52 protein-coding genes and 3 tRNA genes (2 of these 55 running past the window's edge) are annotated in these 57,264 nt (G+C 61.2%); 26 read left to right on the forward strand and 29 right to left on the reverse strand.

Features of this window, described 5'->3' with window-relative positions; all coding sequences use genetic code 11:
- The 7 genes from ENE74_RS09455 to ENE74_RS09485 form a co-directional block, all read right to left on the reverse strand.
- Window positions 1-389: the 5' portion of an MBL fold metallo-hydrolase gene (locus tag ENE74_RS09455; protein ID WP_127690705.1), read on the reverse strand. 382 nt of this gene lie to the left of the window's left edge; only the first 389 of its 771 coding nucleotides appear in the window; its start codon is at window positions 387-389; the stop codon falls past the left edge of the window.
- The gene (locus ENE74_RS09460; protein WP_127690706.1) at window positions 386-1,162 is read right to left on the reverse strand and encodes a TatD family hydrolase; all 777 of its coding nucleotides are present in this window, start codon (window positions 1,160-1,162) and stop codon (window positions 386-388) included. Before ENE74_RS09460 ends, ENE74_RS09455 begins: the two co-directional genes overlap by 4 nt.
- On the reverse strand, window positions 1,162-2,730 hold the full coding sequence (metG, locus tag ENE74_RS09465; RefSeq protein ID WP_127690707.1) for a methionine--tRNA ligase: 1,569 nt from the start codon (window positions 2,728-2,730) through the stop codon (window positions 1,162-1,164). Before metG ends, ENE74_RS09460 begins: the two co-directional genes overlap by 1 nt.
- 51 nt (window positions 2,731-2,781) lie before the next feature.
- Window positions 2,782-3,762 (reverse strand): AAA family ATPase, encoded by a 981-nt coding sequence (locus tag ENE74_RS09470; protein ID WP_127690708.1) that lies wholly within the window; start codon window positions 3,760-3,762, stop codon window positions 2,782-2,784.
- Complete coding sequence (gene tmk, locus ENE74_RS09475) at window positions 3,759-4,391, reverse strand: dTMP kinase (RefSeq protein ID WP_127690709.1); 633 nt, start codon at window positions 4,389-4,391, stop codon at window positions 3,759-3,761. Before tmk ends, ENE74_RS09470 begins: the two co-directional genes overlap by 4 nt.
- Window positions 4,392-4,401: 10 nt before the next feature.
- Complete coding sequence (locus ENE74_RS09480; RefSeq protein WP_127690710.1) at window positions 4,402-5,565, reverse strand: D-alanyl-D-alanine carboxypeptidase family protein; 1,164 nt, start codon at window positions 5,563-5,565, stop codon at window positions 4,402-4,404.
- Window positions 5,566-5,662: 97 nt separating this feature from the next.
- The gene (locus ENE74_RS09485; protein ID WP_420902585.1) at window positions 5,663-6,706 is read right to left on the reverse strand and encodes a lytic murein transglycosylase; all 1,044 of its coding nucleotides are present in this window, start codon (window positions 6,704-6,706) and stop codon (window positions 5,663-5,665) included.
- 187 nt (window positions 6,707-6,893) lie between these two features.
- On the opposite strand from ENE74_RS09485, the gene ENE74_RS09490 reads away from it, so the two are divergent.
- Window positions 6,894-6,983: transfer RNA gene (locus ENE74_RS09490), tRNA-Ser, on the forward strand.
- 260 nt (window positions 6,984-7,243) lie between these two features.
- Here ENE74_RS09490 and ENE74_RS09495 read toward each other — a convergent pair.
- Complete coding sequence (locus ENE74_RS09495) at window positions 7,244-8,032, reverse strand: SDR family oxidoreductase (protein WP_127690711.1); 789 nt, start codon at window positions 8,030-8,032, stop codon at window positions 7,244-7,246.
- Complete coding sequence (locus ENE74_RS09500; RefSeq protein WP_127690712.1) at window positions 8,029-8,358, reverse strand: nuclear transport factor 2 family protein; 330 nt, start codon at window positions 8,356-8,358, stop codon at window positions 8,029-8,031. The genes ENE74_RS09495 and ENE74_RS09500 overlap by 4 nt, the downstream gene beginning before the upstream one ends.
- A gap of 96 nt (window positions 8,359-8,454) precedes the next feature.
- Here ENE74_RS09500 and ENE74_RS09505 point away from each other — a divergent pair, with 96 nt between their 5' ends.
- Window positions 8,455-9,366, forward strand: coding sequence for a LysR family transcriptional regulator (locus ENE74_RS09505; protein ID WP_127690713.1), 912 nt, complete (start codon window positions 8,455-8,457; stop codon window positions 9,364-9,366).
- Between the two features lie 75 nt (window positions 9,367-9,441).
- Here the strand turns inward: ENE74_RS09505 and trxB are convergent, their stop codons facing one another.
- The 11 genes from trxB to urtA all read right to left on the reverse strand — a co-directional run bounded on the left by trxB (window position 9,442) and on the right by urtA (window position 19,783).
- Complete coding sequence (gene trxB / locus ENE74_RS09510; protein WP_127690714.1) at window positions 9,442-10,410, reverse strand: thioredoxin-disulfide reductase; 969 nt, start codon at window positions 10,408-10,410, stop codon at window positions 9,442-9,444.
- Window positions 10,411-10,467: 57 nt separating this feature from the next.
- Window positions 10,468-10,842 (reverse strand): VOC family protein, encoded by a 375-nt coding sequence (locus ENE74_RS09515; RefSeq protein WP_206517684.1) that lies wholly within the window; start codon window positions 10,840-10,842, stop codon window positions 10,468-10,470.
- 86 nt (window positions 10,843-10,928) lie between these two features.
- Window positions 10,929-11,666, reverse strand: coding sequence for a proteasome-type protease (locus ENE74_RS09520; RefSeq protein ID WP_127690715.1), 738 nt, complete (start codon window positions 11,664-11,666; stop codon window positions 10,929-10,931).
- The gene (locus ENE74_RS09525; RefSeq protein ID WP_127690716.1) at window positions 11,663-12,577 is read right to left on the reverse strand and encodes a transglutaminase family protein; all 915 of its coding nucleotides are present in this window, start codon (window positions 12,575-12,577) and stop codon (window positions 11,663-11,665) included. The genes ENE74_RS09520 and ENE74_RS09525 overlap by 4 nt, the downstream gene beginning before the upstream one ends.
- Before the next feature lie 57 nt (window positions 12,578-12,634).
- Window positions 12,635-13,567, reverse strand: a complete 933-nt coding sequence (locus tag ENE74_RS09530; RefSeq protein ID WP_127690717.1) for an alpha-E domain-containing protein — start codon at window positions 13,565-13,567, stop codon at window positions 12,635-12,637.
- Window positions 13,568-13,571: 4 nt separating this feature from the next.
- Complete coding sequence (locus ENE74_RS09535; RefSeq protein ID WP_420902581.1) at window positions 13,572-14,966, reverse strand: circularly permuted type 2 ATP-grasp protein; 1,395 nt, start codon at window positions 14,964-14,966, stop codon at window positions 13,572-13,574.
- Between the two features lie 139 nt (window positions 14,967-15,105).
- Entirely contained in the window at window positions 15,106-15,822 is a 717-nt protein-coding gene (gene urtE, locus ENE74_RS09540; protein ID WP_127690719.1) for an urea ABC transporter ATP-binding subunit UrtE, read from the reverse strand.
- Window positions 15,819-16,577: an urea ABC transporter ATP-binding protein UrtD gene (gene urtD / locus ENE74_RS09545; RefSeq protein WP_127690720.1), complete on the reverse strand. Its 759-nt coding sequence runs from the start codon at window positions 16,575-16,577 to the stop codon at window positions 15,819-15,821. Before urtD ends, urtE begins: the two co-directional genes overlap by 4 nt.
- Window positions 16,574-17,602, reverse strand: a complete 1,029-nt coding sequence (gene urtC / locus ENE74_RS09550) for an urea ABC transporter permease subunit UrtC (protein ID WP_127690721.1) — start codon at window positions 17,600-17,602, stop codon at window positions 16,574-16,576. The genes urtD and urtC overlap by 4 nt, the downstream gene beginning before the upstream one ends.
- Window positions 17,595-18,485, reverse strand: a complete 891-nt coding sequence (gene urtB, locus ENE74_RS09555) for an urea ABC transporter permease subunit UrtB (protein ID WP_127690722.1) — start codon at window positions 18,483-18,485, stop codon at window positions 17,595-17,597. Before urtB ends, urtC begins: the two co-directional genes overlap by 8 nt.
- Before the next feature lie 71 nt (window positions 18,486-18,556).
- Window positions 18,557-19,783, reverse strand: coding sequence for an urea ABC transporter substrate-binding protein (gene urtA / locus ENE74_RS09560; protein WP_127690723.1), 1,227 nt, complete (start codon window positions 19,781-19,783; stop codon window positions 18,557-18,559).
- A 261-nt stretch (window positions 19,784-20,044) separates the two neighbouring features.
- On the opposite strand from urtA, the gene ENE74_RS09565 reads away from it, so the two are divergent.
- The 3 genes from ENE74_RS09565 to ENE74_RS09575 are packed head-to-tail and all read left to right on the forward strand — an operon-like array spanning window position 20,045 to window position 23,448.
- The gene (locus ENE74_RS09565; RefSeq protein ID WP_164847441.1) at window positions 20,045-20,863 is read left to right on the forward strand and encodes a peptidyl-prolyl cis-trans isomerase; all 819 of its coding nucleotides are present in this window, start codon (window positions 20,045-20,047) and stop codon (window positions 20,861-20,863) included.
- Entirely contained in the window at window positions 20,844-21,857 is a 1,014-nt protein-coding gene (locus tag ENE74_RS09570; protein WP_127690725.1) for a HupE/UreJ family protein, read from the forward strand. Before ENE74_RS09565 ends, ENE74_RS09570 begins: the two co-directional genes overlap by 20 nt.
- Window positions 21,832-23,448 carry a tetratricopeptide repeat-containing sulfotransferase family protein gene (locus ENE74_RS09575; protein WP_241241930.1) on the forward strand — a complete coding sequence of 539 codons (1,617 nt, stop codon included), beginning with the start codon at window positions 21,832-21,834 and terminating at the stop codon, window positions 23,446-23,448. Before ENE74_RS09570 ends, ENE74_RS09575 begins: the two co-directional genes overlap by 26 nt.
- Before the next feature lie 92 nt (window positions 23,449-23,540).
- Here the strand turns inward: ENE74_RS09575 and ENE74_RS09580 are convergent, their stop codons facing one another.
- The 4 genes from ENE74_RS09580 to ENE74_RS09595 form a co-directional block, all read right to left on the reverse strand.
- Window positions 23,541-25,988 carry a TonB-dependent receptor gene (locus ENE74_RS09580; RefSeq protein WP_127690727.1) on the reverse strand — a complete coding sequence of 816 codons (2,448 nt, stop codon included), beginning with the start codon at window positions 25,986-25,988 and terminating at the stop codon, window positions 23,541-23,543.
- A 266-nt stretch (window positions 25,989-26,254) separates the two neighbouring features.
- Window positions 26,255-28,435, reverse strand: coding sequence for a xanthine dehydrogenase family protein molybdopterin-binding subunit (locus tag ENE74_RS09585; protein WP_127690728.1), 2,181 nt, complete (start codon window positions 28,433-28,435; stop codon window positions 26,255-26,257).
- The gene (locus ENE74_RS09590; protein WP_127690729.1) at window positions 28,432-28,893 is read right to left on the reverse strand and encodes a (2Fe-2S)-binding protein; all 462 of its coding nucleotides are present in this window, start codon (window positions 28,891-28,893) and stop codon (window positions 28,432-28,434) included. The genes ENE74_RS09585 and ENE74_RS09590 overlap by 4 nt, the downstream gene beginning before the upstream one ends.
- A 105-nt stretch (window positions 28,894-28,998) precedes the next feature.
- Window positions 28,999-29,217: a hypothetical protein gene (locus tag ENE74_RS09595; protein ID WP_127690730.1), complete on the reverse strand. Its 219-nt coding sequence runs from the start codon at window positions 29,215-29,217 to the stop codon at window positions 28,999-29,001.
- Between the two features lie 221 nt (window positions 29,218-29,438).
- Here ENE74_RS09595 and ENE74_RS09600 point away from each other — a divergent pair, with 221 nt between their 5' ends.
- The 11 genes from ENE74_RS09600 to ENE74_RS09650 all read left to right on the forward strand — a co-directional run bounded on the left by ENE74_RS09600 (window position 29,439) and on the right by ENE74_RS09650 (window position 42,206).
- Entirely contained in the window at window positions 29,439-30,857 is a 1,419-nt protein-coding gene (locus tag ENE74_RS09600) for an agmatinase family protein (RefSeq protein ID WP_127690731.1), read from the forward strand.
- A gap of 167 nt (window positions 30,858-31,024) precedes the next feature.
- Window positions 31,025-32,524, forward strand: a complete 1,500-nt coding sequence (locus tag ENE74_RS09605) for an agmatinase family protein (RefSeq protein WP_127690732.1) — start codon at window positions 31,025-31,027, stop codon at window positions 32,522-32,524.
- A gap of 201 nt (window positions 32,525-32,725) precedes the next feature.
- Window positions 32,726-33,586, forward strand: coding sequence for an urease accessory protein UreD (locus ENE74_RS09610; protein WP_127690733.1), 861 nt, complete (start codon window positions 32,726-32,728; stop codon window positions 33,584-33,586).
- A 21-nt stretch (window positions 33,587-33,607) separates the two neighbouring features.
- Entirely contained in the window at window positions 33,608-33,910 is a 303-nt protein-coding gene (locus ENE74_RS09615; RefSeq protein ID WP_127690734.1) for an urease subunit gamma, read from the forward strand.
- Window positions 33,907-34,212, forward strand: coding sequence for an urease subunit beta (locus ENE74_RS09620; protein ID WP_127690735.1), 306 nt, complete (start codon window positions 33,907-33,909; stop codon window positions 34,210-34,212). The genes ENE74_RS09615 and ENE74_RS09620 overlap by 4 nt, the downstream gene beginning before the upstream one ends.
- A complete protein-coding gene (ureC, locus tag ENE74_RS09625) occupies window positions 34,212-35,924 on the forward strand; it encodes an urease subunit alpha (protein ID WP_127690736.1) in 1,713 nt (570 codons plus the stop codon). Before ENE74_RS09620 ends, ureC begins: the two co-directional genes overlap by 1 nt.
- Before the next feature lie 137 nt (window positions 35,925-36,061).
- The gene (ureE, locus tag ENE74_RS09630; protein ID WP_127690737.1) at window positions 36,062-36,592 is read left to right on the forward strand and encodes an urease accessory protein UreE; all 531 of its coding nucleotides are present in this window, start codon (window positions 36,062-36,064) and stop codon (window positions 36,590-36,592) included.
- Complete coding sequence (locus ENE74_RS09635; RefSeq protein ID WP_241241931.1) at window positions 36,501-37,262, forward strand: urease accessory protein UreF; 762 nt, start codon at window positions 36,501-36,503, stop codon at window positions 37,260-37,262. The genes ureE and ENE74_RS09635 overlap by 92 nt, the downstream gene beginning before the upstream one ends.
- Window positions 37,259-37,912 (forward strand): urease accessory protein UreG, encoded by a 654-nt coding sequence (gene ureG, locus ENE74_RS09640; protein WP_127690738.1) that lies wholly within the window; start codon window positions 37,259-37,261, stop codon window positions 37,910-37,912. Before ENE74_RS09635 ends, ureG begins: the two co-directional genes overlap by 4 nt.
- Window positions 37,909-41,274, forward strand: a complete 3,366-nt coding sequence (locus ENE74_RS09645) for a hybrid sensor histidine kinase/response regulator (protein WP_127690739.1) — start codon at window positions 37,909-37,911, stop codon at window positions 41,272-41,274. Before ureG ends, ENE74_RS09645 begins: the two co-directional genes overlap by 4 nt.
- Window positions 41,271-42,206 (forward strand): response regulator transcription factor, encoded by a 936-nt coding sequence (locus ENE74_RS09650; protein WP_127690740.1) that lies wholly within the window; start codon window positions 41,271-41,273, stop codon window positions 42,204-42,206. The genes ENE74_RS09645 and ENE74_RS09650 overlap by 4 nt, the downstream gene beginning before the upstream one ends.
- Before the next feature lie 11 nt (window positions 42,207-42,217).
- Here the strand turns inward: ENE74_RS09650 and ENE74_RS09655 are convergent.
- Together ENE74_RS09655 and ENE74_RS09660 are read right to left on the reverse strand one after the other, a co-directional pair.
- Window positions 42,218-42,293: transfer RNA gene (locus tag ENE74_RS09655), tRNA-Ala, on the reverse strand.
- Window positions 42,294-42,412: 119 nt separating this feature from the next.
- Complete coding sequence (locus ENE74_RS09660) at window positions 42,413-42,751, reverse strand: TIGR02300 family protein (RefSeq protein ID WP_127690741.1); 339 nt, start codon at window positions 42,749-42,751, stop codon at window positions 42,413-42,415.
- 154 nt (window positions 42,752-42,905) lie between these two features.
- On the opposite strand from ENE74_RS09660, the gene aroA reads away from it, so the two are divergent.
- The 7 genes from aroA (at window position 42,906) to ENE74_RS09695 (ending at window position 48,230) form a co-directional block, all read left to right on the forward strand.
- Complete coding sequence (gene aroA / locus ENE74_RS09665) at window positions 42,906-44,246, forward strand: 3-phosphoshikimate 1-carboxyvinyltransferase (RefSeq protein WP_127690742.1); 1,341 nt, start codon at window positions 42,906-42,908, stop codon at window positions 44,244-44,246.
- Window positions 44,243-44,503 (forward strand): CBU_0592 family membrane protein, encoded by a 261-nt coding sequence (locus ENE74_RS09670; protein WP_127690743.1) that lies wholly within the window; start codon window positions 44,243-44,245, stop codon window positions 44,501-44,503. Before aroA ends, ENE74_RS09670 begins: the two co-directional genes overlap by 4 nt.
- A complete protein-coding gene (gene cmk / locus ENE74_RS09675) occupies window positions 44,500-45,135 on the forward strand; it encodes a (d)CMP kinase (RefSeq protein WP_127690744.1) in 636 nt (211 codons plus the stop codon). The genes ENE74_RS09670 and cmk overlap by 4 nt, the downstream gene beginning before the upstream one ends.
- Before the next feature lie 171 nt (window positions 45,136-45,306).
- The gene (gene rpsA, locus ENE74_RS09680; protein WP_127690745.1) at window positions 45,307-47,025 is read left to right on the forward strand and encodes a 30S ribosomal protein S1; all 1,719 of its coding nucleotides are present in this window, start codon (window positions 45,307-45,309) and stop codon (window positions 47,023-47,025) included.
- Between the two features lie 249 nt (window positions 47,026-47,274).
- Entirely contained in the window at window positions 47,275-47,556 is a 282-nt protein-coding gene (locus tag ENE74_RS09685) for an integration host factor subunit beta (RefSeq protein WP_127690746.1), read from the forward strand.
- 175 nt (window positions 47,557-47,731) lie between these two features.
- Window positions 47,732-47,815: transfer RNA gene (locus ENE74_RS09690), tRNA-Leu, on the forward strand.
- A 115-nt stretch (window positions 47,816-47,930) separates the two neighbouring features.
- Window positions 47,931-48,230: a hypothetical protein gene (locus tag ENE74_RS09695; RefSeq protein ID WP_127690747.1), complete on the forward strand. Its 300-nt coding sequence runs from the start codon at window positions 47,931-47,933 to the stop codon at window positions 48,228-48,230.
- Window positions 48,231-48,247: 17 nt separating this feature from the next.
- On the opposite strand, the gene ENE74_RS18230 is transcribed toward ENE74_RS09695, so the two are convergent.
- From ENE74_RS18230 to wecB, 3 genes are all read right to left on the reverse strand, one after another.
- Window positions 48,248-48,637: a hypothetical protein gene (locus ENE74_RS18230; protein WP_164847442.1), complete on the reverse strand. Its 390-nt coding sequence runs from the start codon at window positions 48,635-48,637 to the stop codon at window positions 48,248-48,250.
- 205 nt (window positions 48,638-48,842) lie between these two features.
- On the reverse strand, window positions 48,843-49,124 hold the full coding sequence (locus ENE74_RS09700; protein WP_127690748.1) for a DUF427 domain-containing protein: 282 nt from the start codon (window positions 49,122-49,124) through the stop codon (window positions 48,843-48,845).
- Window positions 49,125-49,204: 80 nt separating this feature from the next.
- Entirely contained in the window at window positions 49,205-50,320 is a 1,116-nt protein-coding gene (wecB, locus tag ENE74_RS09705) for a non-hydrolyzing UDP-N-acetylglucosamine 2-epimerase (protein WP_127690749.1), read from the reverse strand.
- Window positions 50,321-50,449: 129 nt separating this feature from the next.
- On the opposite strand from wecB, the gene ENE74_RS09710 reads away from it, so the two are divergent.
- The 3 genes from ENE74_RS09710 to rpoC all read left to right on the forward strand — a co-directional run.
- On the forward strand, window positions 50,450-51,523 hold the full coding sequence (locus ENE74_RS09710) for a mannose-1-phosphate guanylyltransferase/mannose-6-phosphate isomerase (protein WP_127690750.1): 1,074 nt from the start codon (window positions 50,450-50,452) through the stop codon (window positions 51,521-51,523).
- A 396-nt stretch (window positions 51,524-51,919) separates the two neighbouring features.
- Window positions 51,920-56,089: a DNA-directed RNA polymerase subunit beta gene (gene rpoB, locus ENE74_RS09715; RefSeq protein ID WP_127690751.1), complete on the forward strand. Its 4,170-nt coding sequence runs from the start codon at window positions 51,920-51,922 to the stop codon at window positions 56,087-56,089.
- A gap of 136 nt (window positions 56,090-56,225) precedes the next feature.
- A protein-coding gene (rpoC, locus tag ENE74_RS09720) for a DNA-directed RNA polymerase subunit beta' (protein ID WP_127690752.1) crosses the window boundary here: on the forward strand, window positions 56,226-57,264 show its 5' end (the start). It continues 3,212 nt past the right edge of the window; only the first 1,039 of its 4,251 coding nucleotides appear in the window; its start codon is at window positions 56,226-56,228; the stop codon falls past the right edge of the window.

A 57,264-nucleotide genomic window follows, 5' to 3' on the forward strand; every position in this document is an offset into this window, starting at 1 on the left:
TCGATGGTTGCGGGATAGCCGTCATGTCCCTGGAAGGCATAAGCGAAGCGGCGCTGTAATAACGTCAGCGTTTCCGATCTCGCATAGCCTGCGACGGGCTGACCTTTGTGGTGGAACAACTGACGCACATCATCGATACCATGGCAGTGGTCGGCGTGATCATGTGTCCACAGGATCGCATCGATATCCACGACATTTGCGGCCAGCAATTGGGCACGCATATCGGGCGACGTATCGACAAGCAGGCGTGTGCGCTCGGTTTCGATCAGGATCGAGACCCTTGTGCGATGGTTCTTCGGCTCTGCTGGGTCGCAAGTACCCCAGTCGTTGCCGATCCGCGGAACCCCCGACGATGTGCCGCATCCCAGGATCGTGACTTTCAGGGTCATGCCACGCTCTTGGCGAACAACCTGGTGAAGTTATCGCGCGTGGCGGCGGCAAGCGCCAATTCGCTTTCGCCACGAAGCGTCGCGAGAAAGCGGGCGGTGTCCGCTACAAACGCTGGCTCACATGGCTTTCCGCGATGTGGCACGGGTGCCAGAAATGGGCTGTCGGTTTCGATCAGCAGCCGGTCGATCGGCAGCCTGGCTGCGGTTTCCTGCAAATCGCGCGCGCTCTTGAACGTTACGATCCCCGAGATGCTGATGTAAAGGCCGATTGCCAGCGCCGCATCGGCAAAGGCACCGCTGGCGGTGAAACAGTGGATGACGGCGGGGAAGGCCCCCTTCCCCATTTCGTCCTGCAGGATAGCAAGCGTATCCTCTTCCGCATCGCGGGTATGGACGATCAGCGGCAGGCCCGTTTCGCGTGATGCGGCGATGTGCGCGCGGAACGACGCCTGCTGCCGTGCACGGTCGCTATGATCATAGTAATAATCGAGTCCTGTCTCGCCGATCCCGATCACCTTGGGATGTGCGGCGCGCTCCACCAGCTTGGCGGTGTCGATATGCGGATGCTCGTCAGCCTCATGCGGGTGGATGCCGACCGTCGCCCAGACGTCTTCCTCGCGCTCCGCCGTAGCAAGAACCGCGTCCCATTCGCTTTCGCGTGTCGCGATGTTGAGCATCGTAACGACCCCTGCCCCGCGCGCGCGCGCCAGAACAGCCTGCTGGTCCTCGACCAGCCCCTTGTAGTTCAGGTGGCAGTGACTATCGACCAGCATCAGGCGTCAGCTTCCGTCAATTCCAAACGGGGAAACAACGGCTTGGGTGGCGACAGTGTGAAACCGTCTCGCATGAGCGACGAATACCAGTCGCCCTCAATTGTCCCATAGCCGCGCCTGTCCTCGGGAACGCCCATCTGATCGAGCAATGCCGTTGCGCTGGCGGGAATGACCGGCAGGATCGCGACAGCAAGTTGAGCGATCGCGCAATACAGTGTTGCGAGCACGGTTTCCATCCGGTCAGGATCGCCTTTACGCAACGTCCACGGTGCCTGTGCGTCGATATATTGATTGCAGGCGAATACCGCGCGCATCCACGCCTCGATGGCCTGTGACGGCGCAAGATCGGCAAAAGCAGCGGGCATATCCACGCGAACGATCTGGTCGATTACCGCGGCCAGATCGGTATCTGCGGGATCATGCCCGTGAACCGCTGGCAAGCGCCCATCCAGATTCTTCGCGATGAAGCTCAACGTCCGCTGTGCAAGATTGCCGAAGCTGTTCGCCAGATCGCTGTTCGCACGCTGCACGATGGCTTCCGCGCTATAGCTGCCGTCATTGCCGAAGGTCACTTCGGACAGCAGAAAATAGCGGAGTTGGTCCACGCCGAAACGCTCCGCCAGTTCCAGCGGATCGGCGACATTGCCAACCGATTTAGACATCTTCTCACCCCGGTTCAGCAGAAAACCGTGGCCGAACACTTGGGCGGGCAGAGGCAGTTTCGCACTCATGAGAAATGCTGGCCAGTAAACAGCATGAAAACGCACGATATCCTTGCCGATAATATGCACGATGTCCCCGCCATCGGCCCAATAACGCGCCATGCGGGCGGTATCATCGGGGTAGCCGCAGCCGGTGAGATAATTGGTCAGCGCATCGACCCATACGTACATCACATGGCCGTCAGCGCCCGGCACCTTTACGCCCCAGTCAAAGCTCGTGCGCGAAATACTGAGGTCCGACAGCCCGCCTTCAACGAAGCGCAACACTTCATTCCGGCGGCTTTCCGGCCTGATGAATTGGGGTTGCGCGGCGTACAGGTCAAGCAGCTTTTGCTGGTAGTTAGACAGGCGGAAGAACCAACTTTCCTCGACGGTCCATTCGACAGGGGTTCCCTGAGGCGAAAGCCGTTGGCCCCCTTCCCCGTCGATCAGTTCCTTTTCGTCGTAGAACGCCTCGTCACGGACCGAATACCAGCCCTCGTAGCGGCCGAGATAAAGGTCGCCATTGGCTTCCATCGCCTTCCATAATGCCTGGCTGGCCGCGTGATGATCCGGTTCGCTGGTCCGGATGAACCGATCGTAACTGATGCCAAGCGCATCGTCCATTTCCTTGAAATGTGATGCCATTTCATCTGCAAGAGCGCGTGGCGAGATGCCGCGGCTGCGCGCGGCCTGATCCATTTTTAGGCCATGTTCATCCGTCCCTGTCTGGAAGAAGACATCGCGTCCCATCATCCGCTGAAAACGGGCGATTGCATCGGTGGCAATCGCTTCATAGGCGTGGCCGATATGCGGGCGGCCATTAGGATAGCTTATGGCGGTGGTAATGGTGAAAGGCTTGGACATGCCAGCCTCTCTAGGGTTCAAAATGGCATATCGCAACGGCTGAACGGTGCCTCAGGCACCCTGTCGCGCGGGTGCGAGACGGGCGATGTGAGTGCACAGCTCAAATACCACCGTGGCGGGATCGAGCGAGAGAACGCTCGCGCCCGATGCCAGTTGCCGAGCCTCTTCCCAGGCAGTTAGCGCGTCTTTGAGGGCAGCGCCTCGCCGCTGGCGCGCCATCGATGCCAGAAAGGCTGGTGCCCGTTCAAGCATGGCTTCGTAACGCGGGCGCGCCGTCTTGCCGGACAGGCTTTTGGCTAGAGCCAGACGACGGATATTGCCAGGATCACCATCTGCGGTAATCGCTTCCAATGCTGCAATCATGCTATTGAGGTCAAGGTCGGCATAGCCCAGCGCACGTCCCGGAGACCCCTCGCCTGCCTGCACTAGGGCGTCCAACTCTGCGGCCGAACATTCCGGCAGATGACGCCGCAACACGACCCGCATTGCGTCGTCGCGCAATCCGGCAAAGCGCAGCACCCGGCACCGTGACCGGATCGTCGGCAGCAAGCGCGCCGGGGCATGGGCAACCAGCAGAAACACTGTGCCGGCGGGCGGCTCCTCCAGATTTTTGAGTAATGCGTTGGCGGCGGATCGTTCGAGATCGTCGGCGCTGTCGATAAGCACAATACGCCGCTCGGACAGCGACGGAACCGATCCTAGCAGCCGTTGCAGACTGCGCACCTGATCGACGCTGATGTTGCGGGCAAGATCGCCATTGTCCTTTTCCAGCCGCTGCAATTCGGCATAGTCGGGATGCGTTCCGGCGTCGAACAGCCGGGCGTTGGGATTGTCAGGTGGCAGGTCCAGGCCGTCGCCGCCGGTCGGTGCCCCTGCTGCTTCCGCGAGCATGCGCCGCGCCATCGCTCGGGCAAAACCCGCTTTTCCGATGCCGCGTGGCCCCGCCAATATCCAGCCGTGGTGCATCCGCCCACTTCGTGCTGCCTCCAGCAGAGTGCGCGCCTGCATGTCCTGCCCCAGAAGTGACGTCATGGCAGCAAGTCCACCAGCAGATCCAGCATCTGCGTGGTAACAATGTCAGCCGCGCGACTGGCGTCAACAAGTCTGAAACGATCCGGCTCCTGCGCTGCGCAGGCAGCGAAAGCGGCAGCGACACGGCGATGATAGCTGCGATCCCGCCCGCCGATGCGGTCGGTCTCGTCGCCATCCCTTGCCTTCGTACGCGCTGCCGCCGTCGCCTCGTCCAACGTCAGCAGGAAAGTACGGTCGGGCAAAAAACCTTGGCTGCCTATCCGATGGAGCGCCAGAATGTCGGCGTCGGCCAGCCCGTTCGCTCCTCCCTGATAGGCGCGGCTGCTGTCCAGGAAGCGATCGCACAGCACCCATGCCCCGTTGTCCAGCGCCGGACGGATCAGACGCGCCACATGATCGGCCCGCGCTGCCGCGAACAGCAGCGCCTCTGCCCGTGCAGTCCAGCGGTCCGCTTGTCCCGTCAGCAGTAGCTGACGGATTGTTTCCGCACCCCCGCTGCCGCCTGGCTCGCGCGTTTCGACGACGGTCAGTCCTTTGGTGCGCAGCGCCGCAGCAAGGGCGCGAAGCTGCGTCGATTTCCCTGCGCCTTCGCCGCCTTCCAGGCTGATGAACCGGCCGCGGGCCGTCACATCATGTGCCCTAGCTGAAGAAGGACATGAGGCCGTTCCACAGACGGCCGAACATGCCCGCCTCTGCCACCGCCGCGCCTGCTACCAGCGGCATTGTCTGTGCTCCGGTATCGGGCGTCGTAACGACAAGTTGGGCGATTTCCTGCCCCTTGGCGATCGGTGCCTTGATCGGACCGGAATAGACGACCTTGACCTGGATGTTTGATGAGGCAGTGCGCGGCAACGTCACGGCGAGATTGCGTGGGGCGATCAGCGCAACGCTGGTGGCGCTGCCAAGTTGCACCGGCGCGGTTTCGACTTGCGCCCCCTTGCGAAAGAGCGGTTGTGTTTTCCACGCCTTGAACCCCCAGTCCATGAAACGCACCGATTCCTCGATCCGCCCGTTGAAACTGTCCAGCCCGGCCACCACCATCACCAGTCGCCGCCCGCTTTGCTCCGCCGATCCGGTAAAGCCATAGCCGGCTTCTTCAGTATGGCCGGTTTTAAGACCATCCGCACCCGGGATTCTCCCCAGAATGGGGTTGCGATTGCCCTGCGTGATCTCCGCACCGCCCATCGTTCGCCCCCAGGTGAAGGACGTGGTGGCATAGAATTTCTTGTAGAGATCGGGCGTTTCCAGCACCGTCGCTTCCGCCAGACGCGCCAGATCGCGCGCGGTAACGTAGGTCGCGCCTTCGTCCGGCCAACCATTTGAGTTGCCGAACCGGCTGTTCGCAAGGCCGAGCCGCTTGCCCTCCTGGTTCATCAGCGCGACGAACGCCTGTTCCGTTCCCGCGATGCCTTCCGCCAGAACGACGCACGCGTCATTGCCCGAGAGTGTGACGATGCCATGCAGCAGATTTTCCACCGACACCTGTTCGCCAGGCGACAGGAACATCGTCGATCCCGCCGCTGGGCCATGCCACCGCTTCCACGTCTCAGGGCGCACGGTAAACTTGGTGTCCAGTTTCAACTCGCCCATCTGGATCATGCGGAATGCCACGTGCGCCGTCATCATCTTGGCCATGGAAGCCGGGGGTATGCGCTGGTCGCCGCCCTTGTCGTACAGCACGGCACCCGAAGACAGGTCTTTCATGAAGGCGATTGGCGCACCGCTGGTGTAGGGCGGTGCTTCAGCCGACAGCGGCTGAGCCAGCAAAGGAATTATCAGGGCAAGCGCAAGGCGTTTTGTCATCTATACTCTCGAAACGGTCACTGAAAATTAGGTAAGTCGCGCAGTCATTAGCCAGTATGCAGGTCGCGCGGAAGCCCAAGGGTGCAGGTGCGCCAACTTACCCCGCCACGGCATCGGCGAGCAGCCCGACCGAGAGCGCATAGAAGTTGGAGCAGTTGTAATCGAGTATCACACGGTAATTGCCGGTCAGCAGATAGGCGGTACGACCCGGCCCGTCCGGTTCGATCAGCGTTGCAAGATCAGTGTCGGCCAGCGTCGTTCCGCCCAGCGGCATCACCCCGCGTCGACGCCACTCGGCCATCGTCAGCCAGCGGCTGTGTCGTTCCATCACGCGCGGGCAACGGGGCGCCGTGGTGCGATTGGCGATGGCGCCGCGATCGAGGCCCGCAGGGACTGAAACGGCGATGCCCCACGGCATCCCGCGCCGCCACCCCGCATCGACGAAATAATTGGCGATGCTGGCCAGAGCATCCGCTTCGCTAGTCCAGATATCGGCCTTGCCGTCGCCGTCGCCGTCCTTGGCCACGCGCAGATAGACCGAGGGGAGAAACTGCGGATATCCCGTCGCACCCGCCCAACTGCCAACCAGCCGACCGCGTGGCACGCCACTATCCAGCATCTTGAGAGTCGCCAGTAACTCTGGTTCGAATAAGGCGCGCCGCCGCCCCTCAAAAGCCAGCGTCGCCAGCGAACGCAGCAGGTCGAAATCACCGACATAGGAACCGTAATTGGTCTCGTGCCCGTAGATCGCGACCATGATCGCTTCGGGAACGCCGGTTTCGCGCTCGATCCGTGTCAGCCGGCTGCGATTGGTCTGATAGGCGATCCGCCCGCGGTTGATCCGCGCCGCATCGACATGCTGGCGACGATAAGGTTCGAATGCCGGTATCGGTGATTCGGGGCCGCCGCCGGGTTGCGCCTGATCCAGCGCCACGACGCGCGGATTGAAGGTGAGTGTCGGGAAAACGCCGTCCATGGTCGCGTCTCTTATACCCATGGCACGCGCTTTTGGCCGTAATCCGGACAGATAGGCCTGAAAGCCGCTGGGCTGCATATCCCGTACCGTCGCCGGGTCCGATTGTGCAACGGCAGGCGGCGCTACTGCGCTGCCCGGCCAGAACGCCATGCCGCTCATCATCATGATTGCGATCAGGAAAGATCGTGTCATCCGCTTGCCTTTGGTCGCTTAACCGCCATTTCCGGCGTAATGCGCGCAAGTGTCGCACAGCGGGCGCGCCACGGGAATCCCTTTATTGCGGGCCGCCTGTTCGGTTCATCCGAAACTTTTGCCTTGGCAACCCGCCCCGAGTGGATAATAGCCGCAGCGGGGACAGGTGGCCGAGTGGTTTAAGGCAGCGGTCTTGAAAACCGCCGAGGGTGCAAGCTCTCCGTGGGTTCGAATCCCACCCTGTCCGCCATTTGCCAAATGTCGTCGCTTACCCCTCCTCGGGCATTTGGACTGCGGTGCCTACGTTCCCATATCTCAGGTCGCATCTCATCAACAAAGAGTTGTCGTTCCCGCCTGTAGTTTGGAACGACAACTCTTTGTTGATGCTGAAATTAAGCGTTTGCTCGGGCGGTATGGATAATGAAAAACGACAACGGCCACTGCCACTGCCACTGCCAGTGTTAGCGTGCCGACACTCGTCATAGTCGGGGTACGGCGGTGGGCGGCACTTCAGACGGTGCGTATGGTGCCGCCGTCGATTACGAACTCGGCGCCATGGATTGCGGCGGCTCGGTCAGAGGCGAGATAGGCAATGAGGTCAGCTACCTCTTCGGGTTCGGCACCGCGCCCTATCGGGATCCCGCCCAGAACATCAAGCACGGATTGACGCGCTTCGTCGGTCGTGCCGCCGTTTTTTGCCCGAAGAATTTCGAGAAAAGCTTCGGTGGCCTCGGTCATGATCCAGCCGGGCGAAACGGAGTTGACCCGTACGCCCTTGGGCCCGATTTCTTTCGAGATCGACTTGCTGTAGGTCCTGAGTGCGGCCTTGGCGGCGGCATAGCCGGTCGTGGATTCGGGCAGCGGCAGGACGGACTGGATCGAGGTGACGTGCACCACGGTTCCCCGGCCCCGCTCGAGCATCTGCGGTATCAGCAGTCTATCGAGCCGAACCGCCGCCAGCAGATTGAGGTTCAGCTCCGCGAGCCAGTGCTCATCGGTTAGTGTTACGAAGCCTCCCGCCGGGGAAGCCGAACCGCCGATGACATGAGCAAGGATGTCGACGCCACCTAGCCGCGCAAGCGCCGCCCTGGCCAGTGCTTCGCCGCCCTCTGCGGTTGTCAGGTCCGCCCGGACATATTCGACCCCCTGAATGGCGTCCTTGATCGCGCGGGCGGCCGTAACCACACGGGCTCCGCCAGCCAGGAAGCGCGCGACGGTAGCGCGACCAAGACCTTTGGTGCCCCCGCTGACGACTACGCGCTTCCCGACGAACTCGGCAGGATCGGGCTTGATGCTCATACCTTGGTCTCCAAACTCTTGATGGCACCATTCGCCAGTGTGAAGCGGTAGGTGAAGCGGAGCGGACTACCCGGAAAGTCACCATCAGCAGAGCCGTCGATGACCACATCGCCGCCTTCTGCCCAAACAGTCGCGGGCGTAAAGATCGCCTTCACCGGCAGTACCTCTTCCGCGAAAAGCTGGCGGATCGCCGCGTGACCCTGGAAATGCTTGCCGTTGTCGATAAAGACGGCGTCGTGCAGGAAAGGCTGCAACATGTCGTCAATATCAAGACGGGCGTTTGCTTCTATATAGTCGGCAATCGGCTTGGGTAGGTTCATGGACATTGTCATCTCCTCGACGGTGATGAACCTTATTTAGCGATGGACTTTTCGCCTGATAATCGAGACAGATCGGCATGATGTGTTGCGAATAACGGGACAATGACTCGCCATTCCCTGATCGAACTCGAGGCGGTTCTTGCCATCGTTCGCTGCGGCTCGTTCCGCGCAGCAGCGATCGATCTCGGCATGTCGACCACGGCCATCAGCAATGCAGTCGGCAAGCTGGAACGGGAGCTTGCGGTGCGGCTATTTAATCGCACCACGCGCAGCGTCTCGCTCACCTATGCGGGGCAAGGCTTTGTCGCGAAAATCAAACCGGCGCTCGAAGACATACGAAAGGCGATGGACACAGCGCGCTCCCAGCAGGAGACACCGTCCGGCACGTTGCGTATCAACGCCTTCGCGACGGCAGCGCGCGAGATCATGGCGCCGCTCGTTCTCGCATATCTGAAGTGCTATCCGCAGGTTCATATCGACCTCGTTACGGAGGGACGCCTTGTCGATGTTGTAGCAGCGGGCTTCGATCTGGGGGTGCGCAGCGCCGATTTGATACCCAGTGACGCGATTGCTATACCGCTGGGCCAGATGCGGCGCATGGCAGTGGTGGCATCCCCCTCCCTTTTTGAGAGCAGTGTTATTCCGCGGGTTCCTCAGGAACTTCTCAACTACCCATGCCTCCGAATCCGGCTTCCCAATGGAGCGTTATTCCAGTGGCGCTTCGAGAAAGACGGCGAAGCATTGCAACTCGACGTTGAGGGCCCGATCACTCTCGATGAAGCCTCCTTGGCCCGGATCGCGGTTACGAACGGTGTGGGCATTGGCTATTTCATGGAGACCGACGTTCGCGATGACATCGCGGTCGGCCGACTTGTCCGCATTCTAGAAGACTGGACGCCACCGCTCGCGCCGCTGTGCCTCTATTACTCCAATCGGCGCAATTCCTCCGCAGCCTTCCAGGCATTCATCGCGCTCGCGCGCGACTTCGCTGCTGGACGGCTAGCCCCGTGTTGAGCAAGCTGATGCCCGTTTGCATCGTCGGGCTACCACGGAAGTAGAAAGTCGATCTTTATGGGACGCGGCCCACCATTATTCCGCCGCGACCGCCATCGCTTCGAAATCGGCTTCGGCCAGGAACTTTTCGGCGTCCAGCGCCGCCATGCAGCCCATTCCGGCAGCGGTGACCGCCTGGCGGTAGACTTTGTCGGTCACATCACCTGCCGCAAATACGCCGGCTATGTTCGTCCGGCTGGTGCCTTTCTCCACGAGCAGATAGCCCTCGTCCATCGGCAGCAGCCCTTCGAACAGCGCCGTCGCGGGTTGATGACCGATGGCCACGAACGCGCCGTCGGTCGGCATGTGCGATGCCTCACCCGTTACGGTATCGATCAGATCGACGCCGACCAGGCCTTCGGGCGATCCGCCGCCGACGAACCGCGCGACGGCCTTGTTCCACAGCACATGGATACGCGGATGGGCGAACAGGCGGTCTTGAAGGATTTTCTCCGCGCGCAGAGAGTCCCGCCGGTGGATCAAGGTGACGTCATGGCTGTGATTGGTGAGGTAAAGCGCCTCTTCGACCGCCGTATTGCCGCCGCCGATAACCACGACCTTCTTGCCGCGATAGAAGAAACCGTCACAGGTCGCGCACGCGGATACGCCCTTTCCGCCCAGATGCGCTTCACCTTCGACACCCAGCCACTTCGCCTGTGCGCCCGTGCAGATGACCAGCGTGTCGCCGGAATAGATGGTGCCGCCGTCCCCTATCAGCCGAAAGGGACGCTGGGTCAGATCGACGCTCACGATCTGGTCGTACATCATTTGCGCGCCGACATGCTCCGCCTGCGCCTGCATTTCCTCCATCAGCCAGGGTCCCTGAACGACGTCGCGAAAACCCGGATAGTTTTCCACGTCGGTCGTGATGGTCAATTGACCGCCCGGCTGCATGCCCTGGACCACAATGGGGGCCAGTCCCGCGCGTGCGCCGTAGATTGCGGCGGAAAGTCCGGCAGGACCGGAACCGAGAATAAGCATGCGAGTGGAATGGGTAGCGGTCATGATGGAAGTTCCATATTGTCTTTGATGAGCGGAAATAGGCGGTGATCTGGCCTGATGCTAGTCCCGCCGCTCGAACAGGGCTATGCGATTGCCTTCGCTGTCTTCGATTTCCGCTACGAAGCCCGGCGCGCCGATATCTTTTTTGGGGTATAATATGGTCGCATTTCTGGCGGTCGCGCGGGCAAGTGTCGCCTCGATGCTTTCTACAGTAAGGTAGGGCAATGTGCCGTTGCGCGACGGGACATAGACGTCACCCTTGGCCAAGGCACCGCTCGCCCCATGGCCATCAGGGTCTGCCGGAAACAGTGCCATATCATAACCGTCGATCGTTTCGCGTTCAAAGCTATACCCGAACACCGCGCTGTAGAACGCCATGGCGCGCGGCATGTCGGTTACCGGTATCTCGAAATAGGAAATCGGATTGCGAGTCACGTGCCGCCCTTCCATTTGCAATGTTGGCGTACACCCTGCCGCGCTGATCATGACTGTAAACGCCACTAAGGTAGACGCATATTTCATCAGCCGAGCACGTCCGGCAAATCCTCGAACCCCTTGCGTAACGCTGCGGACCATGCGCGGGAAATGGCGGCGAACTGTTCGTCGTCCGCCTCGATCCGCGCACGGGTCCGAAAGGTGAATGCGTCACGCTGAATGATCGTGAGGTCAAGCGGCATGCCAACGGAGAGGTTGGAACGGATCGTCGAATCCATGGATACGCACACCGCCTTGGTCGCCTCTTCTAGCGAGGTGACCGGGGTGATGATGCGATCGAGGATCGGTTTGCCATATTTGTGGTCGCCGATCTGAAAAAAGGGCGTGTCGGCCGTTGCCTCGATGAAATTGCCGGCGCTGTAGACGAGATACAGGCGCGGCTTGCCGCCGCGCCGCTGGCCCGCGACCATGATCGACGCATCGGCGGCCGAACCCTGCATTTCGATCGTCGGCCGATAGCGTTTCTGAACCGACCGCATCGCGTCGCCCACCAGTTGGGCTGCGCGATGCATCGTGGCGCAATTCAGGATTGTTTCGATTTCGGGGTCTTCCGCGCTATCCTTTATAGCGCGCGAGAGGCAGCTTTTGACTTCCTGTGTGATCGACAGATTGCCCGAGCACATGATCGCAATGGCACGTTCACCCTTCACTTCATAGGTGAAAGTCTTGCGAAAGCGGGCGATATTGTCCATTCCGGCATTGGTCCGTGTGTCGGAAAGCATGACGAGACCGTCATCCACCCGAACCGCTACGCAATAGGTCATTGCCCCCCGGCCTCCCCGATTGCGGGCACGTAAGTACCCATCCTTGTCCCCTGATTGCACGATTGGCGCTGCTGCTGCTGTTGCCGTTGCAGTTGCTGTTCACGCTCGTCGTCACTGGCCTGCGCGATCCGCACGTCCGCGTCAATCCAGATCGAACCGGCCGCCGTCACAGACCCGCGCACCGGGGCGGCATCGTCCGCATCCATGCCGGATGCGACCCGGATGTAGTGATCGGTCACGCAAATCTGGTTCGACGCATCAAATCCTACCCAGCCCAAACGTGGCACAAGCGCCTCTGCCCAGGCATGGGTTTCATGCAAAGCATCCTCACCCTGCGCCAACAGATAGCCTGTCACATAACGTGCCGGAAACCCCAGGCTGCGGGCGGCGGCTATGAATATCTGCGCATGATCCTGACAGACCCCCGCCCCGATCGCGAAGGCTTCGGCTGCCGACGTATTTGAATTGGTAACACCGCCTCGATAGGCGACATGCCCGATAACCGCGGCGGACAGCGCATGGAGCTGGTCGAGCGGATCCTTTTGGCCCAACGCATGCGCCATCTCACGCATCTCCGGCGATGCGGCCGTCAGTCGCGTCGCCCGCAAGTAGATGCGTGGATCGAGCCGCTCCTCAAGGCCCGCCACGATACCGCTCGCGTCGCGCGTTTCGACCAGGCCAGTGGCCAATATCGTCGCGCTGTCGGTGCGATCGTGACGGATCCACAACGCTTCCAGATCGCCATAGCCGTTCGGCGCGAAATCGGTGATCGGCGTGTCATTGACGATCACCGACCAATCCAGCACGGTCTGCGCGTCGTGATCGCGCGGCTTGAGCTTCAGCAGCATCGCCACGCGGCTTGATCCCGCCTCATAACTATAGACGGTCTGGTGTCGGACGAGCAGTTTCATGGCATGATGCCTGTCTTGTCTGTATTTCCCAAGTTCCCGTCGGCGTACGCGCCTGTATCACCCGAAATGATAATCCTGCGCGATTTCATTCGCGAGACGATCGGTATGGGCGATGCCATTCTGCACCGTTTCGTGAAGGCCGCGACGGAAAATCTCGCCGCTGTCCACGCTTTCCAGCCCTTCGACCATCGCCTTGATGCTGTCCTGAGACTGGCCGCGATTGTCGTGCCATCCCGCCAGTCGGTTGAGACGATAGGCCAGTTGGTCATAGCAATAGGCCACGCTGCGCGGAAACAGACGGTTGAGCATGATGAAATCGGTAATCTGCCAAGGCGTATAGGCGCCGCCATAAACATGGTGATAAGCGCGGCTGCCCGAAAGGGCATGGAGCACCGATGTCCATTGATAATGATCGCGATTGCCGCCGATCACTTCGGTTTCGGGCAGCAGCACATAATATTTCACGTCCAGCAAGCGCAGCGTCATCTGCGCCCGCTCAAGCGCCGCGCCGACACGCAGAAAATCATGCCCTTCGTTGCGCAACTGGCCGCTGTCCGCCGCGCCGCGAAATGTCATCGCCCGCGTCTTGACCCAGTCGATCAGTCCGGGGAGCTGTTGCCTTGCCTCGGCCACATCATAGCTGTCGAGTTTGCGCCAGCCTTCGTTCAGCGCCTCCCACATATCCTGCGTCAGCATCGTGCGCGCCGACTTGCCGTTGGCGCGGGCGCGGGCGAGGCAAGAGCGGATCGACGACGGATTTTCCGGGTCGAGCATCAGATAGGCAACGACATCGGTCTCACGCACATGGGCGTCCGGCGGAAAGTTCTCCTCGCATCCCGTGGCGCGGACGACCGATCGCCATTCGTCCCGATGATGCGCGCCCGGCAATATCGCCATGCGTTGCCCCATGGTCAGGAGGCGCGCCGTGGATTCGGCCCGCTCCATATAGCGTGCCATCCAGTAGAGGTTTTCGGCGGTCCGGCTCAGCATCGCATCAGTCCTGCAGGACCCAGGTGTCCTTGACGCCACCGCCCTGGCTGGAATTGACGACAAGCGATCCCTCGGTCAACGCGACCCGGGTAAGGCCGCCGGGAACAAGCCGCAGTTGCTTGCCGACGAGGCAATAGGGCCGGAAATCCGCATGCCGCTCGACCACGCTGGCAGGCCCCAGGGTAGGTACGGTCGAAAGATCGAGCGTTGGCTGGGCAATGAATTCGGAAGGGTTGGCGCGGATGCGATCAGCATAGGCCGCCACTTCCTCCCTGGTCGACTTGGGACCGATCAGCATGCCGTATCCGCCCGACCCGTGTACTTCCTTCGCCACCAGCTCATGCAGATGTTCGAGCACATAGGCGCATTCGTCGGGCTTTGCACATTGCCAGGTCTGGATGTTCGACAGCACCGGCTGTTCGCCCAGATAAAAGCGGATCATTTCGGGAACATAGGTATAGACGGCTTTGTCGTCCGCTATCCCCGCGCCGGGTGCCGAACAGAGCGTGACACCGCCGTTGCGATAGACGTTGAAAATGCCCGGAATGCCCAGCAGGCTGGCAGGGTTGAACGCCAGCGGATCGAGATATTCGTCGTCGATCCGGCGATAGATGACATCAACGGCGGTCGGTCCGCCGGTGGTTTTCATCCACACCCGCCCGTCCTCGACAAACAGGTCCATCGGCTCGACAAGCTCGACGCCCATCAGGTCGGCGAGGAAGCTGTGCTCATAATAGGCGCTGTTGAGCGACCCCGGCGTCAGCACGACAACAACCGGGTCGGTCTTGCAAGCCGGCGGGGCGACTTCCTTCAAGCTCTTGAGCAATTCCGCGGGGTAATCGTCGACAGGGGCAACGATCCCCTGACCGAATAGGTCCGGGAACATGCGCGTCATGATCTCGCGGTTTTCGAGCATATACGAAACGCCGGACGGCGTACGGCAATTGTCTTCCAGTACCTCGAACCGGTCCGGCCCGGTCCGCACGATGTCAATGCCCACAATATGGCTGTAGACCTTGCCTGGCGGAGAAAATCCCGCCATCTCAGGTAGATAGGCACTGTTGCCATAAATGATCTCGCCCGGAATGATGCCGGCACGGATGATTTCGCCACGATGGTAGACATCGTGCAGGAAAGCGTTGAGTGCGCGCGTCCGCTGGCGGATTCCGCGATCGAGCACACGCCATTCCCGCGCGGTGAATATACGCGGGAGAAGATCGAACGGGATCAGCCGCTCGGGATCACCACCTTCTCCATAAACCGCAAAGGTGATGCCGATGCGCCGGAAAATCGCTTCGGCTTCCTCCAGTCGGCGGTTGAGACCCGCTATGCCCGTCCGTTCGACCCAGCTTTGCACCTCCGCATAACAATCACGGACCGCATTCTGGCTGTCGAGCATTTCGTAGAAGGGCAATAGGGGATCCTTGGCTCGATCTATGGTCTATTGAACGGTTGTGCGCCGCAGCATTACTGCAAGGCATGATCGATAATGCAAGAACAAAGTGCCGGGGGGAAGCCCCTACGCGCGCCTGTTGGCATCAGATCTGGATAAAATGCGCGACGTCGCTGGCAGGGGCATCGGCTATCCTGCCTTGCTGAAGGATCCGGCCATTCTGCATCGCGCTGTAATTGTCGGCAAAGCGCCACACGAAATCGAGATATTGTTCGACGAGCAGGATCGTCATGCCGAGCGTATCACGCACATGGACCAGCGCCGCCTCGATTTGCTGGACGACATTGGGCTGGATGCCTTCGGTCGGTTCGTCGAGCAGCAACAGGGTGGGACGTCCCGCCAGTGCACGCCCGATCGCGAGTTGCTGTTGTTCACCGCCGGACAGGAACCCCCCTGCCCGGTTGCGAATGTCGTACAGTTTTGGAAAAAGGTCGAAGATGTGCTGGGGTATCCCGTGCTTTGTGTTGCTTCGATCGCCTGAAGCGGAAAGTCCCGTTTCCAGATTTTCCATTACGGTCAGCTGAGGAAAGATATGCCGCCCCTGCGGCACGAAGCCGACGCCGGCCTTGGCCCGCTTATGCGGCGGAAGCGCCGAAATGTCTGTTCCATCGAACAGGATGCGCCCGGTTTTTGCCGGACGTGTACCCATGATCGCATGGAGCAGAGTTGTCTTGCCGACGCCGTTGCGGCCGATCAGGGCCATCACCTTGCCGCGCGGCAGCAGAAGGTCGATGTCCCAAAGAACGTCGCTCTGCCCATAAGCACAAGACAGGCCCGCGATGTCGAGCAGCGCATCGCTCACGCTGCATGCCCCAGATAGACGGCGGCCACTTCAGCATCCGCACGGATTTCGGCGATGCTCCCCTGTTTGAGGAACTTGCCCTGATGCATGACCGTGACGGACGCCTGCAATTGCTCGACGAAGCTCATGTCGTGATCGATCACCAGCACCGTGCGGCTCGCGCCCAGCCCCAGAATGAGCTGCGCCGTACGGCTCGTTTCCGCGGGTCCCATACCGGCGGTCGGTTCATCGAGCAGCAGCAGTTCCGCGCCCGTCGCCACGACCATGCCGATTTCCAGCCACTGCTTTTCCCCATGTGAGAGCGCCCCTGCTTCGTCGCCTGCCCGTTCCGCCAGGCCGATCGTTTCCAGCACTTCGTCGATCGTCGCGCGCTCGGCGGCGGGAATGCCCAACCCCATGCTCTTCCACCAGCGGCGGTCCTTGCGCGCCGCGAGCGCGAGATTATTGCGTACACTCAAAGTCGGGAGCACGCCCGGAGCCTGAAACTTGCGGCAGATACCCCGTCCCACGATCGCCTGTTCGGGCAAGCCGCTGATATCCTCGCCGCGGAACAGCACCCGACCGCTACTGGGGCGGACACGACCGATGATCGTATCGCATAAGGTCGATTTGCCTGCACCATTGGGGCCGATCACCACGCGGGTTTCGCCGCGCTGGAGCGTCATGCTGAAATTGTCGAGCGCCTTGAATCCGCTGTAGTCGATCGTGACGCCATCGACGCTGAGCAGCAGATCGGCAACCGCAGAGCTACTCATGCGCGCTTGCTCGCCACCAGCCCGGCGAGGCCGTTGGGCAGCAGAGTGACGACCAGAATGAACAGCAGCCCCATCAGGTACAGCCAGAGTTCCGGGAAGGCGCTGGAGACAGCATCGCGCGCGATATTGACAAGCAGCGCGCCGACGATGGCACCGGCCAGGCTGTAACGCCCGCCGATCGCTACCCATACGACCATTTCGATCGATGGGACGACGCCGATGAGAGCGGGCGAAACGACCCCGGCGTGCAGCGTGAAGAGCGCGCCTGCTATACCCGCCAGCATTGCGGCAATTGCGAAGGCGACGACTTTGAACGGTGTAGGGTTGTAGCCGAGAAAACGGATGCGATTTTCGCCATCGCGCGCCGCGCGCAGAAGCATGCCGAAGCGCGAGGCGAGCAGAAGGCGTACGCCGCAATAGCTGGCGACCAGTAGCGCCAGCGTCAGCCAGTAAAGCGCCGCGGGAACACCGGGACTCGATAGTCCCACGCCGAAAATCCCGTAGAAATCGGTAAGGCCGTTGAACCCGCCGGTCACGTCCTGACGACTGATGATCAAGGTGGCGAAAGCCAGCGCCAGCGCCTGCGTAATGAGGGCAAAATAGGTGCCGCCGACCCGCCTGTGGAACACCGCCCAGGCAAACAAACTGCCCACCAGAACCGGAACAAAGAGGATGGCGGCAATGGCAAATGTCGGGCTGGCGAACGGTGCCCACCAGAACGGCAGGCTTTCCTGACCACTCCACAGCATGAAATCGGGCAATTCGCCCTCCGGCAGATCGGCCATCTTCATATGCATAGCGATGGCATAGCCGCCGATGCCGAAGAACACCCCCTGCCCCAGGCTCAAAATGCCGCCATGCCCCCAGATGAGGACGATGCCGAGGGCGAGGATCGCCATGGCCATGAAGCGTGCGAGCAGGTTGAGATCATAGGCGGACAGCGCAAACGGCGCGACGATGGCAAGCACAAGCAACAGCCACGGCAATGCCTTGGACACGCGTTGCAGAAGCGTCGGATCAGACATCGAGCGCGCGCGTCCTGACCGCGATCACGCCTTGCGGGCGGACCTGAATGAACAGCACGACGAAGACCAGCAGCAGCATCTGTGCGACACTGACGTCCACGAAAATCTGCGCGAGTGCGGAGAACAGGCCAAGGATTGCGGCCGCTGCTGTGGTGCCGACGATACTGCCAAGGCCCCCCATCACAACGACAAGAAACGCCGGAATGATATAGCTTTGGCCGACATTGGGCGTCACCGGGCCGAGCAGCGCCAGCATGACCCCGGCCAGCCCGGCAATCCCCGCGCCGAGGCAAAATATCGTGAAGTCGACGCGCTTCACGTCAATGCCGGTCGCCGCCGCCATCATCCGGTCCTGGTTGACCGCCCTGACCAGCAGGCCGATGCGGCTGCGCAACAACAACAGCGCCAGACTGCCCAGCACCAGGACTGCAACCGCAATGATGAAGATGCGCGCCGACGGAATCGTCACGCCAGCCAGCGCGATGCTACCCGACAGCCAATCCGGCGCGCGCACTTCCACGCCGACCGCGCCGAACAGGTCACGCGCGCCCTGTTGCAGGATCAGGCTGACGCCCCAGGTCGCCAGTAACGTATCAAGGGGACGAGCGGACAGCCGCCGGATCAGCGTCGACTGGATCAATCCGCCCATCGCCGCTGCTCCGACAAATGCCACCGGAATCGCCAGAATGATGCCTGCCGCGCCCGGCACGACCAGCAGTGTCATCCAGGCGAGATAGCCGCCTAGCATCAACATTTCGCCATGCGCCATGTTGATGACACGCATCAACCCGAAGCTGAGCGCCAGACCGAGCGAGGCCAGCAGATACAGCGAGGCGACGGAAAAGCCGTTGAACAGCTGATTGAGGAAGAGCGTCGCGTCCATAATCAGCTATCCGTTCGCCAGCGAGCTTCGATGAGCTCGGCCCGAACGGATATTGAGACCATCATCCGTCCTCAAATCTTGCAGCTCTTGCCCGGAAAAGCGAGCGCATCATAAGGTTCTGGCGCAATGTCGCTGCCGCTGTCGGCGATAATCTCGAACTGCCCGTCGGCTTTCAGCTTGCCGATATAGGCTTTCTGGACAAGGCTCTGGTTCGCGGCGAAGGAAACTTTGCCCATCGGCGTATCGAAGCTGCCCAGTGTCGCGGCAGCCTTGCGCACCGCTTCCGGCTCGAAGCTTTTGGCCTTTTCCACCGCAGCCTTCCACGCCCATACGTCGAGATAGCCGTGGACCATCGGATCGGTAATCGCCGCGTCCTTGCCGAACTTCGCCTTGTACGCGGCTATGAACTTCGCGTTGGCCTCGCCTGTCAGGCTCTGGAAATAATTCCACGCGGCATAGCTTCCCTCGACCAGCCCCGCACCCATCGCCTGCGCCTCTTGCTCACCGATCGAAAAGGACATGACCGGCAGCGTCTTGGGCGAAAGACCCGCGGCCTGCATCTGCTTGAAGAAGGCGACATTGCTGTCGCCGTTCAATGTATTGATGATGATGGCAGGCTTGGCTTGCTGGATCTTGGCGATAACCCCGGAAAAGTCGGTTCCGCCCAGAGGTACATAGGCTTCACCGGCAACCGTCATCCCGCCCTTTTCGATATGCTTCTTCAGGATCAGGTTCGCGGTACGCGGATAAACATAGTCCGAACCGACCAGAAAGTAGCTTTTGTAACCCTGTTCCACCGCCCATTTGAGCGCGGGCAACGCCTGCTGATTGGGCTGTGCGCCCGAGTACATGATGTTGGGCGAACATTCATTGCCTTCGAACTGGACGGGGTACCACAGAAGGTTCTTCGTCCGTTCGAACACGGGCAGCATCGCCTTGCGACTGGCCGATGTCCAGCCGCCGAAAACCGTTGAAACCCCGTCATTCTCGATCAGCTTCGAAGCCTTTTGTGCGAAGGTAGACGGGTCGGACGCACCGTCTTCCACTACAGCATTGATTGTCTTGCCCAGCACGCCGCCTGCGGCGTTGATTTCCTCGATCGCGAGCATTTCGGCGTTCTTGACCGTGATTTCACTGATCGCCATCGTGCCGGTCAGCGACTGGAGTACGCCCACAGACACGGTGTTGCCATCGGGCGCATCGCCCGCGCCGCCCCCGGACGAGCAGGCACCAAGCGACAGTGCACTGCACATGCTCGCCAAGACGAGTAAGCGGGATGCCCGAATCCGACCGATCATATGCTTAAGCTCCTGAGCGTCCGAACGCATGGCGTCGACGCATCCCCTGTTATGCCCGCCACTAGAGCTATGGACTGGCGCGCTGTCACCGTATGCGTCATTTGACGTAGGCAAATGGCATGGCATCGGGATAGTGTCGTGCCCATCAACGCATGGCATCGCGATCAGGGGCAGGAACGCATGGCAGGGGCTTTAGAAACAAGGCGTCAAGCAAAGCAGGCCGATGGTCGGACTGCCTTGGGACCAAGCGTGAAAGCGATAATGGTCTGGCTTCGTCAAGGCGTCTTAACCAAGGCGTTCGCGCGGGTCGTACGCGACCCTTTGTTCAGTTTCCTGCTGGTCGGCGCGGCAATCTTTGCCGGTTACGCCGTGATTGAGCAGCAGCGCAATCCCGCTGTGCGCTACACGCCCGAAGCGGAAAAGGCGCTGGTCGACGAGTTCGAAATGCTCTCTGGCCGCAAGGCGGATGCAGCTGACCGCGCCCGTATCGAAAAGAACTTCATAACGGGCGAGCTGCTGTTCCGCGAGGCTATCGACCGGAACATGCATCTGACCGATGGCGAAACCCGCGCGCGGCTGACCGACAAGGTGCGTTACCTTATTGCGGGTGCCCCGGTCGAGCCGACCGAGGAGCAATTGGTCGATCATTATTCCAACAATATTGCGCTTTACCGCTCGGAACCGAAAACGACCTTCAGTCAAATTTTCCGGTCGACCAAGCCGGGCGACAGCGCTGCGATTCTTGCGGCGCTCAACAGCGGTCAGACAGTGCCGGGTGACGATTTCTGGCTGGGAAGCGCCTACCCCGCCTATGGCGATTCCATGGTGCGGGGCATATTCGGCCAGCCGTTCGTCACGCGGTTGAAGGAAGCGCAAGAGGGTGTGTGGTTTGGCCCGGTCCAGTCGCCGCGAGGCTGGCATTTCGTGCGCAAGACGGGCAGCATCGCACCGGCCCTGATGCCCTATTCCGCCGTGAGGGATCAGGTGCGGCAGGATTATATGATGGCCCGGACCAATGCCGCCATCGATGGAGCGATCGGCAAGCTCAAGGAGAAGTTCGATGTCGAAGTGGTTCGCTAGGCTGCGTCTTGCGCTTGTCGCGCTGGCGGTGCTGGTGCCTGGCGCAGCGCAAGCCGATATCTTCATGTCAGCGGATTTCGCCCTGTCTCGGGACGAAGACCCCGGCAGCTATGAGCTGACGGTCGGCTTGCCCGAAGCCATCGGAACGCCTGCACCGATCGTCTGGCCGGAAGGCTGCGCGCAGACCGGGGTGACGCGCCAGACCAGCGGTGGTCGCGCACAATATGCCTTCGCCTTCACCTGTGACCGCCCCTTTCGCGCTGGCGACATTATCCAGACCCCGTGGAAAGCCGACGGTGGGCGTTTCGTCACAAATGTGATGGGCGCGCAGGTCGATCGCAGCCTGGCCGGCAGCAGTGAAGGCATCGCTCTGCCGGTCGGCGAAACGGCCGCGGCCGAGCGCAGCCTGGGGCAGATCGGGCGCGAGTTTCTGGCACAGGGCGTCTGGCATATCTGGCTGGGCTGGGATCACCTTGCCTTTGTCCTGTGTCTGTGTCTTTTAGCGCGCGGTCGTGCGTTGCTGATGCTCGTCACGGCCTTTACGATCGGCCATTCGGTGTCTCTGGCGCTCGCCTTTTTCGAGCTGGTCCGTATCCCGATACCGCCGGTTGAGGCGACAATCGCGCTCTCGATTGCTTTCATGGCGCGGGAGGCATTGATGCTACGGCAGGACGACGGACAGGGTTCGGACCAGTCGGCTTTCCGCAGGCAAATCACGATCGTATCGCTGTTCGGTCTGCTGCATGGTCTGGGTTTTGCTACCGCCCTCGGTGAACTCGGGGTGGGCGCGGGCGAACGTTTTCCGGCGCTGATCTTCTTCAATCTGGGGGTTGAAACCGGGCAACTGCTGTTCGTCGGTGCCGTAACCCTGATTATGGTCGGTCTGCGGCGCGTGTCGCTGGCGCAGCCGGTGCGCGTGGCGGCGCTCTATGGCGTCGGGATCATCGGCTGCTTCTGGATGGTGGAGCGTGTCGTCGGCTTTGGCGCGGCCTGATTCAGAGACGATCCGGGCGGCGCGCGACGCGCTGGCCGATGGCGACGCCCACCGCTGCGGGCAGTTTGCCGCTGCGGCCTTGCAGCGCGATCCGGCCAGCGCCGAAGGGCATTTTCTGCTTGCCATGGCGCTTGCGGAAAGCGGACGCATCGCGCTCGCCCTGCAATCATCCGAACGCGCCGTTGCCTTGTCCCGCGAGGCGTCACCTCCGGCGTCTCCGGCGATGGCCGAATATCTCGCGCATCACGCCCGCCTGCTCACGCTGGCGCGCCAGGAGGCGCAGGCACGCGCGGCGGCCGATGCTGCCTTGGCCAGCGCGGGCGAGGACCCGCTGGTGCTGGATACGATCGGCTGTGTCTATGCGCGGCTCAGCGATCATGCTGCCGCCCTGCCGCTGTTCGAACGTGCCGTGGCAGGTGATCCGTCCAACATGAGTTTCCGTTACAATCTGGCGAGCACATACGGCTTTTTCGGGCGCGTGGCAGATGCCGAAATCCATTATGAAGAGCTGCTGAAGGCCAACCCGGAGGACGGCCGTGCCCATCTGGGCTTGGCGACGCTGCGCAGACAGACCGCCACCGGCAACCATGTCGCGCGTCTGGAAACGGCGCTGCAGCGGGCCAACGATCCGGTCGATCGCCTGCGCATTCATTATGCCGCAGCCAAGGAATATGAGGATCTGGGCGATCATGCGGCGACCTATCGCCATTTGTCCACTGGCAACCGCGCGCACAAGGCACGGCTGGGCTACACTATCGAGAGCGACGAAGCGACCGTCGCGGCCATTGAAACTGCCTTTGCGCGACCGGATTATTTCAGCGGTGATAGCGGCGTTGCAGATGCGCCGATTTTCGTCATCGGCCTGCCGCGCACCGGGACGACGCTTGTTGATCGCATCATTTCGTCGCATCCGCAGATTCAGTCGGCGGGTGAGTTGCAGGCCATGCCGCTTGCCGTGAAGCGCCTGTCGCAAAGCCCGTCGCGGCTGGTTCTCGATCCAGATACCATCGAAGCAATGCACGACGTTGCGCCGCAGGACGTCGGGATTGCCTATGTGCAGCGCGCCCGGCAGCACGGCGGCGCACAGGCACCGGTCTTCACCGACAAGTTTCCGCTCAACTTTCTGTATGTCGGCTTCATTGCTCGTGCCCTGCCCGAGGCGCGCATCGTCTGCCTGCGTCGTCATCCCATGGACAGCGTATGGAGCACCTATAAAACGCTGTTCGCCACCGGTTCGCCTTACTATCGATGGTCCTATGATCTGATGGACACGGCGCACTATTATCTGCTGTTCGACCGGCTTATGGCCTTTTGGGCAAGGCAGTTCCCTGGCCGCGTGCTGGAATTGGGCTATGAGGCGCTGATTGCCGATCAGGAAGCGGAGACGCGCCGTCTGATTGCCCATTGTGGCCTGTCGTGGTCGGACGCATGCCTTGCCTTCCACAAGAATACCGCAGCCGTCGCAACCCCCAGCGCGCAACAGGTCCGTCAACCGCTGAATGCCGATTCAGTCGGCAAATGGCGGGCTTACGCGGATCGGCTTGACGATGTGACACGGCTGTTTGGAAAAAACGGCATCAGTCTCGATTGACCTGCGACTTGATGGCTTGGCGGGTTTCTACAAAGCACAAGGGCCGCTCCACCGGAGCGACCCCTTATGCGATGTGATTATTTGAGGTTACGTCAGAACTTCACGCGGGCCTCCACACCGATCACGCGCGGGCGGGCAACGCTGCGGCCGTAATAGCGCGAAATGACGCCCCCGTTGACGAAGCCGAAGCGGCTGAGGTCGTTGCTTACCCCGGTAACGGCATATTTGTTGAAGATGTTGTTGGCGAACAGCGCCATTTCGAGGACGGGCGTCCGATAGGTCACCGACGCACGGTGCATGACATAGCTGGGAAGCCGCTCGCCGAAGCCACGCGCCCCGACGCGCGTCAGGATTCCACCCGTATAGGTCGCTGTCCAATTGAAGATGGTCTCGTTCGAACCGGTTGGCAGGCTGTACGTTGCCGACAATGCGCCGGAGTTCTTTGCCGAACCGGGCAGGCGGTCGCCCGAAAACACGTCGACGCGGCTGAACTTGGGGCGGGACCGCTCGTTCAGGCTGTTGCGGATTTGGAGGAGGTCGGGAACATCCTCGGTCAGCTTCGCATCAAGGTAGGAATAGTTGCCGCGCAGCGACAGGCGATCAGTCAGATTTGCATTGAACGAAAAGTCCACGCCACGGTTGCGTGCCTTGCCACCGTTGGACGTAATGCCGATCCCGCCATTGATCGTCTGTCCATCGAGCTGGATGCCATCCCAGTCGACCTGGAAAATGGACAGGTTGGTGGTCAAGCGATTGCCGAACAGGCCGGCACGAATACCCAGTTCATAGTTCGTTGTTTCGTCAGGCCCGAAGAACAGTTCATCCGGTAGCGCGCAGATGTTCTGCACATTGGGATTGAGCGGCAGGACGCAAGGTGCAGCGCCGGTATTGGCACCGCCGATGCGATAGCCGGTGCTGTACGTGAAATAGGCCAGCAGGTCTGGCGTGAACTGGTACGATGTGTTCGCTTTCCAGACAAAGCCGTCCGCCTCTGCAGCACCGCTGCTTGAAGGAATATCGAGGTCGTCGGCGACCGGACCGTCGTAATATGGCAAGGTCGATCCGCCGAACCGATCAAGCTTGTAATCATAATAGCGTGCACCGCCGGTCACTTGCCACTCGGGCGTGATCTTGAACGACAGCTCGCCGTAGATCGCCTTTTCCTTGGTCGTGCTGCGGCCGAACGACGCATATTCATTGTCGTCCGCATTCGGTATAACACCAAACGACTGGCCGGTGGGCGAAGCAGCGAAGCCCGGAATATATTCGCGATAAGACGTTGCCGTCTTCAACTTGTTGTAGAAGCCGCCGATCACCCAACTGAACGGACCGCCATGGGTGGAAACAAGGCGAAGCTCCTGGTTGAACTGCTCATTGTCGGCGCGCGACCGGGTGAAGCCAGTGAACGCCGGGAAGGCTTCATAGCCATAGTCGAGATCGAGCAGCAGGTCGGTGACATCCTGAGAGAAACGATTTTTCGTTTCGGTATAGGCGGTCGCAGATACGAGCTGCGCAAAGTCACCAAGCTGCGCCTCGACTTCCAGACTGACGAGTTCAGACCGGCGGCGTGACGGTTCCTGCACGCGCCACACACCCTGATACTTCCCCTCGCCCAGCACGCCGCCGCCGTTCGCCTGGCGACCGCCTGTCTTGGTTTCCTGGAATACATAGGACAGATAGGCCTTCACCTCGCCGACGGTGAGACCAAGCTGATTGCGCGTTGTCAGCGTCTTTTCATAGTTCACATCGGCCTGTGGCGCGAAATTGGCCTGCTGCTGCGCGGTCGTGCCCAAGGGATTTGTAGAGGAAGGACCCGGCTGCGGGTCGGAAACCCCGATCTGAGCGACAGTGAAGGGATAATCGATAAAGCCGGGATCATAATAATAGCCCGTGGCCGAACGGAATGCGAGCACGTCCGGAATGATCGGCAGGTTGATCGCGCCATCAAGCACGAAGCCGAAGCCGGACCCTTCCTTGACGTCATATAGTCGGGCATGGGCGTAGCCGCTGACCTTCGATGCATCGGGGCGCTCGGGAATGTAACGGATCGCCCCGGCCAGCGTGCCAAGGCCATAAAGCGTTCCCTGCGGGCCGAGCAAGACTTCGACGCGTTGCAGATCGATCAGCTTGAAATCCAGATAGAGCGGCACTTCGCCAAGATAGGTGCCGATCGCATTGTTCGTATTGTCGGCGAAGGTGCTCGTGTCGCTGGCGCTGAGGCCGCGCATCACAATACTGCCTGCACCGCGCGGTCCCGTGTCTGTGATCGTTATGCCAGGCGTGAACGCGCCCAGATCCCGCACATCGTTCAGACGCTGATCGTTGAGCTGTTCGGCGCCGAGCGCAGCGATGTTGATTGGTGCATCCTGAAGCGACAGCGAACGGCGCGTGCCGGTCACTATGATGACATCACCCGCGTCTGCCTCCGCAGCGGGCAGGTCCTGCGCCATGGCGGCGGTGCCCGCAAATCCGGCGGCGCTAATGCCAGCCAGGGCTGTGGCAGACAGCAGCGCCAGGCGAGTGAAAGATCGGTGCGTCATGGAAACCCCCTGTCTATGTTCTTTTTCATCATGTTACTCCCCCGGCGGTGGCGCGGTCTGAAGCCGCTTGCACCGTACTGACAGGGGCGCCCCGGAGCCGCTTTGCACGGCGCGGGACCTCTGCCAGCCTAAGCAAAGGTAAATTGCAGCTTTGCCAGAGCGTATGGGGTGTTTGACGTAGGGTGGAACACGGGGTGCACGACGACCCGGCGGACGGCCGCCTGCTGCGATGGCGCAGCAGAACGGCTTATCCGTGTTTCACGCGATCAGGCAGTCAGCATGTCCGCTGTTATCGGCAGAGTGCGTATGCGCTTGCCCGTTGCCGCATAGATCGCGTTGACCAGCGCGGGAATGACGGGCGGCAACGCCGGCTCGCCAAGGCCAGTGGGCGGATATTCGCTCGTCACGAACGCGACGTCCATTTCGGGCGCATCGGGCATGCGCAGCAACGGATAATCATCGAAATTGCCTTGATCGACCGCGCCGCCTGTCTGCACGATCTTCTGGCCTGACAGCGCCTGGCCGATGCCTTCGATCACCGAACCCTGCACCTGATGCAGGGCATTGAGTGGATTGATGATCTGGCTGCCGACATCGCCCGCAACCCACACCTTGTCGATCGTAACCGAGCCATCAGTTGCCACGCTTGCATCCACGATTTCGGCGAAATAGCCCGCATGGCTGAAATAGAAAGCAAAGCCGCGGCCGCTGCCTTTTGCACCTTTGCCCCCCTTCCATCCCGCCATCGCACAGACCTTGTCGATCACGGCAATCGCCCGGGCGCTCGTGAAAGTGCCCCGTCCCATCGGCACTTCGGCCTTGAGGCTCAGCAACTCACGCAGCAGGTCCGGAAGCGTCTTGCCGCCCGCTTCGGCCACTTCGTCTAGAAATGCCTGAAAGGCAAAGGCCAGCGCGTTGCTGCCGGGCGCGCGCAACCAGCCAGTCGGCATGTTGGTCGCCAGCAGCGACTGTTCCAACAGAATGTCCGGCAGCAGCCCGGCGGGTAATTCGGTCGCACCAAGTTCCGCTGCACGCGCCGCTTTGCCATCCTTGCCGAATGTCACGAAATGATCGCGCAGGGCCGTCATCTGCCCCTTAGCATCCAGCGCGGCGGAAAAACCGTGCCACCCGGCGGGGCGATAGAAATCGCGGCGCATATCGTCCCTGCGGCTATAGAGCAGCTTGACGGGAATGCCCGGCACCTGGGCGGCGATCGCGGCTGCTGCCACCATATATTCGTTCATTAGCCGCCGTCCGAAGCCGCCCCCGATACGGGTCAGCCGCAGGGTGATCTTTTCCGGCGGCAGGTTCAGCGCGGTAGAGACCAGCTTGCGGCCCGATTCCGGTGCCTGACTGGGTGCCCATATTTCCAGCGCGCCGTCCTTGAACAACGCCGTGCAGTTCTGCGGCTCAAGCGGGGCATGGGCAAGGAACGGATAGCTGTAGTCGGCGCGCACCGTCTTTGCCGCTGCCGAAAAGCGCGCATCCACATCGCCCGCGCGAACAATATCCGTCTCGGCCTTGCCCGCCAACCTTTCGGACGCTGCCTTTTCATAGCCAGCACTCGAAAAATCGGTGAGCGTGCCGGTGTCCCATACGATCTTGAGCGCATCGCGCGCCTTGTTCGCGGTCCACCAGCTTTCCGACAGAATCGCGATGCCGTCAAACAGCGATTCCGCTTGCCCGTTACCCTTGATCGTCAGCACATGAGCAATGCCCGGCATAGCCCGGATCGCATCGAAGTTGGCGGATTTGATCGTGCCGCCGAACACCGGACAGGTTTCCAGAACGGCGTACAGCATGCCCGGCAAAACCAGATCGATACCGAACAGCGGCGTTCCGGCTACGATGGCGGGGGTGTCCACACCTTTGATCGGCGTCCCGATGATACGGAAGCGCTCGGGAGCTTTCAGCGGAACGGTTTCAAGGTCCGGCACGGGAAGGGCTGCTGCCGACGCGGCGAGTGAGGCATAGGTGGCCGACTTGCCCGTTGCCGGATCCTTTACGGACCCTTCGCCGGTCGTCAGCCGAGCGGGATCGACACCCCATAATTGTGCGGCGGCCGTGACCAGCATCGACCGGGCGGCGGCTCCTGCCCGCCGCATCGGCAGCCAGTTCACCGGCGTGGCACGACTGCCGCCTGCAACCTGTGGCCCGTACAGGCTTTCCTGCACCACGGTCTGTTCGATGCGGACCTGCGCCCACGCAACGTCCAGTTCCTCGGCGATCAGCATCGGCAGCATCGTTTTGATGCCCTGCCCGATCTCCGGGTTCTTCGCGCCGATCGTAACGCTGTTATCCGGCATGATCCGTACGAACGCCGTCAGCATTACCGCGCTGGCATCCGCAGCCTGGGCGATCGGGATCGCCATGTCGAAAAGCAGGCCGCCGCCAGCCATGACGCTGGCGCTCAGGAACAGGCGGCGCGACAGGACGGGGGCGCTCATGCGCCTGTCCCCGCCGCCGCCTTGATCGCGGCGCGAATGCGGAGATAAGTCGAACATCGACAGAGATTGCCCGCCATCGCGGCATCGATGTCGTCGTCCGTCGGTTTCGGCGTCTGGGTCAGCAGCGCCGTTGCGCTCATGATCTGCCCCGCCTGACAATAGCCGCATTGGGGCACGTCCAGCGCGATCCAGCTTTGGGTGATGCGCTTGCCGACCGGGGTCTGCGCGACAGCCTCGATTGTCGTAATGCGAGCACCCGCAACATCGCGCAGCGTCGTCTGGCAGGATCGGATCGGCGCGCCATCCAGATGCACGGTGCAGGCACCGCACAAGCCGACACCACAGCCAAACTTCGTGCCTGGCATGGCGAGGTCCTCACGCAGCACCCAGAGCAACGGCTTGTCCGGGTCGCCTGCGACGTCCCGCTGACTGCCGTTCACCGTAAAGCTGATTGCCATATGTGCCCCCGCATGTCTTGCCGACCCGACAAAATGGTCGCTACGTCCCCCGATACCCGCATGGAATATGCACGTCCGATTCACAGCCGTCCAGCATGCACGATGCTATCGCTGTGCAGCCACTATGGAAACCACTTTGCGGTCACTATCCTGTGCCAATATCATGTCGCTGTCGTCTAGCTTCATCGCTGTCCGGTCATGATCGGCAACCGACTGCCAAGCAGCGTTATCTTCCAGCGCCGCCAAGCGTCGTGACAGAGCCACAATGGCAACCGCCATCAGAATGACGATGATCCAGAGAAGGAAATTGGAAGCGGTCAACATCGGCCTGCGTCTCCGGGAGGCGGGCGTGTCCGCGCCAAGCTGGAAACCCGCCATGTCCCAGGTTCGTGCTATCGGTGCGATGTTTCGCCGTGCATGGGGCGTTTGACGTAGGGCAGACACGTAGCGTGCAATGCTAGCCCGTTGCGGGCGGGATGATAACGTAAGCATGCGGCGCGCAGGTCTGTATTTACGTTCCGTGAGCCGATGCAAGGGGGACAGTCATGGCCAGATCGACATTGGTGCTACCCTTTCTGCTCGCCGTCGCGGGCGTGACCGGTTTGACGCTGGCACAAGGCGAGGCCACCCGCTTTTCGCCGGAAGTCGAAGCAAAGCTGAATCAACTGGACCCGGCGCAACTGGCATTCCTGCGGTCGAAGGATGTGCGACGGTTTGCGCCAATCGAAGGGGAGTTGGAGCGTCGTCTGGCGGCAAAGACGCCGGAGGAAATCAAGGCCTATGTTTCAGCGATGATGGAAGTCGTCGCCTCGTTCAAGTTCAACCCGAAAACCGACATGGCGTCGATCCCGCTGAATACGGAATCGAAGAGCTTCAACAGCTGGCGCGTACTGCGCCCCTCCATCCTCGATCCCAAACGTGAAGCCGGGCCGTTTTCGCTCAGCCGCTACATGGAAGGGCGCAGCGGCATCCCGACCTTCTTCAGCCTGCCTGTCGCGCTGACGCCGGAGGATCTGGTCGCAGGCAAGGTAGATGTGGCGTTCGTGGGCATTCCGCTCAACATGGGTTCCGGCACACGCGGCGCACATCTCGGGCCGACCGCGATGCGCACTGTCCGCATGGGCGCGGGCAACGACATGTACACGATGACATCGCCACGGGCCGTTCTCAACATGGTCGACTATGGCGACTTCGCCGTCGATCAGATGAGTACGGAGCGGTCTATGGAACATGCGCGGCAAATGGTCGCCTCCATCAGCAAGACCGGCGCCATTCCCTTCATCGTCGGCGGCGATCACAGCCTCGCCTATTCCGATATCGCCGGTGTTACCGACGTGTTGGGCAAGGGTAAGGTCAGCGTCATCCATTTCGACTCTCATTACGACGCGGGGAAAGACCGCGCTCATTTGATCGACCATGGACAGCCGGTTTATCGCCTGATCCATGAAGGGCATGTCGCCGGGCGAGACTACATTCAGGTCGGCCTGCGGGCGCAAAGTCCGGACGTTGAAACGTTCGAATGGATGCGGGAGCAGGGCTTCCGCTATCACACGATGGTCGAGGTGGAGAAATCAGGCTGGGATGTGGTCGTCAGCCGCGTGCTCAAGGAAGCAAAGGAAAACGGCAAACGGGTTTTCGTATCGTTCGACATCGACGTGCTCGACCCCGCCTATATGGTCGGCACCGGCACGCCCGTCCCCGATGGTCTGACAATGCGCGAAGTGGTGCCGCTCATTCGCCGCATCTGCGCGGAAACCGACCTCGCCGGGTTCGAACTCGTCGAACTCGATCCCACGATGGACCCGACTTACAAGTCGGCGCAGAACAGTGCCTACATCATGCATGCCTGCCTTGCGGGCATGTCGATCCGTCGCAAGGGGATCACGCAGGACCATTATCTCAGTCCACTCAGCTCCGAATGGCAGGCGCCCAAGGCAAACCCTAAGACGCGCAAGACCAATTAGGGGATTGCCGGTTGTTGAAGCTGGCAAAAGCTCGGAAAGCACATTGCCTTCCGGGCTTTTCGCTGGCGTTCGGCACCATTGGGCGGCATGCTACGTCAATTGCCCCATTGCTGGCCACGGGCCGGGTTGTAGCAGTCGGGATGATATGAGCGATCCGGGGGGATAAGATGAATATTCGTGGTGCCTGCTTGGGAGCACTCCTTGCTGCGACGGTTCTGTCCTCCGCGGCGGTGATTGCTCAGGCTGACAAGCCGACGATTCCGCCCGCACTTGAAGCGAAAATCAAGGATCTGCCCAAGGAAAAGCGCGCCTTCCTGACGTCCGATCCGGCGGAAGGCTTTGCCGGTTCCTACGAAAAGCTCTTTGCCCGACTGTTGACCAAAACGCCGCAGGAAATCGAAGCCTATATCGATGGCGCCATGGCGGCGGTCGAAGCTTCGAAGTTCAACGCGAAGACCGACATGGCGGCGATTCCCCTCGATACCGACAATGAAAACTTCAACGGCTGGAAGGTGCGCCGTCCCGATGGGCTCGACCCAAAGCGCGAGCCGGGGCCGTTTGAATTGAGCTATTACGCCAATGGGCGCGGCGGCGGCGTCTATGGCGGCGGCATAGCGACATTTGCGGGGGCTCCCGTCGCAATCTTCCCGGAGGATCTGATCGCAGGCAAGGTTGACGTGGCGATCGTCGGCGCGCCGCTCGACATGGGTTCGGGCTATCGCGGAGCCAAGGGCGGACCATCCGCGATGCGCACGCAATATGGCGCTGGCGGGATCGACATGTACACGATGGTCGATCCCTCGAAGGAACTGAACATCGTCGATTACGGCGATATCGCCGTCGATAACATGAGCACCGAGCGCACCGTTCATCATGTCCGCGAGCGGGTCGCGGAAATCGCACGAACCGGCGCCATTCCCTTCATCGTTGGCGGCGATCACAGCCTTGAATACAGCGATGTCGCCGGGCTTGCCGACGTGCATGGCAAGGGCAGCTTCGGGGTCGTCCACTTCGATTCACACTATGACGCCGGCAAGGGCGGGGTTCATTTCATCACCCATGGTGCACCGGTCTATCGGGCGGTGAAGGAAGGCCATGTCCAGGGCAAGAACTACATCCAGGTCGGGTTGCGCGGCCCGTGGCCCGAAAAGGAAGGGTTCGAATGGATGCGGACCAACGGAGTCCGCTATCACGCCATGCCGGAAATTGAGAAGAACGGCTGGGAAGCGACGATGGAGCGCGCGCTCAAGGAGGCGCGGGAGAGCGGCAAGAAGATATTCATCTCTTTTGACGTCGATGTGCTCGATCCGGCGTTCATTCCGGGAACCGGCACCCCGGTTCCCGGCGGGCTCACGATGCGGGAAGCGATCCCGATCGTGCGACGTCTCTGCGCCGAAAACGAACTGGTCGGCTTCGAAATCGTCGAACTGGCGCCGGTTCTCGACCCCACCTATCGCAGTGCACTCAACGCCAATTTCATCATGCATGCCTGTTTGACGGGCGTCGCGATGCGGAAGAAGGGGATCAAGCAGGTCGGCTACCTGTCGGAACTCACGACCGAGCATATGCAGCCGGGTGCGGGGCAGAAGGGCGAAAAGGACAAGAAGACGGAAAAGGTGGAACCCAATTACGGACGGGGCGGATCGGGGCGTCGTCCACGCACCTGACGGTAATTCATCGATAGCATGCCCCCTCCCCGCAAAAGGCTATCTGGCCGTTCGAAACGGGTCGAGGAAACTGGGCGGCGGCGCAGGGGGCGTCGCCGCCCATTGGCTTTTTCGCCCATACGTCATATGCCCTATGTCGAACCTGCGACCGCATCAGCACAACCGGGTCATGGAGCGGGATCGATCACTGGATGACGCGCGATGAACGACGCCATCACTGCCATAGCCGACACCGTTCCCGACGCCCGATCGCGGCATCAGCGCGTCGATGGCCATGCGCGGATCGCGTTCGGTGCGAACGGCATCAGCGATCTTTACCAACGCGCACCTTGCCGCCTGCTCTTTCCCGATGGTGCCGACGGCGACGGCCTGACGGCCGTATCGATCACGACGAGCGGCGGTCTGACAGGTGGCGATCGCGTTGCGCTCGACATCATTGTGGACGATCACGCATGTGGTATTGTGACGACCCAGGCGGCCGACAAGCTATATCGTGTGTTGCCCGACGATCCCGACATCAAAGTCAACACATCCATCACTGTTGGCAGAGGCGCATCCTGCCAATGGCTGTCGCAGGAAGCGATCTTGTTCGACCGTACGCGCATGCGCCGGACATTACATGCCGATCTCGCACTCGACGCCCGGTTGTTCGCCGTTGAAACGGTAGTGCTTGGCCGGGGAGCGATGGGCGAGACGTTCCGTCAGGGGCTTGTGCACGATAGTTGGCGCATTCGCCGCGGCGATCGCTTGGAGTGGGCGGACACGCTGCATGTCGATGGCCGTTTCGATCGTATTGCGGCAGAGCCCTATGGCTTCGGCGGTGCGCGTGCGCTCGCTACATTGTTGTATACTGCGCCTGATGCGGCGGATTATCTGCATATTGCACGTGATCTGGCCCAGCCGCCATTTGGCGGGGCGACCTGCTTCGACGGGCTGCTGATCCTGCGGATGCTGCGGGACGATCCGCAGCAACTGCGCCGCGATGTGGTGCGCGCCGCATCCGTCCTGCGCGCGGCGGCGCTGGGCACATCGCCCAACATGCCTGCGCTTTGGTATTGCTGATTTTATGCTAATGTTGTCCGCATGCAACTGACCGCCCGTGAAAAGGACAAGCTGCTCGTGGCAATGGCTGCGCTCGTGGCACGTCGACGGCTGGAGCGCGGGGTCAAGCTCAACCATCCCGAAGCCATCGCGCTCATCACCGATCATGTTGTGGAAGGGGCGCGGGACGGCCGCAGTGTTGCCGACCTGATGGCAAGCGGCGGCCATGTGCTGACCCGTGACCAGGTGATGGAAGGCATTGCCGAAATGATCCACGACATTCAGGTCGAAGCGACTTTTCCCGACGGGACCAAGCTTGTCACCGTACACAGGCCAATTCGGTGATCCCCGGAGAAATCCTGCCCGCTGAAGGCGATATCGCAATGAACGCCGGGCGCGCGGCGTTCACGCTTACCGTCGCCAACAGCGGTGACAGGCCTGTCCAGGTCGGCAGCCATTATCATTTTGCGGAAACGAACCCTGCGCTGCATTTCGACCGCGAGCGTGCCCGCGGATGTCGGCTGGATATCGCGCCGGGCACCGCCATCCGTTTCGAGCCTGGGCAGAGCCGTGACGTGCCGCTGATCCCCTACGACGGATCGCGTGTGGTCGTCGGTTTCCGCGGCGAGATCATGGGGGCACTCTGATGGCTTTCACGATGTCCCGCCGGTCCTATGCAGGGATGTTCGGGCCGACGGTGGGTGATCGCATCCGTTTGGGGGATTCTTCGCTCCTTATTCGCGTCGAGGAAGACCGCACGGTCTATGGCGAAGAAGTCAAGTTCGGCGGCGGCAAGGTCATCCGCGACGGAATGGGGCAGAGCCAACTGAGCCGCGCCCAGGGTGCGCCCGATACCGTCATCACCAATGCCGTCATCCTCGACCACTGGGGGATCATAAAGGCGGATATCGCCCTGCGCGACGGGCGGATCGCCGCGATCGGCAAGGCAGGCAACCCGGATATCCAGCCGGGCGTCGACATCGTGATCGGGCCGGGTACGGAGATCATTGCCGGAGAGGGACGCATCGTTACTGCAGGCGGCATAGATGCGCATATCCATTTTATTTGCCCTCAGCAGGTCGAGGAGGCGCTGAACGCCGGGATCACGACGATGATGGGCGGCGGCACCGGCCCGGCGCATGGCACGCTGGCCACCACATGCACACCGGGACCATGGCATATCGGGCGGATGCTCCAAAGCCTCGAAAGCCTGCCGATGAACTTCGGCCTGTTCGGCAAGGGCAATGCCAGCCGCCCCGATGCGTTGGTGGAAATGGTCCGCGCGGGCGCCTGCGGCCTCAAACTGCATGAGGACTGGGGAACGACACCCGCCGCCATCGACTGCTGCCTGTCGGTCGCCGACGACATGGATATTCAGGTGACGCTGCACACCGACACGCTGAACGAAAGCGGTTTCGTCGAAAGCACGATCGCGGCGTTCAAGGGGCGCACGATCCATGCCTTCCACACGGAGGGTGCAGGGGGCGGCCATGCGCCGGACATCATAAAGGTTGCTGGCCTGCCGAACGTTCTCCCCTCCTCCACCAATCCGACGCGGCCCTACACAGTCAACACGCTGGAAGAGCATCTCGACATGCTCATGGTGTGCCATCACCTCGATCCGCGCATTGCCGAAGACGTCGCTTTCGCCGAAAGCCGTATTCGCAAGGAAACGATCGCGGCGGAGGACATTCTTCACGATCTTGGCGCGTTTTCGATGATGTCATCGGACAGCCAGGCGATGGGGCGCGTGGGGGAAACGATCATCCGGTGCTGGCAGACGGCTGACAAGATGAAGCAACAGCGCGGCGCACTCGAGACAGACGATGCTGATGCCGACAATTTCCGAGCGAAACGCTACATCGCCAAATACACGATCAACCCGGCCATCGCCCACGGAATCAGTCACATCGTCGGTTCTATCGCCGTCGGCAAGCTCGCCGATCTCGTACTCTGGTCGCCGGCGTTCTTCGCGGTGAAGCCCGATATGGTGATCAAGGGCGGCAGTATCGCGACCGCACCCATGGGTGATCCCAACGCAAGCATCCCCACGCCGCAGCCGGTACATTATCGTCCGATGTTCGGCGCGATGGGCCGTGCGGGCGTGCTGTCATCGGTGCATTTTGTGTCCACGGCGGGCGTGGAAGAGCGTATCGACGAGACTCTGGGCCTGGAACGACCTTTGATGGCGGTACAGAATACGCGCGGTAGCATCAGCAAGGCTTCGATGATCCTGAACGATGCGATGCCGCATATCGAAGTGGACCCGGAGACATACGAGGTGCGCGCGGATGGCGAATTGTTGACATGCGAACCGGCGTCGGTGTTGCCCTTCGCACAGCGGTATTTTTTGTTTTGATGGGTTGCCCTTCTTTTTTCCGTCGTCATGCTGAATGTGTATCAGCATGCATCCCGCTCTCGGGTCGATGTTTCCAGGAAGCGAATTGGCCCCGAGCCAGGTGCAGAGTGACGTTTTGGGTAAGGTAGAACACAGAAATGCTGACCGCCCGTGACATCATCCCTCATGGCGAATGGAACCATGCCAACGCCTGCGACAGCGTGACGCTGGATTTCGATGCGCGGCACCGGCGGCGGTTTCATTATCACGGTGCGAATGGCACGCCCTTCCTGCTCGATCTCCCCCGCGCCGCAGTTCTTCAGAATGGAGACGGCCTGCGCCTGTCGGACGGCCGCATCATTGCCGTTCAAGCCGCAGACGAACCGCTGATGCAGGTGCGGGCGGACACCCCAGGCGCACTGTTGCGTCTTGCTTGGCATATCGGCAACCGGCACCTGCCTGCCGAAATCCACGCTGATCGCATTCTGCTGCGCGAGGATCATGTCATCCGTGCAATGCTGACAGGTCTTGGCGCCGTGGTGGAGACGGTGCTCGCCCCCTTCACGCCGGAACAGGGTGCCTATGCCGGTGGCGGTCATGACCATACGCACAGCCATGGCGATGACGATGACCATGGCCACGACCATCCACATGACCATGGCCATGGTCATCACAGCCATGCCCACTGATGCAGCACTGCACAAACTGCTCGCCTGGACATCACCATCCTACCCAGTGGGCGGGTTCACCTATAGCCATGGTCTGGAAACCGTCGTCGACAGCGGCCAGGTCAAAACGGCCGACGCTCTGGTCGCCTATATCGCGGCGGTACTGGCGCGTGGCGGCGGGTGGATTGACGCCGTGCTGTTCGTTCATGCCTATCGCGCGGCGGGCGACCCCGACGCCTTCGATGCCGTTGCCGAACTGGCGGCAGCCTTTCGCGGCAGCAGTGAAACTGCCTTGGAAAGCCGCCAGCAAGGCAAATCCTTCCTTATGGTGACACGCGCCGCCTGGCCCCATCCCGCACTTGACGCGTTTGCGCACCGCTGGAACGACCGGCCGATCGCGCATGTTGCCGCGATGGCGCTGGCAAGTGCGGTGCATGACGTACCGCTGGCGGCGGGGCTTCATGGCTGGCTCCATGCCACGGCGGCCAATCTGGTGTCGGCTGGCGTTCGCCTGGTCCCGCTTGGCCAGACGGACGGGCAACGCGCAACTGCGGCACTCTCGACATTGATGGAGGATATCGCCAGTTGCGCCATGACCACTTCGCTCGATGACGTCGGAACGGCTGCACCGTTGCTGGAACTGGCGTCGATCCATCATGAAACACTCTACACAAGGCTCTTTCGCTCATGACAGCCCATGCGTCCCACGGTCCCCTGCGTGTCGGTATCGGTGGCCCCGTCGGCTCCGGCAAGACGGCGCTGACCGATCGCCTGTGCAAGGCGATGCGCGACCATTATAATGTCGCGGCTATCACCAACGACATCTATACCCGCGAGGATGCGGAGTTTCTCACCCGGTCCGGTGCGCTCTCGCCTGACCGGATCATGGGTGTAGAGACAGGCGGCTGCCCGCACACGGCGATCCGCGAGGATGCGAGCATCAATCTGGCCGCTGTCGATCAGATGGTGACGCGCTTCCCCGGCCTTGAACTGATCTTCATAGAAAGCGGCGGCGACAATCTCGCCGCGACATTCAGCCCTGAACTTGCCGACATCACCATCTATGTCATTGATGTTTCGGCGGGCGACAAGATACCCCGCAAGGGTGGTCCCGGCATAACCCGCTCCGACCTGCTGATCATCAACAAGATCGACCTTGCGCCCATAGTGGGCGCGAGTTTGGATGTCATGGATCGCGACGCGCGCAAAATGCGGGGAGAGCGTCCATTTCTCTTCACCAACATGAAGGAAGCGGTCGGGTTGGATGGCATCGTGGCTTTCATCATTGCCACCGGCGGCTTGCCCGCTGATCGGGGCATCGGACCAGCCGGGACCCGATGACGACACCTGATTATGTCCTGCGCGAAAAGCGGCTCTACAATAAATGGGTCGCGAGCGAGACGCTGGAAGACTATGCGCTGCGCTATACCGCCGATAGCGCCCGGCGCTGGTCGGCCGCGCAAGTCGCTAATACCGCCATCGGCGCGATGGCCTTTCTCGCCTGCGAGGCGATCGGCGCGTCGATCACATTGGCTTATGGCTTTGCAAACAGCGTTGCTGCCATCGCGGCGGCGGTCGTCGTCATGTTCGTCATTGGTCTGCCGATCGCCTATCATGCCGCGAAACATGGCCTCGATATCGATCTTCTGACCCGCGGGGCGGGCTTTGGTTATCTGGGATCGACGATCACCTCGCTGATCTACGCATCGTTTACATTCCTTCTCTTTTCGGTCGAGGCGATGATCATGGCGGTCGCGCTGGGGGCGATGACAGGTTTGCCGATGAGCATCACCTATCTCGTCAGCGCCCTGATGGTCATTCCCATAGCCCTCTACGGCATGCGCGCGATCACGCGGTTTCAAGGGCTGACGCAAGCTATCTGGATCGTGCTGCAGGCTGCGCCCATCGTCTATATTCTCTGGTTGGGCGAACCCGCGCTGGCACAATGGCGGCAGTTTACTGGGCAATTTGGCGCTTCGGATGGCAGCGTGACTCTGCTCTACTTCGGCTTTGCCTTCTCTACATTGCTGTCGCTGCTGCCGCAGATCGGCGAACAGGCGGACTATTTGCGGTTTCTGCCCGCTGCCTCGCATGTGGGCAGGGGCCGGTGGTGGACCGCGGTTGTGGTCAGCGGTCCGGGCTGGACAGTGATCGCCGGTATCAAGCTTCTGCTCGGCTCCTATCTCGCCCATTATCTGCTGAACAGTGCCGCTACCATCGATCAGGCGGCCAGTCCGACCGACATGTTCCGGGCCATATTTGCCGAGATGTCGGGCAGCCCGAGCGTGGCTCTGATATTGACCGGCGTTTTCGTCATTGTCTGCCAGCTCAAGATCAATGTCACAAACGCCTATGCCGGGTCGATCGCCTGGTCCAATTTCTTCGCCAGGCTGACGCACAGCCATCCGGGTCGTGTCGTGTGGCTGCTGTTCAACGTGTTGCTGGCGCTGCTGCTCATGGAAATCGGCATATTCGATGCCATCGGGGCAATTTTGATGCTTTATGCCACTGCGGCGGCTGGCTGGATAGGTGCGCTGGCGGCGGATCTCATGATTTCCAAGCCATTGCGGCTATCGCCCGCAGGCATAGAGTTCAAGCGTGCCCATCTTTATGACATCAATCCGGTCGGGGTGGGTGCCATGGGCATTTCGTTGGCGGCGTCGGCCGTTGCCTATTTCGGCCTTTTTGGTCCGGTAGCACAGGCCTTCTCGCCCGCTATCGGCCTTGCCGTGGCCTTTATCGGCGCCCCGGCCATCGCCTTGGTAACGCGCGGGCGCCATTATATTGCCCGGACATCGCAACTGCCGGAGGGGGAGCCCGCTCTGGTCTGCGTGATCTGCGAGAATCGCTTTCAGCGCGTCGATATGGCGCACTGCCCTATGTATGCGGCGCTGATCTGCTCCCTGTGTTGCACGCTGGAGGCGCGCTGCCATGATCGATGCAAGGACAAGAGCCGCGCGACGCAACAGATCGCACAATGGATGGAGAACGCGCTGCCGCGACCGATAGCACGGCATGTCCACACGCCGGTTGGCCATTTCATAGTCGTATTCGGCGTGATCCTAGCCGCTAATGCCATCGTCATCGGCGGCATCTACTGGCAGTTCGCGCGGCAATCGCCGGAGATCGCAACACGGATCGCCGACATTCTGGTTGGCGTCTTCGTCGTCTTTTCCTTGTTCGGTGGCGTCATTGCATGGGTGATCGTGCTTGCGCACCAGAGCCGCCGTGCAGCGATGCGCGAAAGCGAGCATCATGTGCAGAAGCTGGTGGAAGAGGTGGCTGCACATGATGTGACGGGCGCAGCGCTGCAAACGGCCAAGGACGTGGCCGAGGCCGCGAACGCCGCCAAGAGTCGCTATCTGGTCAGCGTCAGCCACGAAATTCGTTCGCCGCTCAATTCCATCTACGGCTACGCGCAATTGATGGAGCGCGGGAACGACGTCGCCCCGATCGAAGCTTCAAAGGTCATCCGGCGCAGCGCCGAGCACCTCACCAACCTCGTCGAGGGCTTGCTCGACATATCGCAGGTTGAAAGCGGCATCTTGCGAATCAGCAACGATACCGTGCGATTGCGCTCGTTTCTCGATCAGATCGCCAACATGTTCCGGCCGCAGGCGCAGAGCAAAGGCATTACCTTCACTTACGAACGACCGGACACCCTCCCGGAGTTCGTCCGTACCGACCAGAAACGCCTGCGCCAGATCCTTATCAACGTACTCTCCAACGCCATCAAGTTCACCCATGCCGGCGACGTCCGGTTTACCGTCAGCTATCGCAGCCAGATGGCGACCATAACGATTGCCGACAGCGGCGTCGGCATCGCGCGGGAGGATATGGACCGTATTTTCGAACCGTTCGAGCGGGGCAATAATCCCCATGCGAACAGCCAGCAGGGCATCGGTCTGGGCCTGTCGATCACACACGCCCTGGTTCGCATCATGGGGGGTGAGATTACGGTCGAGAGCACGCCCGGCATAGGGACGACATTCACCATTCGTCTCATGCTTGGCGAAGTCGCCGGCACAGTGGGCGACACCGCCGCCGTCGATGCCATCACCGGTTATGAAGGGCCAACTCGATCGATACTGCTGATCGATGATGATCCTGCGCAGATCGCCGTGCTGACCAGTCTGCTCACACCGCTGGGCTTTGCAGTGGATTCGGCCCTGGATGGCGACAGCGGGCTTGCGCTTGCCGCAACGACGATGCCCGATCTTGTGCTGCTCGATATCAGCATGCCTGGCAAATCGGGGTGGGAGGTCGCCCGCATCCTGCGCCAGCGCCACGATCGGGCGTTGCGGATCGTCATGGTGTCGGCCGACGCCCACGAGTTCAAACGCGGCGGTGATGGCGCCGCCGCGCACGACATGTTTCTGATGAAGCCAGTCGAGTTGACGGCCTTGCTGGACACGGTGGCGATGCAACTGGACCTGCGCTGGATCGGCGATGCGCAAAGCCCGCCGGAAACGGCTGTGGACGCCTATAGCGCCACCCTGCCTGACCTGCCGCCCGCCGCGATGCCCTATCTCGCCCGCATCGCCCACCATGTACGGATCGGCCATGTCCGTGGCATAGAGGGCGAAATCCGCGCGCTCGAAGCCGCTGTGCCCGAAGCGCATCGGCTTGCATCGCATTTGCTTGCCTGCCTCGATCGGTTCGATTTGAACGGGCTCGCAGCGGCAATAAGGACCAGCCAATGACGCCCCCTGCCCCCCGCGACCCCGTTCGTGAAACGATCTTGGTGGTGGACGACACACCCGAATCATTGCGCTTTCTGACAGACATGCTCGACAGCGCGGGGATGACCGTGCTGATCGCTACCACGGGCGAGGCGGCGATCGATCTGCTAGATCATATCATGCCGGACCTCATTTTGATGGACGCGGTCATGCCCGGCATAGGCGGTTTCGAGACGACACGTCGCATCAAGCGGCACAGCCACTGGGCGCATATTCCCGTCATCTTCATGACCGGTCTGACCGACAGCGAGCATGTTGTTCATGCGCTGGATGCAGGGGGCGTGGACTATGTGCGCAAGCCGATCATTGTGGAAGAATTGCTGGCCCGTGTGCGCGTCCATCTCGCCAATGCGCGAATCACCCAGGGGAGCCAGGCGGCGCTGGATGCCACCGGGCGACATCTGATGTCGGTCGATGCGGACGGTCGCCTGCTATGGCTTACTCCGCAAGCCGAAAGCCTGCTGCGTACCATGGCACCCGAATGGACACGCGACGCGGACGCATTACCTGTGTTGCTGCATACGCCCGTCCAGAGGCTTCTTGCCGATGGCGACAGGCCCGGTCATGCGGTACGCATCGATATGCCGCAAACCGGCTCCACGCTCGAACTGGTTGTGGTGACGCGCTATCGTGATGCTGAAACCTTGGTGCGGCTCAACGACATAAACCCCGAAGCCGACGTCGCGCGCCTCCAGAGCGTTCACGCACTGACCCAGCGGGAGGCGGAAGTTCTGCTGTGGATCAGCTATGGCAAGCCCAATCGCGTCATCAGCGAAATCTTGTCGATCAGCCCGCGGACCGTGAACAAGCATTTGGAGCAGATATTCGAGAAGCTTGGCGTCGAAACGCGTTCGGCCGCAGCAGCCTTTGCCGTGCGGACGATATCCCAATAACGATGTTGTGATGGTGGAGCCTAGCGGGATCGAACCGCTGACCTCCTGCATGCCATGCAGGCGCTCTCCCAGCTGAGCTAAGGCCCCATATCATCATGCGCCGAGCGGGTTCCGGCGCATTATTTGCGATGTTTAGCGCGGTAAAGAGTACCGCTCGCATCGCGAGGCGCTGCCTTTAGGCGAGCAGCGCCCCTCTTTGCAAGTGCTTAATTGTCGTCCTCGCCATCATCGGTGCCGGCTTCGACGCCCAGATCATCGTCGCCGCCCAGATCGACATCATTGTCGGGCGAATCACCGTCTTCGTCGACGTCCAGATCGATGTCGAGATCATCGTCCACCGCTTCGATCGCCCCGTCTGCAGTCTCGACCACCTTCTTGGGCACCACTTCCTCATAAGGCAGCGGCTGCTTGGATTTCAGCACCGGCTCGGGATCCCATTGATTGCCGCAATTGATGCAGACAACCGGGTTTTCCTTGCCCAGATCATAGAAGCGCGTCGCGCATTTCGGGCAGGTCCGTTTCGTGCCCCATTCAGGCTTCACCATGTGCCGCCGTCCATCCTTCAATATGAATCACAGAAATAACAAGAGCGCGCGACAGCGGGGCTGCGCGCGAAGCGACGGGGCATTGCCATAGCATTGTCGCGCTGTCAAAAGCCGGGGCGCATTTTTTGGTCCTTTTTGTCACGTTCGGATTGCCATGCCTGCCCACAACGACGCGCCTACGCCTGCAACATTCACCGCCGCCCCTGCGCTTTCGGGCACGATCACGGTGCCGGGCGACAAGAGCATTTCGCATCGGTCGCTGATGCTTTCCGCCCTCGCCATCGGGGAAAGCCGGGTCGAAGGATTGCTGGAAGGCGAGGATGTGCTGGCGACCGCTGACGCCATGCGCGCCATGGGGGCGGACATCGTGCGCGATGCCGATGGCACTTGGCATGTTCACGGCGTTGGTGTGGGATGCCTGCTCCAGCCGCAAGTCGCGCTGGACATGGGCAACAGCGGCACGTCCACCCGCCTCCTGATGGGCCTCATTGCCAGCCATGCGCTGACTGCCACCTTCGTCGGCGATGCGTCGCTCAGCCGGCGACCCATGGGCCGTGTGATCGATCCGCTATCGAATATGGGTGCCGCGTTCACCGCGTCACCGGGCGGACGATTGCCGCTCACCTTGCGCGGGATCTGCCCGGCCGTGCCTATCGAATATCGCCTGCCCGTCGCCTCGGCTCAGGTGAAGTCCGCACTATTGCTTGCCGGTCTCAACACGCCCGGCATCACCCGCGTGATCGAGCCGGTCGCCACCCGCGATCATAGCGAGCGCATGTTGCGGGGTTTCGGCGCCGATCTGACGGTCGACATCGACAATGACGGGGCACGCGTCATTTCCATCCGTGGCGAAGCCATGCTGCAACCGCAAAATATCGTCGTGCCTGGCGATCCGTCGTCGGCTGCCTTCCCCATGGTCGCCGCGCTGTTGGTGCCGGGATCGCAGGTGACGATCCGCAACGTCGGTCTTAACCCCACACGTGCGGGTCTGGTCGATTTGCTGCGTGAAATGGGCGGCGACATCGCAATTATTCGCCCGCGCGATGTCGGAGGCGAACCGGTCGGCGATCTGGTCGTAACGGCCTCGCGGCTGAGCGGCATCGACCCGGACCCGGCGCGTGCGCCGAGCATGATCGACGAGTATCCCATAGCCTTCGTTGCCGCTGCCCTTGCGCACGGACGCAGCGTGTTTCGCGGACTGGAGGAACTGCGCGTCAAGGAATCGGATCGCCTGACGACGATGGCCATCGGGCTGCGCGCGATCGGCGCACAAGTGGAGGAGACCGAGGATGGTCTCATCATCGAAGGCACCGGCGGTGAACCGCTCAGCGGCGGCGGGCCGGTCGCAACCCTGCTCGACCATCGCATCGCGATGAGCTTCGCCATAGCAGGCCTCGTTTCGCGGGGCGGCGTGACCGTAGACGACATGCGCCCGGTGGCGACGAGCTTTCCCGGCTTCGTCGATCTGCTGAAGGCGATGGGTGCCATGGAATGACCCCCCTGCTCTCCCCCGTCGCTGCCGATATCGTCGGCCTGATCGGCAGCGGCCTGATGGTCATCGCTTATGCCTATTCCAATATGGTCGCGAAGATGAACTTCCTTATATTCAATCTGCTCAACCTGATCGGATCGCTCCTTTTGATCATGTCGCTTACCGTCCATTTCAACATGGCGTCGATGGCGCTGGAAATCGTGTGGGCGGCAATTGCCTTGCTCGGGCTGGTGAAAGTCATGCGCGGGGCAAAGGCATGATCATAGCCGTCGATGGACCCGCCGCATCGGGCAAGGGTACTATCGCCAAGGCGCTGGCGGCGCATTACGGCTTGCCATGCCTTGATACCGGCCTGCTCTACCGGGCTGTCGGGCTGGCTGTCCTCAAGCGCGGCGGCGATCCCGATCGCGAAGCCGACGCCCTGGCGGCCTGTGATTTCGACGATGCGATCCTTGCCGAACCGGCGCTGCGCAGCGAAGCGGTCGGATCGCTTGCTTCCCGCGTTTCGGTGCATCCGAGCGTCCGGGCCGCGCTGGTTTCGCGCCAGCGGGATTTCGCGACGCAGCCTGGGGGCGCCATACTGGATGGGCGGGACATCGCCACCGTGATTGCACCCGATGCGGATGCCAAGCTGTTCGTGACCGCCAGCGTCGCCGTGCGGGCGCAGCGGCGCTATTCGGACGCGCAGGCACAGGGGGCACGTCCCGATATGGACAGCCTGATCGCCGATATACAAGCCCGCGATACGCGGGATATGAGCCGCGATCATGCCCCGCTTCGCGTCGCGGAAGGCGCGGACTTGCTAGATACCAGCGATTTGACTATAGACGCGGCCGTCCGACAGGCGATTGCGCTGGTGGACGCTCAACTGGACCGTCACCGTAAAGGCTGACGCGCGCGGCGCCCGGCAACAGCCCGGTGCCCTTTTCGCTTGTCTCGGCTGTGCGTTTCCTTCGTTTTTGCAGGAAGGATGCCTTTGAAACATGGGGTTTCAGGGGCAGTTTGGCCAAAGACCACCGGAGACAACCGGTTGGCCAGCAACGACAAACGAAGGACTATTCATATGGCCTCTACGGCATTTCCGTCGCGCGATGATTTCGCTGCGATGCTCAACGATTCCCTGGGTGGCGAAGACGGCGGCTTTGAAGGCCGCGTCGTAAAGGGCACCGTCACCGCCATCGAAAACGACCTCGCCGTCGTTGACGTCGGCCTCAAGAGCGAAGGCCGTGTCCCGCTGCGCGAGTTTGCGATGCCGGGCCAGAAGGCCGACATCAAGGTTGGCGATGAAGTCGAAGTCTATGTCGATCGCGTCGAAAACGCGCATGGCGACGCCATGCTCAGCCGCGACCGCGCGCGTCGCGAAGCGGCATGGGACAAGCTGGAAAGCGAGTTTTCCGAAAATGCCCGTGTCGAAGGCGTTATCTTCGGCCGCGTCAAGGGTGGCTTCACGGTCGATCTCGACGGTGCCGTAGCCTTCCTGCCGGGCAGCCAGGTCGATATCCGTCCCGTGCGCGACGTTACCCCGCTGATGGACATTCCGCAGCCTTTCCAGATCCTGAAGATGGATCGCCGCCGCGGCAACATCGTCGTGTCGCGTCGCGCCATATTGGAAGAAACCCGCGCCGAACAGCGCACCGGCCTCATCCAGACGCTGACCGAAGGCCAGATCATCGAAGGCGTGGTGAAGAACATCACCGATTACGGCGCGTTCGTCGATCTGGGCGGCATCGATGGTCTGCTGCACGTCACCGACCTCAGCTACAAGCGCATCAACCACCCCAACGAAATGATCAACATCGGCGATACCGTCCGCGTGCAGATCATCCGCATCAACCGCGACACGCAGCGCATTTCGCTTGGCATGAAGCAGCTTGAAAGCGATCCGTGGGAAGGTGCGATGGCGAAATATCCGGTCGGCGCAAAGCTCTCCGGTCGTGTCACCAACATCACCGAATATGGTGCGTTCGTGGAACTGGAAGCAGGCATCGAAGGCCTCGTCCACGTCTCCGAAATGTCGTGGACCAAGAAGAACGTGCATCCCGGCAAGATCGTTTCGACCAGCCAGGAAGTCGAAGTTCTGGTTCTCGAAGTTGACAGCGAAAAGCGCCGCATCAGCCTGGGCCTCAAGCAGGCGCAGTCGAACCCCTGGGAAGCCTTTGCGGACAAGCATCCGGTTGGTTCCGTGGTTGAGGGCGAAGTCAAGAACGCGACCGAGTTCGGTCTGTTCATTGGCCTCGACGGGGACGTCGACGGCATGGTCCACATGTCCGACATCGCCTGGGGCATATCCGGCGAGGACGCGCTGGCGCTGCATCGCAAGGGCGAGGCCGTGCAGGCGATCGTTCTCGACATCGACGTCGAAAAGGAACGTATCAGCCTTGGCATGAAGCAGCTTGAAAAGGGCGCCCCTGCCGTCGGCAGCAGCGGTACGGCTTCCGCCGCGTCGGGCCTGAACAAGAATGCGATCGTGACGGTCACGGTTCTCGAAGTGCGTGACGGCGGCCTCGAAGTGCAGGCTGGCGAAGATGGTGCAACCGGCTTCATCAAGCGCAGCGACCTTGGCCGCGACCGCGATGAGCAGCGCCCCGAACGCTTCCAGCCGGGTCAGAAGTTCGATGCGATGGTCATCGGCTTCGACCGCGCGAAGAAGCCCAACTTCTCCGTCAAGGCGATGCAGATCGCCGAAGAGAAGCAGGCGGTCGCGCAATATGGTTCGTCGGACAGCGGCGCATCGCTGGGCGACATCCTGGGCGAGGCGCTCAAGGCGAAGAACGAAGGCTGATTTTTGAGGCCTGCGATCGGCGCGCCTGTAGGGCGCTACGACCGTGAAGCGAAAGGCGGCGCGACGGGCAACTGTCGCGCCGTTTTTGCGTCTGCGCCATAATGGTGCTTGGCGGCGACTGATCTGTTCTGACACAGGCTTTTGATTTTCCACGAGACTCATGGCTATTACGATGATTGTCAGCGCCGCAGCTTTTAGCTAAGGATCAATATGGCTGCATGTGGGGTGCGGCTTATCGGGGGAGGGGCAATGATCCGCTCGGAATTGATTCAGAAGCTGGCCGACGAAAACCAGGATCTGACGCTCATGGAAATCGAACGGATCGTTGATCTGTTCTTCAAGGAAATCATCGACAGGCTGGCGTCCGGCGGGCGTGTCGAATTGCGTGGGTTCGGTGCATTTACGACACGCGCGCGGGAGGCACGGACGGGCCGCAACCCCCGCACCGGCGAAACGGTGCCGGTTACGGCAAAGCGCGTACCCTATTTCAAACCCGGCAAGGAAATGCGCGAGCGGCTCAACGCCAAATAGCGCGCGCATCCGCGTCACGGGCGGCGGCATGACGGTCGGGGGGCCGCTCATGCCGCCACTTCCGGTCAATCTTTGGGCGGATTGCGGCAGGTGACTTGGCCGCAACCGATTTCCATTCGCAAGAAATGCCGTTAAGGCACCAGCGGGCCGCTCATGTGGCGGCCCGCCGGAAAGTGCGGACGTGGCGAAATCGGTAGACGCGACAGACTTAAAATCTGTTTCCCATGGAGTGCGGGTTCAAGTCCCGCCGTCCGCACCAAGGGGGTGGGATTTCGGGGATATATGGGGTTGTCGGTTGCGACCAGAAGTTGCAATGATGAGGCTCGTAAAATGGTCCTACGAGCGGACATCGATCTGTTTACTATTATCCCTTCATGGACGACGTAACGCGACACGCTGCGCGCCTGCGAATGGTGGAAATTGTCCTTCATTGGGCATGGGACCCAATCGGGATAAGAGGCATTGAAGAAGCCATTGATGAGTATGATCTCTACGCTGGTACAGTCCTCGATATGTTAGAACGCAAAGCAGCCGATCAGGAGGTCGCTGACTATCTGACGTCGATTGAGCGTGACCGGATGGGGCTTCAACCGAGGCCGGAAAAAAATGCCGACGTGGCAGAGATGCTCGGCCATCCCAGCATTCTGAGATTCAGCAGCGAAAGCAACTGCTAACGACCATTTCTAGACGTTTATGTTTTGCAAGTGGTGCTTGGATAGCGAACATAGTCAACAAGGTAACCTTTCTTGCCAAAGGCGACCTGTATGATTGGTTGCCCTGAAGAAAATATAACTCTGTAGAAGCGATCGTCTGATTTTCGGAAAACATAGCGACCGCCCTCTACGTTTGCCGAGATTGGCGCACGCACGATCATTCCCACCTTTCCAAGTTCATATCGAAAAGGAACGGACTCTTCAGTCGCATTTAACCGTAAGCCTCGTGGACCAAGCACAAAAGCAGGCGCAGACGGTGACATGTAGCGCCCGAATACCGGTGATGGGTCTTGTGCTTCCGGCTCGCGAAATTCTGAGCAGCCAAGAAGCAGCAATAATAACAGTGTCGGATGGCTACTTTTCACCATGCGAAAGTATCGCACTTATAATGTGCGTCAATGTCCGCTAAATGGGCTATATGGCCTGATAGCCGCCTGTACGCTACCCAACCTAACCCGTCACTCCAGCGAAGGCTGGGGTCTCAGGCGGACGGAGGATGACGTTGGAAACGTTGCGTGCCTCCGCCAAAGATGCCAGCCTTCGCTGGCATGACGATAGTGGGCCTAATCCGCCTCACCCCACTTCGACACCCTTCCAGAACGCAATCCGGCCACGGATATGCTCAGCCTTCTCCTTTGGGTCAGGATAGTACCAGGCCGCATCGCGGTTCTCCGCGCCGTCGACATGCAGGCTGTGATACTGGGCGGTGCCTTTCCAAGGGCAGAAGCTGGTCGTGGCGCTGGGCCGCAGGAATGCGGGGTCGACGGCATCCGCCGGAAAATAATGATTGCCCTCGACGATCACCGTATCGTCGCTGCTGGCGATCACAGCGCCGTTCCATCTTGCTTCCACCATGATGCTCTCCTTCAGTGGCGCAAGTCGGGGGCGCCGGCGGATGTTTCAAGCCTGAATCCGCAATCCCCCTGCCCGCTTGTTCAAATGTCGCCGCCGATAATGCGCGCAATCCGTCCGCTCGCGCGACCATCGCCGAACGGATTGTGCGCGCGCGCCATTTCGGCATAAGCCGCCTCGTCGTTGAGCAGCGCGAAAACCTCCGCCACGATCCGCGCCCGGTCGGTGCCGACCAGTTTCGCCGTGCCTGCGGCTATGCCTTCGGGCCGTTCCGTCGTTTCGCGCATTACCAGCACCGGCTTGCCCAGCGACGGCGCTTCCTCCTGCACACCGCCGCTGTCAGTCAGCACCAGATAGCAGATGTCGAGCAGCCGCACGAAATGTGGATAGTCGAGCGGATCGATCAGTGCGACATGGGGAAGGTCCGCCAGCGCGGCATCCATGACGCGCCGGACATTGGGATTGGGATGGACAGGGAAGATCACCGCGACATCAGCGCGCGCAGCAATGTCACGCACGGCACCGGCGATCGCATCCATACCGCCGCCGAAGTTTTCGCGCCGGTGGCTGGTCACCGCGACGATGCGACGCCCCGCGAACCGTGTCGCCAGATCATCCAGACCGCAGGCGAGGCCCGGTTCGGCGTCTATGCGCGCCTTCGTCGCGAGAAGCGCGTCGATTACGGTATTGCCCGTCACATGAATTCCGGCCGGATCGCGCCCCTCGGCCAGCAGTGCGTCGGCGGCACCCTGCGTCGGGGCGAAGTTCATGTCCGCGATGCAGGCGACGACGCGCCGGTTCACTTCTTCCGGCCAGGGGTGATGGATGTCGCCGCTGCGCAATCCCGCCTCGACGTGCGCGACCGGAATCTTGCGGTAATAAGCGGCAAGACTTGCCACCATGGTCGTCAGTGTGTCGCCATGAACGAGCACCCGGTCGGGCTGCTCCGCGTCGAATGCCTTGCCCAGTTGGACGATAAGTGTCGCGGTCAGCCCGTCGAGCGTCTGGTTGGGTGTCATGACGTCAAGATCGATGTCGGGCACGATCCCGGCGATTTCCAGCACCTGATCAAGCAGACCGCGATGCTGCGCCGTCACGCATACGCGCACGTCGATACCGGGTGCGGCGCGCAGCGCGTGGATGACGGGGAACAGTTTGATGGCTTCGGGCCGCGTCCCGAATACGCAGAGAATCTTCATGCAGCCCTCGTGGCAGAATTGATGCGCAATATGGCTGCAATTCCTTCAAAAGCGATAAACGGCGCTACCGCGATGGTGTACGCCATGCTAGTGGCGCGCCCAATCAAGACGATAAGGACTTTGTTTTCCATGACGCTTTCGGTGGTTCCCGTCATTCTCTCCGGCGGTTCAGGCACCCGGCTCTGGCCCATGTCACGGCCCGAACGCCCCAAGCAACTCCTGGCGTTGACCGCTGCCGAAACGATGCTGCAACTCACTGTCCGTCGTGCGATGCCTGGTCCCGACAGCACGCTCGATTTCGGTGTTCCCATCATCGTTGCCAACGCGGCTCATGCGGACCTGATCGAATCGCAACTGGCCGATATCGGCGTCCGCGACAGCCGCATTCTGCTCGAACCCGAAGGACGCAATACCGCACCTGCCATCGCGCTCGCGGCGCTGGCGGCCCGGACGCCGTCGGATGCGCTGCTGGTCATGCCCAGCGATCATGTCATCGCCGACCTGCCTGCCTTTCACGCTGCCATCGCCCGTGCGCTGCCATTGGTGGAACAAGGATGGCTGGTCACGTTCGGCATTACGCCTGATGCACCGGAAACGGGCTATGGCTACATCAAAACCGGCGAGGCCCTGGAACCCGGTGTTCACCGCGTCGACAGGTTTATCGAAAAGCCCGACGCCGCGCGTGCTGCGGCGATGCTGGCCGAAGGCGGGCATGCCTGGAACGCCGGCATATTCCTGTTCCGGGCCGATGCCTATCTTGCCGCACTGGAGACCCATCAGCCAGCGATGCTGGCCGCGAGCCGGGAGGCCATCGACAATGCTCGGCGCGACGGCCTGCGCCTGTATCCATGCGCTACGGCGTTTGGGGCCTGCCCTTCCGATTCGATCGACTATGCCGTGATGGAAAAGGCGGACAAGGTGGCCTGCGTTCCGGTGTACATGGGTTGGTCGGACGTCGGGAGCTGGGATTCGTTGCATGCGATTAGCGCCACGGACGGCGCGAACAACAGCCTGCGTGGCGACGTCGTCGCATTGGGGAGCACCGGCTGCATCGTGCACAGCGACGGACCCACGGTCGCGATGTCGGGCGTCAAGGATCTGATCGTCGTGGTGTCGAACGGCAACATTCTCATTCTGCCGCGTGGCCAGTCGCAGGATGTCAAGAAATTGACCGAAGCACTCAAGGCGCGCGACGTGGCATGACCGGGTTTCGGGCGCGCCCCAGATTGTGGCACTGGTGCGCGGCCTTCCTGATGCTGTTTGTCGTCCAGACAATCGTTCCGCTCGTTGCTCTTTTCATTTAACGGGCATGAGCCTCTTAACATTCTCCAACAGGCTCGCTATATGCGCTGCTCGAGTTACCGGCCACGTCCCGCCTCCCCGGCGCGGATCGGCCAGCCTTCCATCGCCCGAGCAACGGTCCATTTTGCGCATGGACCGCTACGAATGGGGCGGAAACGCGAAGGTTCTGCCAGACGCTGACAGTGCGGATCGGACAGCCCCGACCCGCACTTTTTTGCGTCGCTATGGCAGCGCGAATCGGCTGAACCTTCGCTGTGATGCGAAGAAAATAGTGCGAATTAAAAGGCAGGACCAAGCATGGCGACCAAGGCAGCTCCCCCCGCAGGCATGATGACGGGCGCAAAGAAGCGCATCCGCAAGGTGTTCGGCAACATCCACGAAGTCGTGCAGATGCCCAACCTCATTGAGGTGCAGCGGGAAAGCTATGAGCAGTTTCTCCGCTCCGATCCTTCGATCGGCTATGTCTCTGGCCTGGAAAAGACGCTGCGCAGTGTATTCCCCATTCGCGATTTCGCGGGCACGGCGGAAATGGACTTCGTGCAATATGTGCTGGAAGATCCCAAGTACGATACCGAGGAATGCCGCCAGCGCGGGATCACTTATGCCGCGCCGATGCGCGTCACGCTCCGTCTGATCGTGTTCGAAGTCGATCAGGATACCGACACTCGCTCGGTCCTCGATATCAAGGAGCAGGACGTCTACATGGGCGACATGCCGCTCATGACGCACAACGGCACCTTCATCATCAACGGCACCGAACGCGTCATCGTAAGCCAGATGCACCGGTCGCCGGGCGTGCTGTTCGATCATGACCGTGGTAAGACTCACGCCTCGGGCAAATATCTCTTTGCCGCGCGCGTCATCCCCTATCGCGGCTCGTGGCTCGATTTCGAGTTCGATGCGAAGGACATCGTGAACGTCCGTATCGACCGCAAGCGCAAGCTGCCGGTTACCGCCTTGCTCTTCGCCCTCGGCCTCAATGCCGAGGATATTCTGGGCCACTTCTACAACAAGGTGACGTTCGTTCGCGGCGAAGGCGGCTGGAAGATTCCCTTCGCGCCTGAAGCCTGGCGCGGCCAGAAGCCCGCTTTCGACATCGTTGATGGCGATTCGGGCGAAGTCGTGTTCCCCGCTGGCGCAAAGATTTCCCCCCGTGCCGCCAACAAGGCGGAAAAGGACGGTCTGAAAAACCTGCTGATCCCGACCGAGGAAATCTTCGGTCGCTACAGCGCCTATGATCTGGTGAACGACGCGACCGGCGAAATCTACATTGAGGCAGGCGACGAAGTGTCGCCGGAAAATCTCGAAAAGCTCGACAAGGCTGGCATCGAGACGCTCGAACTGCTCGATATCGATCATGTGACGACGGGTCCGTGGATCCGCAACACGCTCAAGGCCGACAAGGCTGAAGATCGCGATCACGCTCTTTCGGACATCTATCGCGTCATGCGCCCCGGTGAACCGCCGACGCGCGAAACGGCCGAGGCGCTGTTCGATGGCCTGTTCTTCGATCCCGAACGCTACGACCTGTCGGCTGTGGGCCGGGTGAAGCTCAACATGCGCCTCGAGCTGGACGCAGAAGATACCGTCACCACCTTGCGCCGTGAGGATATTCTCGCGGTCGTCAAGGAGCTGGTGAACCTCAAGGACGGCAAGGGCGAAATCGACGACATCGACAATCTCGGCAACCGTCGTGTGCGTTCGGTCGGCGAGCTTCTGGAAAACCAGTATCGTGTCGGCCTGCTCCGCATGGAACGCGCGGTCAAGGAACGCATGTCCAGCGTCGACGTATCGACGGTTATGCCCAACGATCTCATCAACGCAAAGCCTGCGGTCGCCGCCGTGCGCGAGTTCTTCGGCTCCTCGCAGCTTTCGCAGTTCATGGACCAGACCAACCCGCTCTCGGAAGTCACCCACAAGCGCCGCGTGTCGGCGCTCGGGCCGGGCGGTCTCACCCGTGAGCGCGCAGGCTTCGAAGTCCGCGACGTCCATCCGACGCATTATGGCCGCATCTGCCCGATCGAGACGCCCGAAGGCCCGAACATCGGTCTCATCAACAGCCTGGCGACGTTCAGCCGCGTGAACAAGTACGGCTTTATCGAAACGCCGTATCGGAAGATTGTCGACAACAAGGTGACGGATGAGTTCGTTTATCTGTCGGCGATGGAAGAGGCGAAGCACACGATCGCGCAAGCCAATGCCGACACCGATGCCGACGGCCATTTCGTCGAGGATCTCGTCTCCGCCCGTCAGGCCGGCGAGTTTCTGATGGCGCCGCGCGATACCGTCACGCTCATGGACGTCTCGCCCAAGCAGCTCGTTTCGGTTGCCGCATCGCTCATTCCCTTCCTGGAAAATGACGACGCCAACCGCGCGCTCATGGGATCGAACATGCAGCGTCAGGCCGTGCCACTGGTGCGGGCCGAGGCGCCGTTCGTCGGGACCGGGATGGAAGAAACGGTGGCCCGCGATTCGGGTGCCGCCATCGCGGCCCGGCGTTCGGGCATCGTCGATCAGGTCGATGCGACTCGCATCGTGATTCGCGCGACCGACGATGTCGAACCCGGCAAGTCGGGCGTCGATATCTACACGCTCATGAAGTTCCAGCGGTCGAACCAGGATACCTGCATCAACCAGCGTCCGCTGGTGAAGGTCGGCGATCTGGTGACCGGCGGTGATGTGATTGCCGACGGTCCGTCCACCGAGTTCGGCGAGCTTGCGCTGGGTCGCAACACCCTCGTCGCGTTCATGCCGTGGAATGGCTACAACTATGAAGACTCGATCCTGATCTCCGAACGGATCGTGAAGGATGACGTCTTCACCTCGATTCACATCGAGGAGTTCGAAGTCATGGCCCGCGACACCAAGCTGGGCCCGGAAGACATCACCCGCGATATCCCCAATGTCGGCGAAGAGGCGCTCCGCAACCTCGATGAAGCGGGCATCGTCTATATCGGTGCCGAAGTGGAGCCGGGCGATATCCTGGTCGGCAAGATCACGCCGAAGGGCGAATCGCCGATGACGCCTGAAGAAAAACTGCTGCGCGCCATCTTCGGCGAAAAGGCGTCGGACGTGCGCGACACCTCGCTGCGCTTGCCGCCTGGCGTTGCCGGTACGGTCGTCGAAGTCCGTGTGTTCAACCGCCACGGCATCGACAAGGACGAGCGCGCCATGGCGATCGAGCGGGAGGAAATCGACCGCCTCGCCAAGGATCGCGAGGACGAGCGCGCCATTCTCAATCGCGCGACCTTCAACCGGTTGAAGGAACAGCTTCTCGGCCAGACCGCAACCGCAGCGCCGAAGGGCATCAAGAAGGGCGTCGTGATCGACGAGGCTCTGCTGGACGAAGTCGAACGCTACGACTGGTGGAAGTTCGCCGTTGCCGACGACAGCGTTCAGGTGTCGCTGGAGGCGATCAAGGGCCAGTATGACGAAGCGGTCAAGACGATTGTCGATCGCTTCGAGGATCGCGTCGAAAAGCTCCAGCGCGGTGACGAACTCCCGCCGGGTGTTCTCAAGATGGTGAAGGTGTTCGTCGCGGTGAAGCGCAAGCTGCAACCGGGCGACAAGATGGCCGGTCGCCACGGGAACAAGGGGGTTATTTCCCGCATCCTTCCCGTCGAGGACATGCCGTTCCTGGCCGATGGCACCCATGTTGATATCGTGCTCAACCCGCTGGGTGTGCCGAGCCGCATGAATGTCGGGCAGATCTTCGAGACCCATCTGGGCTGGGCTGCGCGCGGCCTTGGTCAGCAGATCAAGGCGGCGCTGGAAGACTGGCGCGAGGCGAACCCGAACCCCGAAGGCGCAGCACCGCCCGAGGCCGTCAAGGATCGTCTCAAGACCGTCTATGGCGAGAAATATCATGACGAGATCGAGGCGCGCAGCCCCGACCAGATCATCGAGCTTGCCTCGCATCTGACCAGCGGTGTGCCGATGGCGACGCCGGTGTTCGACGGTGCCCGCGAAGCCGACGTGTCCGACATGCTGGCGCTCGCGGGGCTGGATACATCGGGCCAGAGCGATCTCTACGACGGCCGGACCGGCGACAAGTTCGACCGCAAGGTCACGGTGGGCTATATCTACATGCTGAAGCTGCATCACCTTGTCGACGACAAGATCCATGCCCGCTCGATCGGCCCCTACAGCCTCGTTACCCAGCAGCCGCTGGGCGGCAAGGCGCAGTTCGGTGGCCAGCGTTTCGGGGAAATGGAGGTCTGGGCGCTCCAGGCTTATGGTGCCGCCTATACGCTGCAGGAAATGCTGACGGTGAAGTCGGACGACGTCGTCGGCCGTACCAAGGTCTACGAAGCGATCGTCAAGGGCGACGACACGTTCGAAGCCGGCATCCCGGAGAGCTTCAACGTGCTCGTCAAGGAAATGCGCTCGCTGGGCCTCAACGTCGAACTTACCGCGCTCGATGCGCTGGCGGACGACGACGACGGTCCCGCGCTGGCGGCGGAATAGAATAATCCCTCCCTCTCCCCTTCAGGGGAGAGGGCCGGGGAGAGGGGAAGTCATGGCGACTTCCGGGCTTTACAGCCCCCTCTCCCAAACCCTCTCCCCTGAAGGGGAGAGGGCTTAAGGAACAAAGGACAGGCATATGAACGAACTGACCAACTTCGCAAATCCGATCGTAAAGCCGGAAACCTTCGACCAGATCCAGATCGGCCTCGCGTCCCCCGAGCGCATCCGTTCCTGGTCCTTCGGCGAGATCAAGAAGCCCGAAACCATCAACTATCGCACGTTCAAGCCGGAACGTGACGGCCTGTTCTGCGCGCGCATCTTCGGTCCGATCAAGGATTACGAGTGCCTGTGCGGCAAGTATAAGCGGATGAAGTATAAGGGCATCGTCTGCGAAAAATGCGGCGTCGAAGTCACTGTGTCGAAGGTTCGCCGTGAGCGGATGGGCCATATCGAGCTGGCCGCGCCGGTCGCGCACATCTGGTTCCTCAAGTCCTTGCCCTCGCGCATCGGTCTGCTGCTCGACATGCAGTTGAAGCAGCTTGAGCGCGTCCTTTATTTCGAAAGCTATATCGTGATCGAGCCGGGTCTGACCCCGCTCGACAAATATCAGCTTCTCAATGAAGACGAACTGCTCGACGCGCAGGACCAGTACGGCGAAGACGCTTTCTCGGCCGGCATCGGTGCCGAAGCCGTCAAGCAGATGCTGATGGACCTCGACCTGGAAGGCGAGAAGGAAATCCTGCTCAAGGATCTCGCCGAAACCAAGTCGGAACTGAAGCCGAAGAAGATCATCAAGCGCCTCAAGGTCGTCGAGAGCTTCCTGGAATCGGGCAACCGCCCCGAATGGATGATCCTGGACGTCGTCCCGGTCATTCCGCCCGAACTGCGTCCGCTGGTGCCGCTGGACGGCGGCCGCTTCGCGACGTCCGATCTCAACGACCTCTATCGCCGCGTCATCAACCGCAACAACCGCTTGAAGCGTTTGATGGAGTTGCGCGCGCCGGACATCATCGTCCGCAACGAAAAGCGCATGTTGCAGGAAGCGGTCGACGCGCTGTTTGACAATGGTCGCCGTGGCCGCGTCATCACCGGCGCGAACAAGCGTCCGTTGAAGTCGCTGTCCGACATGCTCAAGGGCAAGCAGGGCCGCTTCCGCCAGAACCTGCTCGGCAAGC

This window comes from Sphingobium algorifonticola (assembly GCF_004005485.1).
GTDB classification, from domain to species: Bacteria; Pseudomonadota; Alphaproteobacteria; order Sphingomonadales; family Sphingomonadaceae; genus Sphingobium; species Sphingobium algorifonticola.

Excerpts from the sequence above, each read along its gene's own strand:
- ENE74_RS09460 (WP_127690706.1), bottom strand. The coding sequence starts at position 1,162 with ATGCTGGTCGATAGTCACTGCCACCTGAACTACAAGGGGCTGGTCGAG.
- metG (WP_127690707.1), bottom strand. The coding sequence starts at position 2,730 with ATGTCCAAGCCTTTCACCATTACCACCGCCATAAGCTATCCTAATGGC.
- ENE74_RS09470 (WP_127690708.1), bottom strand. The coding sequence starts at position 3,762 with ATGACGTCACTTCTGGGGCAGGACATGCAGGCGCGCACTCTGCTGGAG.
- ENE74_RS09480 (WP_127690710.1), bottom strand. The coding sequence starts at position 5,565 with ATGACAAAACGCCTTGCGCTTGCCCTGATAATTCCTTTGCTGGCTCAG.
- ENE74_RS09485 (WP_420902585.1), bottom strand. The coding sequence starts at position 6,706 with ATGATGATGAGCGGCATGGCGTTCTGGCCGGGCAGCGCAGTAGCGCCG.
- ENE74_RS09495 (WP_127690711.1), bottom strand. The coding sequence starts at position 8,032 with ATGAGCATCAAGCCCGATCCTGCCGAGTTCGTCGGGAAGCGCGTAGTC.
- ENE74_RS09500 (WP_127690712.1), bottom strand. The coding sequence starts at position 8,358 with ATGTCCATGAACCTACCCAAGCCGATTGCCGACTATATAGAAGCAAAC.
- ENE74_RS09505 (WP_127690713.1), top strand. The coding sequence starts at position 8,455 with ATGACTCGCCATTCCCTGATCGAACTCGAGGCGGTTCTTGCCATCGTT.
- trxB (WP_127690714.1), bottom strand. The coding sequence starts at position 10,410 with ATGACCGCTACCCATTCCACTCGCATGCTTATTCTCGGTTCCGGTCCT.
- ENE74_RS09520 (WP_127690715.1), bottom strand. The coding sequence starts at position 11,666 with ATGACCTATTGCGTAGCGGTTCGGGTGGATGACGGTCTCGTCATGCTT.
- ENE74_RS09525 (WP_127690716.1), bottom strand. The coding sequence starts at position 12,577 with ATGAAACTGCTCGTCCGACACCAGACCGTCTATAGTTATGAGGCGGGA.
- ENE74_RS09530 (WP_127690717.1), bottom strand. The coding sequence starts at position 13,567 with ATGCTGAGCCGGACCGCCGAAAACCTCTACTGGATGGCACGCTATATG.
- ENE74_RS09535 (WP_420902581.1), bottom strand. The coding sequence starts at position 14,966 with ATGCTCGACAGCCAGAATGCGGTCCGTGATTGTTATGCGGAGGTGCAA.
- urtD (WP_127690720.1), bottom strand. The coding sequence starts at position 16,577 with ATGAGTAGCTCTGCGGTTGCCGATCTGCTGCTCAGCGTCGATGGCGTC.
- urtC (WP_127690721.1), bottom strand. The coding sequence starts at position 17,602 with ATGTCTGATCCGACGCTTCTGCAACGCGTGTCCAAGGCATTGCCGTGG.
- urtB (WP_127690722.1), bottom strand. The coding sequence starts at position 18,485 with ATGGACGCGACGCTCTTCCTCAATCAGCTGTTCAACGGCTTTTCCGTC.
- urtA (WP_127690723.1), bottom strand. The coding sequence starts at position 19,783 with ATGATCGGTCGGATTCGGGCATCCCGCTTACTCGTCTTGGCGAGCATG.
- ENE74_RS09565 (WP_164847441.1), top strand. The coding sequence starts at position 20,045 with ATGGTCTGGCTTCGTCAAGGCGTCTTAACCAAGGCGTTCGCGCGGGTC.
- ENE74_RS09570 (WP_127690725.1), top strand. The coding sequence starts at position 20,844 with ATGTCGAAGTGGTTCGCTAGGCTGCGTCTTGCGCTTGTCGCGCTGGCG.
- ENE74_RS09580 (WP_127690727.1), bottom strand. The coding sequence starts at position 25,988 with ATGACGCACCGATCTTTCACTCGCCTGGCGCTGCTGTCTGCCACAGCC.
- ENE74_RS09585 (WP_127690728.1), bottom strand. The coding sequence starts at position 28,435 with ATGAGCGCCCCCGTCCTGTCGCGCCGCCTGTTCCTGAGCGCCAGCGTC.
- ENE74_RS09590 (WP_127690729.1), bottom strand. The coding sequence starts at position 28,893 with ATGGCAATCAGCTTTACGGTGAACGGCAGTCAGCGGGACGTCGCAGGC.
- ENE74_RS09595 (WP_127690730.1), bottom strand. The coding sequence starts at position 29,217 with ATGTTGACCGCTTCCAATTTCCTTCTCTGGATCATCGTCATTCTGATG.
- ENE74_RS09600 (WP_127690731.1), top strand. The coding sequence starts at position 29,439 with ATGGCCAGATCGACATTGGTGCTACCCTTTCTGCTCGCCGTCGCGGGC.
- ENE74_RS09605 (WP_127690732.1), top strand. The coding sequence starts at position 31,025 with ATGAATATTCGTGGTGCCTGCTTGGGAGCACTCCTTGCTGCGACGGTT.
- ENE74_RS09610 (WP_127690733.1), top strand. The coding sequence starts at position 32,726 with ATGAACGACGCCATCACTGCCATAGCCGACACCGTTCCCGACGCCCGA.
- ENE74_RS09615 (WP_127690734.1), top strand. The coding sequence starts at position 33,608 with ATGCAACTGACCGCCCGTGAAAAGGACAAGCTGCTCGTGGCAATGGCT.
- ureC (WP_127690736.1), top strand. The coding sequence starts at position 34,212 with ATGGCTTTCACGATGTCCCGCCGGTCCTATGCAGGGATGTTCGGGCCG.
- ureE (WP_127690737.1), top strand. The coding sequence starts at position 36,062 with ATGCTGACCGCCCGTGACATCATCCCTCATGGCGAATGGAACCATGCC.
- ENE74_RS09635 (WP_241241931.1), top strand. The coding sequence starts at position 36,501 with ATGACCATACGCACAGCCATGGCGATGACGATGACCATGGCCACGACC.
- ureG (WP_127690738.1), top strand. The coding sequence starts at position 37,259 with ATGACAGCCCATGCGTCCCACGGTCCCCTGCGTGTCGGTATCGGTGGC.
- ENE74_RS09645 (WP_127690739.1), top strand. The coding sequence starts at position 37,909 with ATGACGACACCTGATTATGTCCTGCGCGAAAAGCGGCTCTACAATAAA.
- ENE74_RS09650 (WP_127690740.1), top strand. The coding sequence starts at position 41,271 with ATGACGCCCCCTGCCCCCCGCGACCCCGTTCGTGAAACGATCTTGGTG.
- ENE74_RS09660 (WP_127690741.1), bottom strand. The coding sequence starts at position 42,751 with ATGGTGAAGCCTGAATGGGGCACGAAACGGACCTGCCCGAAATGCGCG.
- aroA (WP_127690742.1), top strand. The coding sequence starts at position 42,906 with ATGCCTGCCCACAACGACGCGCCTACGCCTGCAACATTCACCGCCGCC.
- ENE74_RS09670 (WP_127690743.1), top strand. The coding sequence starts at position 44,243 with ATGACCCCCCTGCTCTCCCCCGTCGCTGCCGATATCGTCGGCCTGATC.
- cmk (WP_127690744.1), top strand. The coding sequence starts at position 44,500 with ATGATCATAGCCGTCGATGGACCCGCCGCATCGGGCAAGGGTACTATC.
- rpsA (WP_127690745.1), top strand. The coding sequence starts at position 45,307 with ATGGCCTCTACGGCATTTCCGTCGCGCGATGATTTCGCTGCGATGCTC.
- ENE74_RS09685 (WP_127690746.1), top strand. The coding sequence starts at position 47,275 with ATGATCCGCTCGGAATTGATTCAGAAGCTGGCCGACGAAAACCAGGAT.
- ENE74_RS09695 (WP_127690747.1), top strand. The coding sequence starts at position 47,931 with ATGGACGACGTAACGCGACACGCTGCGCGCCTGCGAATGGTGGAAATT.
- ENE74_RS18230 (WP_164847442.1), bottom strand. The coding sequence starts at position 48,637 with ATGGTGAAAAGTAGCCATCCGACACTGTTATTATTGCTGCTTCTTGGC.
- ENE74_RS09700 (WP_127690748.1), bottom strand. The coding sequence starts at position 49,124 with ATGGTGGAAGCAAGATGGAACGGCGCTGTGATCGCCAGCAGCGACGAT.
- wecB (WP_127690749.1), bottom strand. The coding sequence starts at position 50,320 with ATGAAGATTCTCTGCGTATTCGGGACGCGGCCCGAAGCCATCAAACTG.
- ENE74_RS09710 (WP_127690750.1), top strand. The coding sequence starts at position 50,450 with ATGACGCTTTCGGTGGTTCCCGTCATTCTCTCCGGCGGTTCAGGCACC.
- rpoB (WP_127690751.1), top strand. The coding sequence starts at position 51,920 with ATGGCGACCAAGGCAGCTCCCCCCGCAGGCATGATGACGGGCGCAAAG.